Source organism: Sorangium sp. So ce321, assembly GCF_051530195.1.
Taxonomy (GTDB): domain Bacteria; phylum Myxococcota_A; class Polyangia; order Polyangiales; family Polyangiaceae; genus Sorangium.
In genome coordinates this window covers 6,977,827-7,035,497 of record NZ_CP150329.1, presented here as the reverse complement: position 1 = coordinate 7,035,497, position 57,671 = coordinate 6,977,827, and the positions used below count along the sequence as shown (strand labels likewise).

General features: G+C 69.8%; 34 protein-coding genes (1 of these 34 running past the window's edge). 21 read left to right on the top strand and 13 right to left on the bottom strand.

Going from position 1 to position 57,671, the window contains the following annotated elements:
• The first annotated feature begins 287 nt into the window (after window positions 1–287).
• Window positions 288–3,200, top strand: a complete 2,913-nt coding sequence (locus WME89_RS25950; RefSeq protein ID WP_438011762.1) for a WD40 repeat domain-containing serine/threonine protein kinase — start codon at window positions 288–290, stop codon at window positions 3,198–3,200.
• A gap of 447 nt (window positions 3,201–3,647) precedes the next feature.
• Window positions 3,648–5,357, top strand: coding sequence for a right-handed parallel beta-helix repeat-containing protein (locus tag WME89_RS25945; protein WP_438011761.1), 1,710 nt, complete (start codon window positions 3,648–3,650; stop codon window positions 5,355–5,357).
• Between the two features lie 272 nt (window positions 5,358–5,629).
• Here the strand turns inward: WME89_RS25945 and WME89_RS25940 are convergent, their stop codons facing one another.
• Both WME89_RS25940 and WME89_RS25935 read right to left on the bottom strand, forming a co-directional pair.
• Window positions 5,630–6,577 (bottom strand): hypothetical protein, encoded by a 948-nt coding sequence (locus tag WME89_RS25940; protein WP_438011760.1) that lies wholly within the window; start codon window positions 6,575–6,577, stop codon window positions 5,630–5,632.
• A gap of 783 nt (window positions 6,578–7,360) precedes the next feature.
• The gene (locus tag WME89_RS25935; RefSeq protein WP_438011759.1) at window positions 7,361–8,131 is read right to left on the bottom strand and encodes a hypothetical protein; all 771 of its coding nucleotides are present in this window, start codon (window positions 8,129–8,131) and stop codon (window positions 7,361–7,363) included.
• A gap of 631 nt (window positions 8,132–8,762) precedes the next feature.
• On the opposite strand from WME89_RS25935, the gene WME89_RS25930 reads away from it, so the two are divergent.
• Window positions 8,763–9,965, top strand: a complete 1,203-nt coding sequence (locus tag WME89_RS25930; protein WP_438011758.1) for a hypothetical protein — start codon at window positions 8,763–8,765, stop codon at window positions 9,963–9,965.
• Here the strand turns inward: WME89_RS25930 and WME89_RS25925 are convergent.
• The 4 genes from WME89_RS25925 to WME89_RS25910 all read right to left on the bottom strand — a co-directional run bounded on the left by WME89_RS25925 (window position 9,932) and on the right by WME89_RS25910 (window position 14,256).
• Window positions 9,932–10,333, bottom strand: a complete 402-nt coding sequence (locus tag WME89_RS25925) for a DUF4156 domain-containing protein (protein ID WP_438011757.1) — start codon at window positions 10,331–10,333, stop codon at window positions 9,932–9,934. The two genes, WME89_RS25930 and WME89_RS25925, sit on opposite strands and share 34 nt — an antisense overlap.
• 385 nt (window positions 10,334–10,718) lie before the next feature.
• Window positions 10,719–11,300 (bottom strand): hypothetical protein, encoded by a 582-nt coding sequence (locus tag WME89_RS25920; protein WP_438011756.1) that lies wholly within the window; start codon window positions 11,298–11,300, stop codon window positions 10,719–10,721.
• A 581-nt stretch (window positions 11,301–11,881) separates the two neighbouring features.
• Window positions 11,882–12,886, bottom strand: a complete 1,005-nt coding sequence (locus WME89_RS25915; protein WP_438011755.1) for a terpene synthase family protein — start codon at window positions 12,884–12,886, stop codon at window positions 11,882–11,884.
• Between the two features lie 224 nt (window positions 12,887–13,110).
• A complete protein-coding gene (locus WME89_RS25910) occupies window positions 13,111–14,256 on the bottom strand; it encodes a Rieske 2Fe-2S domain-containing protein (protein WP_438011754.1) in 1,146 nt (381 codons plus the stop codon).
• Between the two features lie 462 nt (window positions 14,257–14,718).
• Between WME89_RS25910 and WME89_RS25905 the strand changes: the two genes are divergently transcribed.
• Window positions 14,719–16,614, top strand: a complete 1,896-nt coding sequence (locus tag WME89_RS25905; RefSeq protein ID WP_438011753.1) for a C69 family dipeptidase — start codon at window positions 14,719–14,721, stop codon at window positions 16,612–16,614.
• Here WME89_RS25905 and WME89_RS25900 read toward each other — a convergent pair.
• Window positions 16,514–17,941, bottom strand: coding sequence for an outer membrane protein assembly factor BamB family protein (locus tag WME89_RS25900; protein ID WP_438011752.1), 1,428 nt, complete (start codon window positions 17,939–17,941; stop codon window positions 16,514–16,516). The two genes, WME89_RS25905 and WME89_RS25900, sit on opposite strands and share 101 nt — an antisense overlap.
• A 259-nt stretch (window positions 17,942–18,200) precedes the next feature.
• Here WME89_RS25900 and WME89_RS25895 point away from each other — a divergent pair, with 259 nt between their 5' ends.
• Complete coding sequence (locus tag WME89_RS25895; RefSeq protein ID WP_438011751.1) at window positions 18,201–19,115, top strand: SDR family oxidoreductase; 915 nt, start codon at window positions 18,201–18,203, stop codon at window positions 19,113–19,115.
• Between the two features lie 250 nt (window positions 19,116–19,365).
• Window positions 19,366–20,679 carry a hypothetical protein gene (locus WME89_RS25890; protein ID WP_438011750.1) on the top strand — a complete coding sequence of 438 codons (1,314 nt, stop codon included), beginning with the start codon at window positions 19,366–19,368 and terminating at the stop codon, window positions 20,677–20,679.
• Window positions 20,680–20,761: 82 nt separating this feature from the next.
• Here the strand turns inward: WME89_RS25890 and WME89_RS25885 are convergent, their stop codons facing one another.
• Together WME89_RS25885 and WME89_RS25880 are read right to left on the bottom strand one after the other, a co-directional pair.
• Window positions 20,762–23,323, bottom strand: coding sequence for a PEP/pyruvate-binding domain-containing protein (locus tag WME89_RS25885; RefSeq protein ID WP_438011749.1), 2,562 nt, complete (start codon window positions 23,321–23,323; stop codon window positions 20,762–20,764).
• A gap of 338 nt (window positions 23,324–23,661) precedes the next feature.
• Window positions 23,662–24,576 (bottom strand): class I SAM-dependent methyltransferase, encoded by a 915-nt coding sequence (locus tag WME89_RS25880; protein ID WP_438011748.1) that lies wholly within the window; start codon window positions 24,574–24,576, stop codon window positions 23,662–23,664.
• A 481-nt stretch (window positions 24,577–25,057) separates the two neighbouring features.
• Between WME89_RS25880 and WME89_RS25875 the strand changes: the two genes are divergently transcribed.
• From WME89_RS25875 to WME89_RS25855, 5 genes are all read left to right on the top strand, one after another.
• Window positions 25,058–25,396: a Kazal-type serine protease inhibitor family protein gene (locus WME89_RS25875; RefSeq protein WP_438011747.1), complete on the top strand. Its 339-nt coding sequence runs from the start codon at window positions 25,058–25,060 to the stop codon at window positions 25,394–25,396.
• A 337-nt stretch (window positions 25,397–25,733) separates the two neighbouring features.
• Window positions 25,734–27,560, top strand: a complete 1,827-nt coding sequence (locus tag WME89_RS25870) for a CotH kinase family protein (protein WP_438011746.1) — start codon at window positions 25,734–25,736, stop codon at window positions 27,558–27,560.
• A 613-nt stretch (window positions 27,561–28,173) separates the two neighbouring features.
• On the top strand, window positions 28,174–29,475 hold the full coding sequence (locus WME89_RS25865; RefSeq protein WP_438011745.1) for a hypothetical protein: 1,302 nt from the start codon (window positions 28,174–28,176) through the stop codon (window positions 29,473–29,475).
• Between the two features lie 465 nt (window positions 29,476–29,940).
• Window positions 29,941–35,175 (top strand): AAA family ATPase, encoded by a 5,235-nt coding sequence (locus WME89_RS25860; protein ID WP_438011744.1) that lies wholly within the window; start codon window positions 29,941–29,943, stop codon window positions 35,173–35,175.
• Between the two features lie 129 nt (window positions 35,176–35,304).
• Window positions 35,305–36,531 carry a PAS domain-containing protein gene (locus WME89_RS25855; RefSeq protein ID WP_438011743.1) on the top strand — a complete coding sequence of 409 codons (1,227 nt, stop codon included), beginning with the start codon at window positions 35,305–35,307 and terminating at the stop codon, window positions 36,529–36,531.
• A 28-nt stretch (window positions 36,532–36,559) separates the two neighbouring features.
• Here the strand turns inward: WME89_RS25855 and WME89_RS25850 are convergent, their stop codons facing one another.
• Window positions 36,560–39,304, bottom strand: coding sequence for a bifunctional acetate--CoA ligase family protein/GNAT family N-acetyltransferase (locus tag WME89_RS25850; protein WP_438011742.1), 2,745 nt, complete (start codon window positions 39,302–39,304; stop codon window positions 36,560–36,562).
• Between the two features lie 263 nt (window positions 39,305–39,567).
• Between WME89_RS25850 and WME89_RS25845 the strand changes: the two genes are divergently transcribed.
• The 6 genes from WME89_RS25845 to WME89_RS25820 all read left to right on the top strand — a co-directional run bounded on the left by WME89_RS25845 (window position 39,568) and on the right by WME89_RS25820 (window position 45,075).
• Entirely contained in the window at window positions 39,568–40,158 is a 591-nt protein-coding gene (locus WME89_RS25845; RefSeq protein ID WP_438011741.1) for a TetR/AcrR family transcriptional regulator, read from the top strand.
• A gap of 22 nt (window positions 40,159–40,180) precedes the next feature.
• Complete coding sequence (locus tag WME89_RS25840; protein ID WP_437663437.1) at window positions 40,181–40,375, top strand: ferredoxin; 195 nt, start codon at window positions 40,181–40,183, stop codon at window positions 40,373–40,375.
• Window positions 40,376–40,420: 45 nt separating this feature from the next.
• Window positions 40,421–41,647 (top strand): cytochrome P450, encoded by a 1,227-nt coding sequence (locus WME89_RS25835; protein ID WP_438011740.1) that lies wholly within the window; start codon window positions 40,421–40,423, stop codon window positions 41,645–41,647.
• Between the two features lie 415 nt (window positions 41,648–42,062).
• On the top strand, window positions 42,063–42,857 hold the full coding sequence (locus WME89_RS25830; protein ID WP_438011739.1) for an STAS domain-containing protein: 795 nt from the start codon (window positions 42,063–42,065) through the stop codon (window positions 42,855–42,857).
• Window positions 42,858–43,010: 153 nt separating this feature from the next.
• On the top strand, window positions 43,011–43,826 hold the full coding sequence (locus WME89_RS25825) for a TetR/AcrR family transcriptional regulator (protein ID WP_438011738.1): 816 nt from the start codon (window positions 43,011–43,013) through the stop codon (window positions 43,824–43,826).
• Between the two features lie 268 nt (window positions 43,827–44,094).
• Window positions 44,095–45,075 (top strand): hypothetical protein, encoded by a 981-nt coding sequence (locus tag WME89_RS25820; RefSeq protein ID WP_438011737.1) that lies wholly within the window; start codon window positions 44,095–44,097, stop codon window positions 45,073–45,075.
• A gap of 99 nt (window positions 45,076–45,174) precedes the next feature.
• Here the strand turns inward: WME89_RS25820 and WME89_RS25815 are convergent, their stop codons facing one another.
• Window positions 45,175–48,858: a hydantoinase B/oxoprolinase family protein gene (locus WME89_RS25815; protein ID WP_438011736.1), complete on the bottom strand. Its 3,684-nt coding sequence runs from the start codon at window positions 48,856–48,858 to the stop codon at window positions 45,175–45,177.
• Between the two features lie 234 nt (window positions 48,859–49,092).
• Between WME89_RS25815 and WME89_RS25810 the strand changes: the two genes are divergently transcribed.
• The gene (locus WME89_RS25810) at window positions 49,093–51,063 is read left to right on the top strand and encodes a type VI secretion system Vgr family protein (RefSeq protein ID WP_438011735.1); all 1,971 of its coding nucleotides are present in this window, start codon (window positions 49,093–49,095) and stop codon (window positions 51,061–51,063) included.
• Between the two features lie 176 nt (window positions 51,064–51,239).
• Here the strand turns inward: WME89_RS25810 and WME89_RS25805 are convergent, their stop codons facing one another.
• Window positions 51,240–51,629, bottom strand: coding sequence for a GFA family protein (locus WME89_RS25805; protein ID WP_438011734.1), 390 nt, complete (start codon window positions 51,627–51,629; stop codon window positions 51,240–51,242).
• Window positions 51,596–51,919, bottom strand: a complete 324-nt coding sequence (locus tag WME89_RS25800; RefSeq protein WP_438011733.1) for a hypothetical protein — start codon at window positions 51,917–51,919, stop codon at window positions 51,596–51,598. Before WME89_RS25800 ends, WME89_RS25805 begins: the two co-directional genes overlap by 34 nt.
• Before the next feature lie 354 nt (window positions 51,920–52,273).
• On the opposite strand from WME89_RS25800, the gene WME89_RS25795 reads away from it, so the two are divergent.
• From WME89_RS25795 to WME89_RS25785, 3 genes are all read left to right on the top strand, one after another.
• A complete protein-coding gene (locus tag WME89_RS25795) occupies window positions 52,274–53,785 on the top strand; it encodes a hypothetical protein (RefSeq protein ID WP_438011732.1) in 1,512 nt (503 codons plus the stop codon).
• 485 nt (window positions 53,786–54,270) lie between these two features.
• Entirely contained in the window at window positions 54,271–56,169 is a 1,899-nt protein-coding gene (locus WME89_RS25790; protein WP_438011731.1) for a hypothetical protein, read from the top strand.
• Between the two features lie 720 nt (window positions 56,170–56,889).
• A protein-coding gene (locus WME89_RS25785) for a hypothetical protein (protein WP_438011730.1) crosses the window boundary here: on the top strand, window positions 56,890–57,671 show its 5' portion. It continues 400 nt past the right edge of the window; the window shows 782 of its 1,182 coding nt (coding positions 1–782); it begins with the start codon at window positions 56,890–56,892; the stop codon falls past the right edge of the window.

Sequence of the window (57,671 nt, the reverse complement as noted above, 5' to 3'; positions counted from 1 at the left end):
GCTCCGTCCCCGCGGTCCGGTGCGTCTTCGCGGGCGCAATTCTCGCGCTCGCGCCGCGCGCGCCGCAATTCTCGCGCTCGCGCCGCGCGCGCCGCGAGGGCGGGCGGGAAGGGCGCTGATCGCACCTGCGGGCGCAGCGCGCGTCCCTCGACCATCTCCACCTGTCGAGCTCGCGGAGCGCGGCGCCGCGCCCTCGAGCCCTGCGCCGCCCTTGACAGGCGGTGAGGGGGCCGGGTAGGGTCGAGGCACACAGCCGGAGCCTCTGTCCGCTGCGAGGGTACGCGCCTATGCAGCCTTCAGACAACACCTGTGCGGTCGCGGAGGCCGCGGCGGCAGCAGAAGCGACTCCGGCGTCGAGCGGCACGACGCTCGGCTGGGATGGGCCGCCGGTCACACTGCTGCACTCCAGCCGTTCTCCGGCCATCCCTGGTTATGAGCTCGTGGAAGAGCTGGGCCGGGGAGCGATGGGCGTCGTCTACCGGGCCCGGCAGCTCTCGCTGGATCGGTTCGTCGCACTGAAGGTGATCCTCGCCGGGAAGCACGCCGGCAAGCGGCAGCTCGCGCGGTTTCGCGTCGAGGCCAGGGCGCTGGCGTCGCTGAGCCACCCGAACATCGTGCAGATCTACGATGTCGGCGAGGCCGAAGGGGTCCCTTATTTCGCGCTCGAGCTCGTGGAGGGAGAGACGCTGGAGCGGCGGCTCGAGCGCGGGGCGTGGTCGGTGCGCGAGGCGGCGCGGCTGGTGCGGACGCTGGCGGAGGCGATGGCCGCCGCCCACCAGCGGGGCATCGTCCACCGCGATCTCAAGCCCAGCAACGTCCTGCTCGCGCGCGACGGCTCGCCCAAGATCAGCGATTTCGGGGTGGCCAAGCGGCTGGAGGGCGGCGCTGGAGAGACGCAGACAGGAGACCTGATCGGCACGCCCCTCTACATGGCTCCGGAGCAGGCCCAGGGCCGCAGCGCGGAGATCGGCCCCGCGGCCGACGTCTACTCGCTGGGGGCCATCCTTTACGAGCTGCTCGCCGGCCGCCCGCCCTTCGTCGGCAACGGGCTCGTCGATCTCCTCCACAAGGTGCTCCTGGAGCCGCCGGTGCCCCCGAGCCGCGTGCAGAGCGGCCTCTCGCTCGACATCGAGGGGATCTGCCTCAAGTGCCTCGAGAAGGAGCCGCACCAGCGCTACCCCAGCGCGGCCGCGGTCGCCGAGGATCTCGAGCGCTTCCTCAGGGGCGCGCCGGTCCGCGGGCGCCCGCGCTCGACGTGGGAGCGCCTGGAGGCAGAGCTCTACTTCAAGAACATCGCCCTGGCCGAGCGCGAGTGGGCGGTCGGCCAGATGCAGCGCCTGGACGACCTGCTCAACGCGTGCCCCGCGTCGCTGCGCGGCTGGGAGTGGCACTGCCTCCTCGGGCTCCGCCAGGGCAAGCTGCTCACCGTGCGCGGCCACGAGGACGTGATCTACTGCGTCACGTTCAGCCCGGATGGCCGTCAATTCGCCACGTCGAGCGACGATCAGACGGTCCGTATCTGGGACGCGGCGACGGGCGAGCCGGTCCGGATCTTCCGCGGTCACACCGATCAGGTCTACGCCATGCGCTTCAGCCCGGACGGCGAGCGCCTGGCTGCCGCCAGCCAGGAGGGCATCGTCCGCATCTGGGACGTCCGCGCCGGCTCGACGGTGCACCTCTTCCAGGGCCACACGGACGTCGTCGTGAGCGTCAGCTACAGCCCCGATGGGCGCCTCATCGCGTCGGCGAGCGACGATCACACGGTGAAGCTCTGGGACGCCGGCACGGGGAGCGAGATCCGCACCTTGCACGGCCACACGGACATGGTGAACAGCGCGGTCTTCAGCGCGGACGGGCAGCTCGTCGCCTCGGCCAGCTACGATCAGACGGTGAGGGTCTGGGACGTCGCGACAGGCCAGGAGCGGCATCGCCTGTGCGGTCACTCCGCGTTCGTGTGGGCGCTCGCCTTCAGTCCGGATGGGCGTCATCTGGCCTCTGGCGGCGGAGACAAGATCGTCCGGATCTGGGACGCCACGACGGGGCAAGAGGTGCGCGCCTTTCGTGGGCACAGCGGCGGCGTCTTCAGCCTCGCCTTCAGCTCGGACGGGGCGCGCCTCGTCTCGGGCAGCGGGGACAAGACGGTGCGTATCTGGGACACGGCCACGGGCCAGGAGGCGCTGACGTTGCGCGCGCACACCGACACGGTGAACTGCGTGGCCTTCAACCGCGACAGCTCGCTGCTCGCGTCGGCGAGCGACGATCGCACGGTGCGCGTGTGGAGCGCGGCGACGTCCGACGCGTCGAACGACGCCGTGCCGATGACGCTGCACGGCCACGACGCGAGCGTCCACGCCGTGGCGTTCAGCCCGGACGGGCGGCAGATCGCGTCGGCCGGCGAGGATCGCGCGGTGCGGCTGTGGGACGCCGATCAGGGGGAGTGCCTCTGGAGCGTGTCCAGGCACGCAGCGCTGGTGACCAGCGTGGCGTTCAGCCCTGACGGCCGGGTCCTGGCGTCCGCGAGCGCCGACAAGACGATCGCCCTCTGGGATACGGAGGAGATGAGCGGACTGCCCATCTCCACGCTCCGGGGGCACACCGATCGCGTCTACGGCGTGGCGTTCAGCCCCGATGGCCGCGGCATCGTCTCGTGCGGCTGGGACCGGACCGTCCGCGTGTGGGACGTGGCCGCCGGCGAGACGAGGCGCGTGCTCCGCGGGCACACCAACTGGATCTGGAGCGTCGCCATCAGCGCCGACGGCCGGCTCCTCGCGTCCGCGAGCACGGACTGGAGCGTGCGCTTGTGGAGCCTGGCCACCGGGGAGGAGCTGCGTGCCCTGCGCGGCCACACGCTGAAGGTCCTCGGGGTGACCTTCAGCCCCGACGGGCGGCGCGTCGCCTCGGCGAGCGCGGACCAGACGGTGAGGGTCTGGGAGGTGGAGACAGGCGCCGAGGTCTGCGCCCTGCGCGGGCACACAGAGCGCGTGTACAAGGTCGCTTTCAGCCCGGATGGCCGCTGTCTCGCCTCGGCGAGCGAGGACCAGACGGTGAGGGTCTGGGACGTCGCTGCCTGCCGGGAGCTGCGCACCTTTCGCGGGCACACCCAGGCCGTCAACCACGTCGTCTTCAGCCCCGACGGGCGCCGGCTCGCCTCCGCCAGCGATGACGGGACGATCAAGGTCTGGGAGGCGGCGCTGCGCTGAGCTCGACGCCGTGGCCGTGCAGGAAGCGAAAGAGCGGCGAAAGGTCTCGTCGGGCCATCCGTCGGCATGGGCGAGGTACACGGCGCTCGGGCAGCTCGGCTCCCGTGCGCCCCGAGCGCGCCCTCTCTCGACGTAAACTTACCATCTGAGGCGAACCCTTCGATCCCTCGATGAAAAGTCGAGCGACCCGTGATTGATCGAGGGCGCTCCGGCACACGGGGAGAGAGGGACGACGCGTTCCCGATCTTCGTCGCGGGTCGAAAGGAGAGCTCTATCTCAACCAGGGCGTGCAGCGTGGGTGTACGGTGGGACGGCCACCACGAGGAGATCGATCTTCGGATCGCGTCCGGATTTCCACCTCGCCCTGGGAGAACCCACGGCGTGAAAACTGGCAACGAGGTCGGACGCTTCTTGTCGGCGACTTCACTTTCTCGCGAGGCTACACCGATGAGCATGAATCGAAAGCAGTCCCTGGCGGCGACCTCGACGATCGCGGGCCTCTTCGTGCTGCTGGCGACCGGATACGCGCGCGCGGCGGAGCACTACGTGGCGCCGGACGGCAGCGATTCCAGTCGCGGGACCATGGACCAGCCGTTCGCCACCCTTTCCAAGGCGAACAGCGCCGCCGCCGCCGGTGACACCATCTGGGTGCGCGGCGGCACCTACTACATCACGAGCCAGCTCGTCCTTTCGAGGAGCGGCACCTCGGACACCAACCGCACCAAGGTCTGGGCCTACCCAGGTGAGAAGCCCGTGCTCGACGCGTCGAGGTATGACACCAGCAACCGGGCCGTTGACGTGCCGGTGGTCCTGGTGACCGGGAGCTGGATGCACCTTCGAGGGATCGAGATCGGCAACGCCAAGGTGGGCAGAAGCGGCGACCACTCGTACTCGCTGCTCCGCACCAAGGGCTCCAGCAACAACACCTTCGAGCTGCTCCACCTCCATCATGCCTTCGGGCCCGGCCTGTTCATCGATGGAGGCAACGGCGGCAACCTGATCCTCGACTCCGACGCGCACGACAACTACGACCAGGACGGCAGCCAGGGCGACGGTCAGAACGGAGACGGCTTCGGGGTCCATTACCAGATGACGGGTCCCATCACGACCATCCGGGGGTGCCGCGCGTGGAACAACTCGGACGATGGCTACGACTACATCTCGCAGGAGGTGCCGGTCATCACCGAGGGCAGCTTCGCCATGTCGAACGGTCGGGGCAGCGAGGGCAACGGCAACGGGTTCAAGGTCGGCAGCAGCAAGACGGGCGTCCGGCACATCGTGCGGAACAACGTGGCCTGGAAGAACAAGGCCGCGGGCTTCTACGCGAACCATTCGTCGGGCGGCAATACCTGGCTCAACAACACCGCGTACAACAATGGGGCCCAGTACAACATGCTGGCGAGCCCGCCCAACGATAGCAGCCAGACGATCATCTTGACCGGAGCGCTCGCGCACCAGATGCGGAACAACATCGGCTTCCCGGACAAGAACCGGAACATGGAGGGCGTCGACACCGCGTTCAACACCTGGGACCTGGACATCACGGAGACGAGCTCGGCCTTCGAGAGCACGTCCGACGCCGGTTGCACCGGCCCCCGCGAGGCCGACGGCAGCATCCCCTCCGCGTGCGTGTTCATGAAGCTCAAGGCTGGGAGCGCTTTGATCGACGAAGGCACGGACGTGGGGCTTCCGTTCGTCGGTTCGGCGCCGGACCTCGGAGCTTACGAGTTCGGCGCCGGGCCGACCGCAGGGACGGGTGGCGGCGCCGCCGGTGGCTCGGGCACCGCTGGCGGCGGGATGGGCGACACGGCAGCCCATGGAAGCGGTGGCGATGGGTCCGGTGGCACGGTCGGCACCAGCGGTGGAATGGGCGCAGCTGGCGGCGCTGGCCAGGGTGGCGCTCTGGGTGTCGGCGGCTCCCCGGAGACCGGCGGCGCCACGGGCGGCGCCGATGGTGAACCGAGCGGCCGCGCTGGAGCCGCAGGGACCTCGGACGACGACAGCTCCGCGGCGGGTTGCGCTTGCGCCGTCACGCCCGACGACGCTACCGCCGGTATGAGCCGGTTCGCCTTTCTCGCGCTTGCCTCCGCGTTCGCCGCGCGCTCCCGCGCTCGGAGGACGGCGCGACGCGAGGGCGGCCGGCGGGCGAGGTCCTGATCCGAAGGAGGACAAGGGAGATCGAGACCCACCGTGAGCCCCCGTGGCGGCGCGCGCCGGCGGGAGGGGCCGCGCGACAGGGGTGGCTTCAGTATGGATGACCGGGGACATTCATCTCTATCGAATAGAGCGAGTCGCCCGCCGTGATGTAGAGCGTCTTCCGGTCGGCCCCGCCGAACGCGACGTTCGACGCCTGGCCCACCCCCTCGATCGTGCCGAGCCTCGCGCCGGGCAGGGAACCGCGCCGGAGGCGTTGAGCGCGGTGGAACACCTCAGAAGACGCCGGCCACGCCTGCGGTCGCGCCGCCTTCGACGGGCGCGAATGTGGGCCGGACCCACGCTTCGTTGGCCTTGCGATCGCGGCGGGGCAGGTCGGGAGCCATGTTCCGGGTCGCGACCGCGCCGATGCCCAGCCCTACGCCCGCGCCGAGCGCCGACAGAAGGAAGAACGGCCGCGGCTGGATATCCCTCGCGGCCGAGGCGTAGATCCCGCCGGCGAGCAGGCCGCCGCCGATGCCGCCGAGATCGATGTAACGCACCCGCGCCGTGGACGGCGAGAGACGGCGCCCGAGCAGCCCCGTCGTCACCGCGCCTGCCGTCATCCCGACGAAGCCGGCGGTCCCGGCGAGGATGGCCCTCTCGGAAGCGTCGAACGAAGAGGAGCCGCTGAGGGAGCCGGCCGCGATGGCGAACGGGATGATCCCGCCCCACTCCGCCCCGCTCTGGATGAAGGACGCCCGCCCCGGCGTGGTGCCGAGCGTATGACCCAGGAGCCCGCCCGTCAGGGCTCCGGCCGTGGACGCACCCCACACGATGCCCGCGGTCGCGCCCGCGGACAGCCTGGAGCCCTCATCGAAGACATCGAAAACTCCAGTATCCGAGCTGTCGTCCGCGCTCGCGCCCCGGTGAGCGCTCACGCCGTGGGCGATGAAGCTCGCATAGACGCCCGCGCTCAGGCCCGTGGACAGCCCCGCCGCGATGGCGCCCGGCACGCCGCGGCGCAGCGGCTCGCCCGTCGAGTCGAGCAGCGCCACGGCTCCGGCGCCGAGGGCCGACATGCCGATGGCAGGCAGCACGAACGCGGCTGGCTTCCCGCTCTCGGACGCGATACCCACCGCGACGCCGGAGCCGACGCCCCAGAGCACGGCGTTGCCGTAGAGCATCGCGAGCTCGTCGGAGGTGCGCCTGTCCTCGCGCGGCGACGGCGCGTCGGCCGACACCGGAGCACTCGGCGTGGGCCCGTGCGGCGCGAGCGCTGGAGTCGACGCCGCGCTGGAGCGGGAGAGAACGGCCGTTTGCGCGTAAGACGACGCGGAGATGGAGCTCCAGAAGAGAGCGGCGCTGAAAACATGCAGGAGTCGGATGTGAGCTCGCATTGGTAGATTCCTACTGTCTCCTGCCCGGCCGTGAAGCCGGGCGATGAAGGGCAAGACCCCCTTTCAAACCCTGCGTGCGGATTTCCCACGCACGACCTACCGGTGCTCTCTCGGGCCGCTGCATTGCCTCCGCCCCGCCGTGCGCCAGCGTGATCGCGAGCGCCGGCGCGCCGTATGTCATTGTCTCTTTCATCGACCATCTCTCCCTGGATGCCCGCGCGGGTACTCCGGAGAGGCGCCGGGAGGCCGCCCTCTGCCGCGATACCCGTCGCTCCACCGCTGGGCATGGCAATCCTCGAGCCAGGGCCCAGAGGTGTCGAGGAGCTGCGGCGTTCGCCGCGCGGGTGCGTAGCTAGGTGCCGCTCGCCGCGCTGCTGGCGGGTAGGAAGTCCAGGCGCTTTTGCTCGGGAGCTGCGCGATCGAGCAATGGATTGCGCGCTCGTCCGGCCGCCGCTGTGCTCGTCGAGCGGCGCGGGCAGGCGCCCCACCTTCGAGCCGGCGCTCCGCGGGGACGAGCGCGCGCGAAGCGGCGCGCGCCCACGGCGTCCTCGCGGCGGCCTCGGCGGCTCAGGAGGTCGCGGCTCCAGCGCGCTTCTCGCGGGTCGCCATCGTCGCTCCCGGCTCGGATCAGAGCCACTGACGGCATTCGTCGAGGTCCGCGAACCAGCCCGGCCTCGACTCCGACCCGGGGCCCCGGTCGGGGGAGAACATCCCGAGCGGCTGGATCGTGCCGTCCGGCGTCGTGGAGAACCCCCAGTAGGTATGCGAGGTGCAGCCCGCAGGGCAATCGCCCGCGCCCTCGTCAAAGATGTAGTGATAGCGATCGCCGGCGATCGAGAGACATACGTCGTCGCCGTCTCCCACCCTGGAATCCGGCTCCGCGTAGCTCACCCCCGGCTGCCTGGCGTACTCACGTGCGAGCACGGGTATGTTGTACCTGCCCTTGAACTCGATCACCACGAGCTCGGGCATGTCGTCGACAAGGGGCCTCATCGCCTTCGCGTTGTACACCCGGTTCAGGCACGCGACGGCGTTGTTGTTCCTCACGGACTCGCGCGCGCCCCCGTTCAGCCTGACGAGCAGGCTGTTCGACCAGTCGGGCGCCGCCCGGAGATCCCTCACGGCCGGGTGCGCGGCGCGGATGGCGGCCAGATCCCTCCTCGCGCGCTGGTAGATCCGCTCCGGCGCGACGAGCTCGCTCGTCGCCTCGATGGCCAGGAGCTCCGCCTCCTCGTCAGCGCGAGGTGTCGACGCGAGGGCCGCCGGCGGCGCCAGCGGCCTGTACCTCGCGCAATCGGCGGCGTCCGCGCCCTCTCCATATGACGCCAGGCTGAAGCACCCGACGAGCAGCGCGGCCCCGGCCGCCGCCTTACCGGGGCCAGACTTCCAGGTTGTCATTGCATTTGCCCTCCTTCTTGGGCATGAATTTTCACCTCAGCGAACGTGGTGCCCTGTCCGCCGATGTCCAGGTAACCGATCCCGGTCCCGCGACGAAAGCTACCCTCAGAGACGAGCTCCCTCGTCGGAGTCGGCCCGCAGAGCGCGCCTGTCGAAGAGGTCCAGGCTCGTCCTCGCGCCGCGCGAGCGGGCCGTGGTGATTTTGCCGTAGGCGCCTCCAGCTCTGCGATCCATCCTCACGGAAGGGAGGTCACCGTGGCTCCATCGGATCATGCCGGTCGCGTCCTGCGGCGAGTCCTCGCCCTCTCGCTCGGGCCCGTCGTCGCCGGAACCTGCGCGAGCCGGGCGGGGGGCGACCCGCTCGACTTCATCGGCGGAACGAGCCGCCAGCGGGCGCTCCGCGACCTGCTCCGCCGCGAGATGGGGAGGCCGAGGGCTTCACCGTCCACCCGCAGGAATGGTGGCACTTCGACCATCGGGACCGGGCGGAGTACGGGATCGGCAACATCAGCTTCACGGAGCTCGCGCCGGACTGCCGGCCTGAGGAGGCGATAGCTCCCTTGACGTACGGGGCCGGGGCGGCTCCGGGATTGTCGCACGGGCGCTGCGGATTACGCTCTCCTGGCGGACCATGGGACACCGGATCGTGCTGCTCGTGAGCCACAACCACCTCGACCCCGTGATGTCGTCGCTCCTGGTGGACGGCGTCGCGACGGCCGGCCTGCTCGCCATCGCCTTCCTCGCGCTCCGGCTGTCGCTCCGGCTGCGCCGCGCCGCCGCGCAGGCAGAGGCCTCGTTCAGGGCCAACGTCGCGCTCGCGCCCGGCGAGGGCGTCGTCCTGGGCACCGTGGAGCGGGAGCAGGGCGCCGACGTCGCCGTGCGCGTCGAGGTCGAGCAGAAAGGGTCCGAGATCGCGCGCCCCGGCAACTGGAGCCACGAGTGGACCGAGACCGGCCGCACGGTCCGCGCCCACCCCTTCTACCTCCGCCACGCCTGCGGCGCTCGCATCCGTGTGGAGCCGGGCGAGGACGTGATGCTCGTCGACGCGCTGGACGGCATGATCCGGGTCGATCTCACCCGGCGCGTCCGCGTGGCCGAGCTCATGCCCGGCGAGAAGGCCTTCGCGTTCGGCGAGCTCCGGCGCGCGCCGGATCCCGAGGCGCCCACCCTGGGGTACCGCGAGAGGGCGCAGGGATACGTGCTCGTGCCCCCGCGCAGGCGGCGCATGCTCCTCTCGTCCGAGCCGTTCGGAGAGCAGTTCGCGCGCAAGGCGGCGTTCCACCTGCGGTGGGCGATCACCGCCGGCGTCGCGTCGCTCGCGTTCAACGCCGCGTTCGCGCCCTTCCACGCGCGCCGCTGGCTGGGGGAGACGGTGGAGGTCTGCGTGACGCAGCTGCGGGAGAGCGATCAAGACCGCGGCAACTTCGACGTCACGATGCTGGGCCCTCACGGTGTCGCCTTCTCGGACGAGGTGTCCGATGTCGACGTTGCCCGGGTCCGCGGGGTCGAGCCGCTGGAGGCGCGCTACGTCCCGTCGTGGCCGTCGGCCAGCACGATCGGCCCCGACGTCACGGTCCATTCCATCGCCTACGTGGCCTTGCCGCTCTTCGGCGTCATCGCGATCGCCTACTTCTTCCGCGCGCACGCCGCGCTACCCTGGTACGAGAAGAAGCTGATCGAGCAGGGGAGCGGCCGGCTGGCCGAGAGCGAGTCGGCCGCGCGGGGGGACTGGAAGCGTCCGGAGGGGCCCCCCGGAAACCCGCCTCCGGATGATCGCCGATCCGACGCGGGATCGGCCATTCAGAGTCCGACGAGCCGGGGCGGGCACCTGTAGGCGCTGCCCATGTGGGTGACGTCGGTCTGCTCGCCGGATATGCTGTCTCTGTTGCCGGAGATCGTGTTTCCGGTGCTCGTGTTCTCCAGGACGACGTAGTTGCTCCCCATCTCGTGCGCCTTGTTCTTCATGTCGTTCACGGCGCCCTCTTGCAGGTTCGCGTTGCTGGTGAGCGGCCCGGAGATCGCGCCGCCCTGCTCGCCGATCACCGTCCCGCGGAACCGGCAGCCCTTCGGGGCCGGCTGCCTGGTGACGATGACCCGCTCCGCGCCCGGGTTGAGCTCCACCGCAGCGCAGGCGGGCAGGAGCGTAGAAGACGACAGCAACAGGGGGACGAGCGTGCACGCCTGGAACGTGTGGGTCTTCATACAGTCACCTTCTGCTGTTCGCACGGATAGCGATCCTGAACCGGAAAAGTCAGCAATAGAAATGGCTCATGTAAAGCTTGCGACTCGGCCTTGCCGTGCTCCCGTGGGCGCTTGGTGAAGAAGCCCATCACGAGGAGGAGAGACCGACGGCGAGAATATTCTTCGGCCTCGTTCCCATCACAAGCGGGACTCCAGCACCTCGCCGGCGACTACATGGGCGAGACCTGGCTGGCGAGCTCCGCGCTGCTCGCGCTGGGGCGAGGCGGCGGGAGCGGGCGAGGGGAGATGGCCGCGAGGAGCGGGGCAGGGGACGGGCGCGGGGGGGAGGTGTGAGGCGGGGGCGTTGCGTGGTGCTCACGAGCGCGCGGCGGTCGGCGCGCGTTGCTCAGCGGTCGCACCGGGCCTGCGCGGGGTTCGATTTGAGGAGCTCGCAGGCGGAGACGCGACAGCCCAGGGCGGCGCAGGCGGATTCGAAGCTGGGATGGCAGCAGCCGCCGGCGAAGACCTCCGAGGGGCCGCCGCAGTCGCCGAAGGACTGCGCGGAGCGGGCCGGAGCAGCGCATCGCACGGGCTTTCCGGAGGGCTTGCGGCCGGGGGTCGACGTCTGGTCGGGGGCAGGGGCCGGAGGGGAACCGGAGGTGGAGGGCCGGTCGAGGTCGGGCGCCGGCGCGCTGGCGGGCGCGGGATCGGCGCCGGGCTGCGGCGCGTGGCTGGTCGCAGGCGCCGGCGCCGTCTCGGGCCCGCGGGCGGGCTCGGGAACGGTCGTCGGCGCGCCGTCGGGCGCGGGCTCGGCGGAGGAGCCTGGCGCCTGGGCGAGCGACGGCGCCGGGGGCGCGGTCGAGGCGCCTGGCGCCTGCGTGCTCGTGCAGCGAGCGAGCAAGAGGAGGAGCGGGATCGAGAGCGCGAGAGCGGATGTTCGCGGCCTGGCGGTGCTCCACGCGAAGGCAGATGCGGGCGGACTGCTCATGGAGAACAGAAGCCCGAACGCGATCCGGACGTCAAGCTCGCCGTGGCGGCCCACGGCGCCTTCCGTCGCGCCTTCGACACGCGACGAGCCGAGCAATCCGTTGCTCGAACGCGCGAGGTATTGCGCGCAGTCGCGGCTTCCCGGGACGCTCGCTCGCCGCGGGAGACGAGTCCCGAACGAGTTAGAGCGCCCTCGCGGAAGCGGACGATCAGGCTCTCTGCATCGTGCAAGTAACGCGAAGAAGGCAATCTACCGCGCGCTGTGTCCCGTGAGCGAGGCAGGACGGCGGCGGGGCGCTGAAGTCGAGAGGTATCCTTGCAGTTCGTCCAGATGTCGGGATCTCCATGCCACCCTCGCGGCGATCGTCGTCGAATTCCGGGATCGTGGGCCTGGGTCCACCGGCAAAGTCGAGCACGCCGCGGCACCTGGGTCCGCTCTCGCTGGAGTGCCCGACCTGTCAGGGCAGGATGATGCTCGTCGCCATGGTCGCCGAGCCAAGGTACATCGCCCGCTTGCACACCGCGCTCGGTGAGCCTACCGAGGTTCCAGCTCGCTCGCGCAACCGAGGGCCGCCGTCCTGCTCACAGCAGGTCGTGAGGATAGGCGGCTTGACCGGCGCGGACGAGGTTCGTTGTCGCGTAACGGTCGGTCTTGCAGCTCCAGTCGAAGTAGCCGCGCATCGCCGTCATCATCCCCGTCACGAGCTGGCGGACGTTGTCGCGCTCACGCTCGGTCAGGTCGAGCGATACGCAGAGCTCCGGAACCTCTTCAGCGAGCTTGATGAAGTTCGCGATCCATTCATGAATGCTGTCGCGCGTCTCGGCGATGGCTTCGGCGCGCGAGCAGCGCCGCTCGTGCTGCACGACTAGGACGAAATTGTGTAGATCGCCCCGACCCTCTTCCTTCTCCAGGGAGTGGACGTCGTTGAGTGTGTCGACGACGTCCGCTGTAATGGTCAGCATGGCCTGGATCTGGGGCGTATGCCATGCTCGCTCCGGCGTCTCGAAATGATACGCCCGCTCGGTCATGTCCATCATGGCGTACACGAACCCGGATCGGCGACGCAGCTCGAAATGCTCTGCTCGAGTGGGCATGATCGCGCGATTGCGGTTCTTCGCCTCATCGACGTAGGCGTCGAGGTACCATCGCCAGTGGCGCGCCGTACGGGCGCAAAAGGCCGCGGTCCTCCCCTGCGTGAGGCGGCCCCAGACGTCGGCAAACGCGTTGATGAGCGGCTTGCTCGGCGGGCGAGGGGCCGCGGCGTCAGGCCGCATCACGCTCACCATGGCCTGACAGATCTTGGCGACCTCTTCGGGTTGGTCTGCCAGGTCGCTGTCGATCTGGTCGTCGAGGAGGGTCGCGACGATAACACCGTCAATGGTGAGGTCGAGGTCAGGGCCAACCGCTCCAGGGATCCAGCGCGCCATCAGGCCGGCGATGTCGTTGGACAGGTAGCGCTGCGCCGCGAGCTCGCTCCCCACAAGGCCGTGGGCTCTCGCCCAGTCATAGTTGCGTTTACGGGCAGCGGCCGCATCAGGGCTGATCAGGGATGGAAACGGAACATCAAAGTGGATATCTTGCGGCATGATGGACGAGCCTGTGTTATCAGCGTTTCCGAGTTCTTGTCGCTCTCATGGACGACCGTCGCGCGGTGTCGGCCGGCTTCGGCCTGACGGCGGCCTCGTCGCGCTGCCCTTGCGCTCCAGGTGCACCAGGGGCGACGAGGATGGCACCGCGCGCCTCGAAGCGGGGCGACTCCGTCGAGGCGGCCGGAGCCGCTATGGGTCTGCACATCAGCGTGGACTTCCGCTCATGATCGAGCAAGAGCCAATGCCGGCTCGGCGCTGCTGCGGTTCAAATGATCCAGCGTCGTCTTGTGGACCCACTTGGTGTAGAACGCGCGGAACTTCAAGACTCCTTCATCGTACCTGGTGAAGAAGCGCCCGCCATCTGCCTTCAGGGTGCTGAAGATCGCGATGTCTTGTAGAAAGGTCGCCTTGGTCTGCAGGCCAAAGACAACGAAGTTGACCGCATCCGACCAGATCTTGGCGGTCTTCTTGAACGCGAACGTCGTGTGCCATACCGTCTCATGGACGTCGATCGGGGTGATGCTGGTAAGCATCCTAAATATGATCTCACCATTGATGATCATCGTTATTACGCCTCCGCCTGGGAAGTAGCTGAGCCGCACCCTCATCTCCCTGGCGTCGAGTCCGAGCTTGCTGGCCAGCGCGCCGACGCTACCCAAATAGCTGTCGATATGCGCGTCGTACGACGCTCCAAACCACGCGCCTGCTCGCGCCAGCGCCTCGGCGCCGTGCTCCGGCCATTCTCGCCAATCGTCGTGTACATTGAGGACGATCGAGACGGCCGGCATCGAGTGTAGGCTGACGGCGTGCTGCGGATCGAAGACATTCTCGAGGACCCTCAGCGCCGTCGTCTTGGCTGTGCGCGCAAAGGTCAGGAGCCTGTAGCTGCTCTTCTCGCTCTCCGCGTATGGGAACTCGGGCAGAGGGAACATCGGCGCCCGAGATCCATACCAGATCCAGATGTATCCATACCGCTCGGCGGTGACATAGGTGGTCTGCTGAGCCGCAGCGGGTATATGGAGAAGCGGAGGGACGGACGTGCCGTTCCCCGGGATGTGCACGCATTTGCCGGTGTTGTCGTAACGAAATTGGTGGAATGGGCACTGAATGCAGCCGTCGACCACCTTCCCATCAGCAAGGCTGGCGCCCAGGTGCGCGCAGTGACGCTCCATGATCACTGGCCTGCCTGCCTGGTCACGCCACGCCACAAGGGGCTGGCCGAAGAGCTTCAGCTCAACTGGCTTATTCCCCAGAGTCGAGGCGCGCAGGGCGATATACCAGCTCGCTGCTAGCTTCGCGGTCGGCTCGCTGCTCTTGGCCTTTGGCTCTGCAGCCTGATCCTGCACAGGTGCAACTGGTTTGCTCATTTGTACAGTCCTCCGGATCGAAGCCCGCGCATTGGCTCACGACAAAGAATCGTCTTCAATTGCGTCCACTTGTGGATCGCGCGCTGCTGTGTTGGCAAGCGAAATTTTGTTACAATGGATCGTGCAGGTAAGAAAAGACGTTGGAGCGCTGCGCGAGGACGTGGGGTGCGGTGAACCGATGTGGGCAGAAGGGCGTCCAAGCGTTTCGGAGAGGTCAAGCCCCAGCTTTGGTACCTGCCCTGGGTCGACAGAACATTCTTCTATGCGATCCGACCCTCCTGAAAAACTACGCCGACTATCAATGACCTATCCATGCATAGAAGAGGCCGCCTGAACGAAGCGGCCTGCGTGGCTGCACGCGCACGGGGGACGCCGCGCTGGCGACGGGTTGGCCGCGCTGGTACCCTGTCCGGGTGGCCAGGCCTGCCATTGCCATGGCAGCCTTCAATCCTGGAGGTCTCCATGCGCCGCGAGCGTCGAATCGGGCTCGTTTGCCTGGCGGTCATCGCCCTCTTCGGTGTCGTCCTGCCGGAGAGCGCCGATCGGGGCTCCGCCGCGCGCGTCACGCTCGATCGCGCCGCGCCCTCCTCCGACCTGGACGCCCGCCTCCGTCGTGACGGGAGGACCGTCAAAGAGCGGACCACCGAGACATGCACCACCGTCATCGTGGGAAAGGGGCTCACGGAGAAGGGCAATCTCCTCCACGCGCACAACGAGGACCTCTGGTTCGATACGGCGCAGAACCTGCTCTCCGAGCCGGCGAGGACGGTCGATCCTGCGAGCGACGAGCGCTTCTACCACGTCTCCGTGCCTTACGGTGTCACGGGCACGTTCGCGCTCATGGGCTCGTACAACTTCAACATCGATGACGTGCCGGGGGACATCGGGCTCGGCATCAACGAGAACGGCGTGATGATCACGACCAATACCGGGCATGCCCGGTCGGAGGAGCTCGGGGAGCCGCCGGCCCCGTTCGTCTATAGCGACTTCATCCGGTATGCGCTCGAGCGAGCCCAGACGGCCTCCGACGCGGTCGATCTGATCGGCGCCGCGGTCGAGGACCACGGCATCAGCGGCGACCCCGGGTTGATGTTCTTCATCTCCGATCCGCAAGAGGGCTGGCTGCTCGAGGCGACCCCGCGTCACTGGGCGGCCGTGAGGTGCCCGGACGACGGCTACCTGGCGCGAGCCAACCGATACGGCATCACCACCGCCGGAGACCGCCGGTCGCCCGCCCTCCTCTCCGACGCCATCGACAGAGGGTGGTACGAGCCGGCCGATCCCGATGACCCCGAGGACGGGTTCAGCTTCCGGGACGTGTATGGCGATCCCGAGTGGAACAGCGGTCCCTACGTCGACTACAACGAGCCGCGTGAGGACGCGGTGCAGGACCACCTCGCCGCGCTGACGGCCGGCGGCGGGAGGGTGTCGGCCGAGGAGCTCCTCCCGCTGCTGCGCAGCCACTTCGAGGGGACGAGCCACCACGCGGAGCCGCCGCACGACCGCGCGGAGGACGTCGACTACACCGGCGAGACGGCGCGGCGCACCGTCTGCACCGCGCGGACGGTGATCTCGCTCGTGGCCGAGCAGGACGACACCCTCCCCGCAGGGATGATGGCCAAATGGTGGACCGCGCTGCCGGCGCCCTGCACCGGCGGCTACTTCCCGATCTATCTGGCGCACCTGGGCCAGCCGTTCCCCGCCAGCTATACCAACGCCGCCGTGGATGGCACGCCCCGACCTGACATCAATGCCTGGTGGGCCCACGCCGCCCTGGTCAGCGCGGTCGATCAGGACTACCCGGGCCGGCAGCCGGAGGTGCGGGCGGCCTTCGATGCCTTCGAGTCGGACATCCTGGGCCGGGTGCCCTCCCTCGAGGCCGACGCCTCGGCGCTGTACGGGGCTGGCAAGGCCGCCGAGGCCGACGCGCTGCTCAACAGCTTCACCGATGACCGCGCCAGCGCCGCGTTCGAGGACACGAAGCGCCTCGCGGCGGAGATCAGCGCGCCGAGGCCGAGCGACGAGGACAGCGCCGGCGGCTCCTCCTGCCGTCTGCCCGCGGGACGACCCGCCCGGCTCCAGGGCGCGGCGTGGCTCGCGCTCGCGGGCGTCGCGCCTCTCCTGCGCGCCCGCCGGCGAGCGACCAGGACGCCGACGAGCGGATCGCGCGCGAGCCTGGCCTGGGCGCCTGATCCCCGCCCGCGCGGCCGATCTCTGCCGCGTCTCCTCAGCGGGGGTCTGCTGCCCGAAAACGCGTTCAGCGAGCGAACTTCGCGAGGAATCCCTCCGCACGTCCCACGCTGCCGATCGACCCGCCCCCCAGATCCATGCGGCCAGGGAAGGTTCCGCCTGCGATGAGATTGCCCTCGGGGTCGCCGGCGCAGACCACGTTCCATGGTTCCACGTAGCCGCCGAACGTCTTGCTCCAGAGGTGATTGCCTGCGGCGTCGAGCTTGATGGCGAACAGCTCATGGTCGCAAGGGATCTCGACGCCGCCGATGCGCGTGGCGCTGTAGCATTCGCCGCCCAGGAAGATCTCGCCGGCGGCGTTCACCGCGAGCGTCGACGGAGAGAGACTGCTGGCGGGCGTGCTCCACAGGAAGTTGCCCGCGGCGTCGAGCTTCACGAGCGAGTAGCCCACAGGCAGCGGGCCGGTACCGAAGTCCGCAGTCCCGTTCGAGCTGCACAACATCACGAACCCTCCAGCGCCGTCCAGGCCCTTCGGGCCGGCCGTGGCGCCCCGGACGAGCCGGCTGCTCAGGTGATTGCCCGCCGGGTCGAGCTTCACGATGAACAGGTCGCCGCTGGACGAGCCTGGCAGCACCCCTCCGCCGAAATCGAGCGGGCCGCGGAAGGTGCCGGTGAGGATCACGTTGCCCGCCGGATCCAGCGCCGCGTGGGCCGTCTGCTGGGGCTGCCTGTTGGCGAAGCGCCGGCTCCACAGGGTGTTCCCCGAAGCGTCGAACCTCGTGACGACGATGTCTGCGATGTCAGAGGAGTAGTAGCCCGTGACCCCGCCGATCACCGCCTCGCCCGAGGCGTTGACGCCAAGGTTGTACTGGGCCAGGCTGAACAGCGAGGCCCACACGGGGTTCCCGGACGCGTCGAGCTTGATGAGCGCGCTGTCTCCGGTGCCGTATTGGTTGATGAAGAACACGTTCCCCGACGCGTCCGTCGCGATCATCCCGCCGCTATAAGATTCGCTGTAGGCCTTGTGCCAGAGGTGATTCCCGGCGGCATCGTACTTCGCGACGAAGCTCGAGCCCGCGCTGCTCCTCGGGGACTCGACGCCCCCGCCGAAATCGGCGACCCCGACGAACCCCCCTCTCACGAGCACGTTGCCCGAGGGGTCCGTCGCGACGGCGTGCACCGGCTGGGTCTCGACGTGCTCTCCGAACATGGAGAGATCCTGGGAGCTGCCGCCGCTGACAAAGAAGGACTGAAGGAAGGCGTCGTGGCCAGGACCGAGGGGCATGCCGCACCCCGGCTCGGCGCCGCTGCACCGGGAGCCGACGATGTAGCCCCATGACGTGGAGGGCGGCGCGCTGATCCCGATGTCCGTCACCACGTCATCGTCCATGTCCCCGAACCGGCGGCTCCACACGTGCGCGCCGGACGCGTCGAGGCTCGCCACGAACGTGTCGGCGCCGCCCGCGCTCACCAGGGGGTCGCCGCCGAAGCTCACCGAGCCGCGAAACGAGCCCGTGAAGAGCGCGTTGCCCCTGGGCTCCAGGACGACGGCCTCGCCGCTCTGGTCGTCGGCGTCGCCGAACCCGCGGCCCCACGGCCCTCCACCGCGTCCGCTGGTGCGAGGCCGACCTCGGGACGTCGAGGCGGGTCTGTGCAGGGTACCACGACCTCGATCTCCGCGGCGGAATACCTGACAGGAGATGTCAGGATCTCCATGCCACCCTCGCGCGCGCACTGGCAGAGGAGGATGGAGCATGAGCAGAGCACTTCACGGCAAGGTGGCCCTCGTCGCGGGCGCGACGCGCGGCGCGGGCAGGGGGATCGCGGTCGAGCTGGGCGCGGCGGGCGCGACCGTGTACGTCACGGGCCGCACGACGCGCGCGCAGCGCTCGGAGATGGATCGCCCCGAGACCATCGAGGAGACCGCCGAGCTGGTCACCCGGGCGGGGGGCGAGGGGATCGCTGTGCAGGTGGATCACCTGGAGCGCGAGCAGGTCCGGGAGCTCGTGGCGCGCATCGAGCGGGAGCAGGGCCGGCTCGACGTGCTGGTCAACGACGTGTGGGGCGGCGAGCACCTGTTCGCGTGGGACAAGCCGCTGTGGGAGCACTCGCTGGACAACGGACTGCGGCTCCTGCGGCTGGCCGTCGATACCCACATCATCACGAGCCACCATGCCCTGCCGCTGCTCATCCGGAGGCCGGGCGGCCTCGTCGTCGAGATCACGGACGGCACGTCCGATTACAACGCCGGGCATTATCGCGTGTCGTTCTTCTACGATCTCGCCAAGACCGCCGTCCTCCGCCTGGCGTTCGCCCAGGCGGAGGAGCTGCGGGCCCACGGCGGCACGGCCGTCGCGCTGACGCCTGGCTGGCTGCGCTCGGAGATCATGCTGGGGCATTACGGGGTCACCGAGGAGCGGTGGCGCGACGCGCTCGCGAAGCAGCCTCATTTTGCGATCTCGGAGACTCCCGCTTACGTGGGCCGCGCGGTGGCCGCGCTCGCCGCCGACCCGGAGGTGGCCCGCTGGTCCGGGAAGTCGCTGTCGAGCGGCCAGCTCGCGAGGGTCTACGGCTTCACCGATCTGGACGGCTCCCAGCCCGACGCCTGGCGGTACCTCGTCGAGGTCCAGGACGCCGGCAAGCCCGCCGACGTCACCGGCTATCGGTAGCCGATATCAGCGCTTGCTGGCCTCGACCAGATGGTCGCGCGGCGCGCCAGCCGGCGCGGGACGAGAGGGCCAGCGCCCCAGCGCGCGCCCACCTGCATCGAGCGCAAGCGTAGCGCGGCTGTGGCGGTGATCTCGGTCCCGGAGGCCCCAGCTCGTCGGCTACGGGCGGTCTGCCCGGAGCCTTCGTCGCCTCTGTCCTCCCTGCGTGTCCGCGGTTCCCGCGGACACCGGACGCCGCTAGACTCGCCGCGTGAGCGAGCTGCGGATCTGGAGCCCGGGTGTGGCCATCGAGCGGGCCTGGCCGCGCCGCCTCGTCGGCTGGCTGTTCCTCGCCGCCAGCGCCGCCGCCGTGCTCTTCGTCCGCGAGGGGGACGGCATGTCGCGCGAGGTGTTCACGACCGGCGCCAGCGGCGTGTACGGCCTCGTCTTCGGCGTCGCTTATCTCCTCAATGCCTATTTCGGCCCGGATCGGGCGCCCGGAAGGGACAAGTTGCTCGCGGGCACCGTCGAGATCGACGCCGATGTGGTGGCGGTCGACCGGGGCAAGGACCGCGTCCGGATCCCGCGCCGGCAGCTCGAGGGCGGCTACCTCGATGTGTCGCGGGGCGAGTGCTGGGCCGTCCTCCGTCAGCGGAGCGCCGACGCCGTGTGGCTCCGCGTCCGCGACGTCGAGGAGGGGCGCGCCCTCCTGCGGGCCGCGGGCCTCGCCGTCGAGCAGCACGTCTTCAGGACGCGCCTCGTCAGCGTCGCGGAGGAGGGCCTCACCCCGGGGGCGCGCGTCGCCGTGTGGCTCGTGGCGATCTACGGCACCATGGCGCTCGGCTGGGTGGCGTCGCGCGGGCTGGAGCGCGACGCCCCTGGCGCGATCATCGCCGCCGCCCTCTGTCTCTGCTGCATCGTCGTCTATGCCGTGCTGAAGCTCGCCCTCCCGCGCGCCGCGCTGGTCGGGACCGACGGCGTCGCGCTCAGGAGCTTCCGCGCGCGCCGCTTCGTGCCCTATGCGAGCGTCGCGGCCGTGCGCGCCGACGGCCGGGGCGTGTGGCTGGACCAGCACAGCGGCCCGCCCCTGCTGCTGGCCACGGTGCCGCGGCTCTCGCGCCGTCTCCTCGCGTCGATGCCGGCGGGCGCCCGGCTCGGAGCGGCGACGGAGGTGCTGTTCCACCGCCTGAAGGAGTCGATGGCCGTGGCCGCGCCGAGCGACGCCTCGGCCGCGCGCTTCGCCGACCTCGACCGCCGCGGCCGGCCGGTCGATGCGTGGCGCCGGGCGCTGGAGGCGCTGGTGCGGGGGGCGACGGGCGCCGCGCAGTACCGCCGGGCCAGCGTGACCGAGGACGACATCGCCCGCCTGCTCGAGGACGTGGCTGCGCCGCCGGAGCGCCGGATCGCCGCCGCGCTCGCGCTTGCGGCCAGCGACGATCCGGCCGTGCGGGGCCGGGTGCGGATCGCGGCGAGCGCCTGCGCCAACGAGGCGCTCCGGCGCGCCCTGGAGAAGGCCGCCGAGGGCGAGCTCGAGGCCGTCGACGTCGAGCTCGCCGAGCGGGCCTGCGCGCTCGCGGCGCGGTGAGCCCCGGCGTCGGCGCTGGCCACCCCGGAGGCGGCTCAGCCAGCGATGGCCTCAGCCGCGAGAGCCTCAGCCAGCGACGGCCTCAGCCAGCGACGGCCTCGGCCGCGACGGTCTCCGCCGCGACGGCCTCCGCCGCGACGCCTTCGGGCGCAGCGGCCTGGCCGAGGAGCACCACCCGGCCTTCCGTGCCGTCCACGAGGAGCTCCTGGCCGTCCGCGATCCGTGCGGTCGCCCCGACGGCCCCCAGCACCGCGGGGATCCCGTACTCGCGCGCGACGATGGCCGCGTGGGAGACCGCGCCCCCGGTGTCGGTCACCACGCCCGCGGCGAGGTTGAAGAGCGGCGTCCACGAGGGGTTCGTGTACCGGCAGACAAGGATTTCCCCTGCCTTGAGCCGCGCGAACTCGCGCTCGTCGCGCACGATGCGCGCCCTGCCGCGGACCACCCCGGACGACGCCCCGATGCCGCGGAGCTCGTTCCCCGAGGCACCGCCCGCGCGCGCCTGGAACGCCCGCTTCTGCCACCTCCCGTTGACGACCCCGTAGGTCGTGCGCCTGCGTCGAACGAGCCGCTTCGCCTCGTCGAGCGGCGGCGCCTCCCCGAGGAGCCACGCCCGGAGCTCGGCCTCCGTCAGGTAGAAGATGTCGTCGGGGGCCGGCAGGCGCCCGCGCTCGTGCAGGCGGCGCGCGACCTCGGCCAGGATCGCCTGGAGCGCCGAGAACGCCCGCATCAGGTCGAAGTGCGAGCGCTCCCGGAAGACGATCGCGCGCCGCAGCCGCTCGAGGGTGACGCGGAACGCGTCGGCCAGACCCGGCACGAAGCGGAGCTTGCGCGTGACCTCCTCGAGCGCCGCCCTGTAGCGCGCGAGCCCGGCCTCCTCGGACGGCGGCTCGGCGACGTCGAGCAGGCCGCGGAGGAGCCCCCACATCGGCGCGGGATCCTGCCGCCAGGTCGGCGCGGAGAGGTAAAACCCTTTGCTCTCGCGGTGCCCGTGCTCGTCCAGGAAGGCCTCGACCTCGGCGAGGTAGGCCCGGCCTGCCTCCGACGCGCGCAGGTCCTCCGGGCGCCCCGCGCGGATCGGGCCAGATACCTTCGGCCCTGCGCTCACCGCCTTCCGCGCGAGGTGGAAGAGCGCGAGGTTGACGTCGGACGTGCGGGTGCGCAGGCCCGAGACGAGGTCGCCCATGATGGCGTCGGCCCGCTTCGTCCCCACGGCGACGGTCACCGGAGCCCGCAGCGCGATAGCGGCGATCTGGCTGGCGCTCTTCTCGAACCGCTCGCCCAGGACCTCTGTCGTCGTCGCCGCGATCCGGTCGGCGCGGCGGAGGAGCGCGGCGTCGTCCAGCGCGCGGAGGTCGACCGGCGCGCAGACCTCCTGGAGCCGCTTGAAGGCCTCGCCTTCCCACCACGCCATCCCGTCCTCGCGCAGGCTGGCCGCGACCTTCCCTGGCAGCCGGAGCAGCCGGAGGGTGGGTCGCACCGGCGGCAGGACGAAGAACTCCCGCCACACCTGGTCGACGAGCGCGCGCTCGTCGGCCTCGTCCACGTCGACCCCGAGGAAGCGCATCATCCGGGCGAGCGCGGGGATGGTGATCCGGAAGCCCCATTGATCGAGCGGCTTCGGGGCGACGGGGAAGCGGTCGTTGTCGTTCGCCTCGATCATCTTCCGCTGCATGCGGGTGAGCTTCGGGAGCGGCGGGAGGGGCTCGATCTCGGCCGCGCCGAGGGTGGTGATGGGGCGTGACTGGAGGAGGTGAATGGAGCCCCCCGCGAAGGCGAACTCCACATCTTGAGGGCAGCCGAAATGGGCCTCGAGGCGGAGCCCGATGCGCGAAAGCTCGAGCACCAGGGCGTCGCTCGGCGCGGGGCGACCTGGGTGCCGTCGGTCGCGCTCCTCGATGGCGAGCTCGTCCGCGCCGGGGCCCGGGGCGCCGTCCGGCCGGTCCGGGCGGGGCTCCGCGGACCCGGCGAACGGCGCGCGCCGCAGGCGGTACACGTCGCCGGTCGTGTGCCCTGAAACGACGGCCTCGCCGAGGCCCGGCGCGACCTCCAGGAGCATGCGGTCGGCGCGCTGGGCCACCGGGTCGACGGTGAACAGGACACCGGCGAAGTCGGCCGGCACCATGCGCTGCACGACGACGGCGATGTTGACCCCCAGGTGGTCGATGCCGCGCGCCGCCCGGTACTGGAGGGCCCTCGAGCTCCAGAGCGACGCCCAGCACCGCCGCAGCGCGCGCAGGAGGTCGTCCTCTCCCGCCACGTCGAGGAACGTCTCGTGCTGGCCCGCGAACGAGGCGTCGGCGAGGTCCTCGGCCGTCGCCGAGGACCGGACCGCGACCGGCGGCGCGCCGAGCTCCCGGTAGGCGTCGCGGACCGCGTCCTCGATGTCGGGCAGCATCGCGCCCTTCTCGAAGAGCTCCGCCACCTCCGCGGCCGCGGCGTCCCAGCCGCTCGAGGTGAGGTGCGCCGAGAGCCGCACGGCGAGCCCCCAGGCGCGCGCCTGCTCTGCGTACGCGTCGGCGCTCACCACGAACCCGGGCGGCACCGCGAGCCCGAGGCGGGTCAGCTCGCCGAGGTTTGCGCCCTTGCCGCCTGCCGTGGAGAGATCCGCCCGGGAAAGCTGGCTCAAGCGATGGACAAGCATCGTGCGTCTCCTTCGGCCAAGAGATGTTGCAAGCCGAGCTGGCGCCGCCGGCGGCCGTGGCGCCGCGCCCGGACGCCGCGCGCCCCGGACGACGAGCGCCCACCCCCGTCGTTGCCGCGTCTGCCAGTAAGTATCGCGAGACTTACAAATGGCAAGATCTCGTAACAATTTTGACACGCAGATCCCGGACGGGGCGCGCCTGCTTTCTGGAGCACGGCGCGGGCGTCTCGACGGCGCTCATCGCGGAGCGGCTCGGGAGCGCGCTCCCGGCGCCCCGCTCGCGCCAGCGCGCCCTGCTCGCGTCAGCGCGGCGCGCTCGCGCCGGCGCCCTGCTCGCGTCAGCGCGGCGCGCTCGCGCCGGCGCGCTTGCCCACGACGATGTACTGCTCGGGCAGGTCTTCCGCGACGATCTGGGGCGAGAGGCCCCCGGCGCGGAGCTCGGCGGCGACCGCCTCGGCGGGGATGCGGTGCTCCTTCGGGGGGCCCTGGCGCGCGGCGTCCGTGAAGTCGACGACGACCACCGCCCCGTCCGGGCGGAGCGCGGCCTTCAGCTTCGCCGCGTAGGCGGGGCGGTCGGGGATGTGGTGCCAGGTGTCGACCACGAGGATGCGGTCGACGGAGCCGGGCTCGATCCCGGGATCGTCGGGCCTGACCTGGCGCGCGGTGACGTTGGTCAGGCGCTCGCGGGTGGCGCGCTCCGCCATGTAGCGGACCATGTCCGGCTCGATGTCCAGGCCGACGACCGCGCCGGTCGGCCCTACCGCGCGGGAGAGGTGCGGCAGGAAGTAGCCCGTGCCCGCCCCGAGGTCCGCGACCCGCATGCCGGGGGCGATCCGCATGGCGGCGACCACCGACGCGGGCTTCTGCCAGGCGTCGCGCTCGGGGCCCTCGAACCGGGCCACCCAGTCCTCCGCCCGCTCGAAGCGGTGCACGAGCGGCCCAGCGCCGTGCCCATGCCCGGCGTGCTCCGCGTGGTGGCCGGCGTGCTCTGCGCCTGGGCCGGCGTGCTCTGCGTGGTGGCCGGCGTGCCCGGCGCGGTGATCCGCAAGGCCGGCGTGACCGGGGTCGCCCGCAGGGCCGGCGTGACTCGCGTGATCCGCGGGGCCGGCGCCTCCCGCGCGGCGGGCCTGCGCGCGGCTCGCGGGCTCGTGCGGTCCGCCGCTGGCAGGCGCGGCAGCGTCGGGCGTGGCGCTGCAGCTGCCGAGGAGGGCGGCGACGGCGGCGAGGGCGGCGCAGTGAAGGCGGCGGTGCATCCGCGCTCCCCTACCACGATCGAAGCGCTGGAGTCCCGCGCAGATCGGGCGAGCCCTTGCTTGCCTGAGGCATCCCCTCGAATTCTTCGGAAAATTCACAGGGAGGCGGGGAGACGGGGAGGGAAGTCTTCAAGATACTCCCTGTCTCCCCGCCTCCCTGTTCCATTTCCCCGCTGAAAATGGCCGCGAGATGAGGGGGTTCCCCGGCTCGCTCACAGGAGCGCGCCTCTGCCCGATCCGGACGGCCCGGACGCCGCGGACGAGCGCGAAAGCCGCGAAGCTCGCGCGGCCCGACTCCCGCCAGGCCTTGCCAGCGTGACACCCGTCCTCCGCAGCCCCGCGACAGCCGCTTTGCGATCTCATCGCTCATCGACGAGGCGTCTCGACCCGGCGATCGCCGCGCCGGCCGCCGCCGCAGGGGAGGGAGCTCGTGCACGCCGTCGCGCCGCCGGGAGCGGCGAGGCGACATTCGAGGAGCATCATGAACAATCAGGATCCTGTCCACAACACGCGTCGTGCGTCCGTTTCCCGGCTCGCACTCTCGATGATTCCATCGATCATTGGCTTTCAGCTCATGGGCTGTCAGGTGGAGGCGACCGACGGCGTCGCCGATCCGATCGTCTCCGACGCTCAGGAGGTGAGGGCAGACAGCGGGCGCGAGGGCTCCGCCTGCGGCGGCCTCGCCGGCCGCGGCTGCCAGCGTGGATCCTTCTGCAAGCACGAGATCGAGGCCAGGTGCGGCGCGGCCGATCGCGGCGGCACCTGCGCGCCCATCCCGCAGGCGTGCACGTTCGACTACAAACCGGTCTGCGGCTGTTGACGACAAGACATACGGCAACGCGTGCTCCGCGAACGCGGCGGGCGTGTCCGTGGCGTCGCTCGGCGCGTGCCCTGCGCCCTCGCGAGGGAGCGCCTCGCGGCCGTCTGCCACGCCGGCGGCGGAGAGCGCGACCCGCGCGAGGCCCACGGCCGCGGCGCGCGAGCGCCTCGCCGGACCGGCGCGTCGGCCCTCGATAGCCCGGGATCGAGGGGCGGACCGCGCCTTGAACACAGCGCCGCGCGGCGCCGCATTCGTCCCCGGCGTGCACATTTTGTGACACAAGCGTTACACGATCGTCATAGGATCGCCACCGGACTGCCGAGCTTAGGAGCGATCGATGAAAGTACGAATTCTGCATTATCTCTTGCCGCTCGCAGCGCTGGCTGCCTCGCCCCTCGTGGGCTGCGGCTCATCCGATCCCAGCTCGACCTCAGGGACGGGCGCCGGCGGGAGCGACGGCACGGGCGCTGGCAACACGGGCCCGGGCGGCACCGGCGGCGGCGGCTCGAGCGGCGGCACGGGCGGCACCGACACGGGTGGCGGCGGCTCGGGCGGGGTCGGCGGTGAGGACAGCACTGTAAAGGAACAGCCCGATTACGCCCTCGCGTTCCCGCAGGACCGGGTTCCGCGCATCGACATCACCATCACGCCCGAGCGCTGGCAGGAGATGGTCGACGACATCACGTCGATGATCGGCGAGTTCGGGGCGCAGGGCCCCGGCGGATTCGTGCCGCCGCAGGAGTGGGTCGACGCCTGCGACGGGCTCGCGGCCGGCGATGCCTGCACGGTCGATCTCTTCGGGTCCCCCGCCGAGGGGACGTGCGGGGAGCTCCCCGGCGGCCTTACCTGCCAGCCGAAGCCGCCGGATCCCGGCGACTTCGTGCCGCCGCAGGACTGGATCGACGCCTGCAACGATCTCGCGGCGTCCGACCCCTGCACGATCGACATCTTCGGGACCGAGACCCCGGGGACGTGCACCGAGCACGAGGTCGGCCTGGCCTGCATGCCCGCCGGACCGGGGCCGGGCGGCGATCCCGGGCTGATCAGCAGCGTCGACCTCATCCCGCGCTCGCCGGTCTACGTCGAGTGCGACGTCGCCACCGAGGACCGGAAGTGGCAGCACGTCGGCGTCCGCTTCCGGGGCAACGCAAGCCTGCTCCTGCCCTGGGGGGCGGGTAACTGGAAGCTGCCGTTGCGCCTCAATTTCGACCGCTTCGAGGACACCTACCCCGAGACCAACGACCAGCGCTTCTACGGGTTCGATGGGCTGGCGTTCACCAGCAGCTACCTCGATCCGTCGCTCCTGCGCGAGAAGCTCGGGACCGACATCTTCGCCAAGGCGGGGATCCCCGCGCCCGCGACCGCCTTCTATCGGGTCTTCATCGATCACGGCGAGGGGCCGATCTACTTCGGGCTGTACACCGGGATCGAGGTGCCGTCGGACGACTCGTTCCTCGACAAGCATTTCGGCGGCCACAAGGGCAATGTCTACAAGCCCGACGGCACCGGCGCGCGATGGGAGACCTGGGACCCCGACACCCTAGTCAAGGAGAACAACGAAGAAGAGGCCGATTTCTCGGACGTGCGCGCGCTGTTCGACGCGCTGCACGCTGACCGGACCGACGCCGCCGCCTGGCGCGCGGGGCTCGAGGCGCGCCTCGATGTCGACGGCTTCCTGCACTGGCTGGCGCTGAACACGGTGATCGAGGACTGGGACGTGTACGGCCGCCTGCCCCACAACTACTACCTCTACTCGGACCCGAGCAAGAACGGGCAAATCACGTGGATCCCGTGGGACCACACGTTCGCGTTCACGGATACCGAGACGCCGGGATCGACCCCGATGGCGGCGCTGCCCCTCTCGATGGACGAGGTGAGCGAGCAATGGCCGCTCATCCGCTACCTGCTCGATGATCCGGTGTACCTCGAGGTCTACCGCGATTACGTGGCGCAGGCCGCCGCGGAGGAGTATGAGCCGGCCGCCACCGAGGCGTGGTTCCAGGCGGCGCACGACCTGATCGCGCCGTACGTCGTCGGGCCGGAGGGCGAGATCGAGGGGCACACGCACCTCGCGTCGCCCGCCGACTTCGACGCTGGCCTCGCCGCGCTGATCGCCCACGCCAAGGGGCGTCCGGCGGACGTGGCCGAGTACCTCGGCCAGTAATGCGCGGAGAGAGGGCGAGGGGCCCGGCTCCTCGCCCCTGACGGCCCGCGCCCGGCGCCCCATTGCGGGCGTTGGACGCGCGGGCGCCGCGAGCTACGACAAGCTCGCGTCCGAGCGCCGCGACCACCGCGTGCTCCCGACATCGATCCCCTGAGCTCCTCGCCGTCCGGCTCGACCTCCCGCGGCGCTGGGCGAGGCGGCCGGCGGCCCCGCCCCGGACATGGCGCCAGGGCGAAAGCTCACCCCTCGGCCGCCGAGCGGCAGACATTCGACCCAGGGCGCCAGTCGGGAAGCGGCCAATGAGGCGCTCGCGCAGGTGATGTGCGTGTGTGGTTGGCTGTGAGATCGTGTTCGGCCGCCGCCTGCTCTACCCGACCAATCTGTGTTTCGGAGAGCTCGAAATGGACGCTGCGCTGTCATGGAATAAATTTACACGGCGCGAGTGAAATCGTATGTAGAACGACTGGGGCGCGCAGGCTGGGAGGGGATTCTCTGCCTGATCCCATTGCGTGATCCAGTCAGGGGGTGTTCGATGCTTCTGTCCGAACGTGACCAAAAGGACGCGTGTGACGCACACAAACCCGGCATGGTAGGCCGCCGATGGAGGGGGTTGATGGCGGCGGCCCTCTCGGTCGCCGCGCTCACGTGGTCCGGTGATGCTCGAGCCAACCAGGAGGTGCGTGACTGGAACACCGTCATGGCGCAGATGGAGCCGCTGACGGGGTTCTTCATGAGCTCGCGGCTCTCGGCGCTCCTGCACGTGTCGATCCACGACGCGCTCAACTCGATCCCCGAGACCGCTCGCTACGAGACCTATCTGCCGCCCGTGGACGCCCAGGGCTGCGCCTCTCCCGAGGCGGCCCTGGCGGCGGCAGGACGGACGATGCTGGCGAGCTACATCGACTTCTACTCGAGCCAGAGCCTCCCGCCGGAGTTCTCGAGCCCGGGCCTTCAAGACCTGTCGCCGATGGTCGAGACCCTCTATGACGCGCAGCTTGCGGCCATACCGGACGGCCCCGCGAAGACGGAGGGCATCCGGATCGGCGAGGCGGCCGCGAGCAACCTGTGGAACGAGCGCCTCGGCGACGGGTGGGACAACCCGGATGATCTGGAGTTCGAGTTCCTCGACAACGACGGCGATGAAAACCCGATGACCGGCCTCCCCGGTGAGTATGTCATGCTCGACCCGGCAGATACGTTCCCCGGCACATCGCAGCCTTTCTTCTTCTGGTGGGGGTACATGACCCCCTGGACGATGAAGTCCAATGACCAGTTCCGGCCCCCCCCTCCGCCCAGACCCAGGAACGGCGCGTTCCGCAGGGACCTGGAGGAGACCCGCGCCTATGGCGCGGTGGACAGCGCCGTGCGCACCCCGCAGCAGAGCTTCGAGGCGCTCTGGTGGGAGGCCTGTGACGGGTACGTCTTCGGCGGCACGTACTCGTTCACCCGGCAGCTCGTCACGGACTTCGATCTGGACAACTACGATGCCGCGCGGGTGTTCGCGCTCGCGATGCTCACCCAGGCGGACGCCATGATCTCCAACGTGAACAGCAAGAACCACTACCACTTCTGGCGGCCGATCACGGCGATCAACTACTTTTATCCGGGCTCCGACTGGGAGCCGCTCATGACGACATCGCCGAACCAAGAATACCCCGCCGGCCACCCCATGGTGAGCGGCGCGACCCTCCACGCCCTGATGGAGTTCTTCGGCGGCGGCGACCTGGATGAGCCGCTCGTCGGGACGAACACCTGCGGAGATATCGTGTTCTCTTCGCTCAAGGACGCCGTCGAGGGGGTGATCAACGCCCGCGTGTGGGGGGGCATTCACTACCGTGGCTCGGGCGAGGTAGGCGCCAGGACGGGCAAGAAGCTCGCCAAGTACGTTCACAGGCGCTTCCTCCAGCCCCTGTAGGGTAGCTGCGCGGCGGCGTCGGCCGTCCGCGCAGTCGTCAAGTTCGACTCCACATCCTCCACATCATCGAGCCAGGAGCGCCGCCTCGGCCTCGGCGCGCGGCGGATGCGCCAGAGCGCCCCGCGCTCCCGGCCTCGTAGGCCTCCAGCACGGAGGCGATGGTCGCTCGATGTGTGTGGTCGTGTCAGGAAGCCCAGCTGAGCGTGACCGCACCGACACGCACCGCCGGCGTGGCCGGTATCGCTCGAAAGGTTCGCCTTCTTACTTGTACGAGCCCGGACAACAGGAATAGTATATTCGTCCGACCAGGGGGGCGTGGTTGGCTCGCGGTTCAGAGTCCGCTGCGTGCTGGTGGTCGTCCGTAGCCTCTGTGTGCCCGGGTGATGTGTCCGCTCGGGTGATGTTACGGCATCCACAGCACGGGCAGCTCCGAGCTGGGCGCGATCACGGGCGCGGGAGGCTATTGTGAGTCAGTTTACAATCACCGAGGAGATCCAGTCGGATTCGGACACCGCTCTGTATCGCGGGTACCGGAATTCGGATCACGCCCCCGTCTCGGTGAAGGTCCTCAAGCGCTCCCACGAGAGCCCGCGCGAGGTCGCCAAGCTCCGCTACGAGTACATGATGATCCGCGACCTCGGCATCCCCGGGGTCGTCACGGCGTACAGCCTCGAGCGGCACGAGAGCGGCCTGGCCCTCGTCATGGAGGACCTCGGGGAGCAGGCGCTCCACGGCGTCCTCAAGGCACAGCAGGTCGACCTCGCGACGGCGCTGAGGATCGCCACCTCCGTCGCGGAGACGCTGGACGCGCTCCATCGCCGGCACGTCATTCACAAGGACATCAATCCCAGGAACATCCTCGTCAACCTGCGCACGGGCGCGGCGAGGCTGAGCGACTTCGGCGTCGCCACGCGCCTCTCCCAGGAGGTCCAGCCGGCCGAGAGCCCCGACGCGCTCGAGGGGAGCCTCCCCTATATATCGCCGGAGCAGACCGGACGGATGAACCGGGCCCTCGATCACCGGACGGACCTCTACTCCCTCGGCGTTGTGATGTACGAGGTGCTCACCGGCCGGCTGCCGTTCCCGTCCTCGGACCCGATGGAGATGGTGCACAGCCACATCGCCCGGAGGCCCATGCCTCTGCACGAGCTCTCCCCCGAGGTCCCGAGGGTCGTGTCCGACATCGTGATGAAGCTCCTCGCGAAGGCCGCAGAGGACCGCTACCAGGGTGCCTTCGGGCTCGCCGTCGATCTGCGCGAATGCCTGGCGCAGCTCGAGGCGAGCGGGACCATCGCGCCGTTCCCGCTGGGCCGGCGCGACCTCTCCGGGGAGCTCCACATCCCCCAGCGGCTCTACGGCCGCGAGGCAGAGACAAGGGATCTCCTGCTCGCGTTCGACAGGGTGGGCCGGGGCGGCGTCGAGCTCCTCCTGGTCGCCGGCTTCTCCGGCATCGGTAAGTCCGTCCTCGTCAATGAGGTCCACAAGCCGATCGCGGCGCGGGGCGGGGTGTTCATCTCGGGCAAGTTCGATCTGCTCAACCGGAGCGTCCCCTACGCGCCCATAGCGAACGCCTTCCGGGACCTCATCCGCGGCCGCCTCCAGGGCTCCGCCGAGGAGCTCGCGGCCCTGAAGGCACAGCTCCTCGCCGCGCTCGGGCCGAACGCGCAGCTCGTCATCGATCTCATCCCGGAGCTCTCGGCCATCCTGGGACCACAGCCGAGCGTGCCGGAGCTCGGGCCGACCGAATCGCAGAACCGCTTCGTGATCGTGTTCCAGAGCTTCCTCCGGGTCTTCTCCACCAGGGAGCGCCCGCTGGTGCTCTTCCTTGACGATCTGCAGTGGGCCGACTCCGCCTCGCTCCGGCTGCTCCAGGCCATCCTGGCGAACCCGGAGAACGCCTATCTCCTCCTCCTCGGGGCGTACCGCGACAACGAGGTCGGTCCGGCCCACCCGCTCGCGCTGACGGTCGAGGAGATACGGAAGGCGGGCGCGACGCTCGGCGAGATCACGCTGAAGCCGCTCGCCCCGTCCACCGTCGCCCAGATCATCGCCGACACCCTCGCGACCGACGTGGAGCGGGTGGAGCCCCTCGCCGAGATCGTCTCGGACAAGACGCAGGGGAATCCGTTCTTCATGAGTCAGCTCCTCGGGGCGCTCCACCGCGACAAGCTGATCGGCTTCAACGTCGGCGCCGGCGCCTGGGAATGGGATCTCACGCGCATCCAGCAGGCGGACATCACGGACAACGTGGTCGTCCTCATGGTCGGCAAGATCCGGAAGCTCGCGCCCGGCACGCAGCGCATTTTGCGGCTCGCCGCGTGCATGGGCCATCAGTTCGAGCTGAAGACGCTGTCGACCATTCACGAGAAGACGCCCGCCGCGACGGCCGCCGATCTGTGGGAGGCGCTCCGCGAAGGCTTCATCGTGCCGCTCACCACGGAGTACCGCTTCCTCCACGCTCCGAGGGCAGAGGAGGTCGATGAGCAGCATGACCTCGCGGCGCTCCGGATATCGTACAAGTTCCTGCACGACCGCGTCCAGCAGGCGGCCTATTCGATGATCGAGGAGAGCCGCCGGCAGGAGGTCCACCTGCAGATCGGCAGGCTGCTCAGGAAGACGCGGCGGGACGAGGGGCACGATGAGGACGTGTTCCAGATCGTCCATCATACGAACCTTGGCGCCTCGCTCATCACCCAGCGCGGCGAGCAGGTGGACGTCGCGCGGCTGAACCTCGCGGCCGGAAAGCGGGCGAAGGCCGCCGCCGCCTTCCAGACCGCGGTGGGCTACTTCCGGGCCGGGGCCATGTTGCTCGGGGAGGCGGGGTGGAGCGACGAGTACGAGACGACGTTCGAGCTCTCCACGGAGCTGGCCGAGTGCGAGTACCTGACCGGCCGCCACGAGGAGGCAGAGGCGCTCTTCGACGTCATCCTGCATCGGGCTCGAACGAGGCTCGAGCGAGCGCAGATCCTCAACCTGCGGGTGGTCCTCTACTGCATGCAGATCAGGTATGCCCAGGCCATGGAGGTCGGGCGGGCCGCGCTCGCGCTCCTGGGCATCCACGTGCCGGAGGCGGAGGAGGCGTGCCAGACCGCGCTGGACGCGGAGCTCGCGGAGGTGCGCGTGAACCTCCGTGGCCGCCGGATCCCCGAGCTCATCGGCTCGCCCGAGATGACCGATCCCGAGCAGCAGATCGCCTTGAAGATCCTGGCGAACCTGTGGGGGGTGGCGTTCATCCTGAACCCCGTGCTGCTCGCGCTCGTCTGCGTGATGCCGGCGAACATCTCGCTCAAGCATGGGCACTCGGAGGAGGCTGCCTTCGGCTACCTGACCTACGGCTTCGTGCTGGCCACGCGCGGCCAGTACCAGGCAGCTCACGAGTTCGGCCAGCTCGCGCTGGATCTCAACGAGAGGTACAACAACGTCTCCATCAAGTGCCGGCTGCACTACATGTTCTCGTTGAACGTGAGCTTCTGTAGAAAGTCGCTCCGTCTGTCCCTCGAGCACGCCAGGCGTGCTGTTCGTGCCGGCCCGGAGTCGGGCGATCTCAATTATCTGTCGTACACCCTCTCCAACATCGTGTGGACCAGGATCGCCCTGGGCGACGAGCTCGGGGCGCTCGGCGAGGAGATCGAGAAGCTCCTCCTCGTGGTGCGGCAGACCTACAACCCGGCGAGCACGGCGAACGTGACGATCGGGAGGCAGCTGGTCGCGTGTCTCCGCGGGCGCACGGCGGGTCTCCACTCCATCGGAGATGACACCCTCGACGAGGCCGCGTTCGTGGAGAGCATCCAGGCGCCAGAGCTCGTCAGCACGTTGTGCTGGTACGCCGCGGCCAAGCTCCGGCTCGCGTTGCTCGCCGAAGATCACGCCGGCGCGATCGAGATGGGGATCATCGCCGACCGCACGATCGGGGGGAGCGCGGGCCTCATCCTGTCGGTCGACATGGCGTTCCACCTGTGCCTCGCGATCCTCGCGCTGCCCCGGGCGCAGGCGTCCGGGGAGCAGCTGGAGAGCATGCTCGGCCGCTATCGGGGCGCGGTCTTCGCCTACGCCGAGGGGTGCCCCGAGAATTTCGAGCACAAGAGGCTCCTCATCCAGGCCGAGGAGGCCCGCGCCGCCGGGCGGCAGGTCGAGGCGATGGAGCTTTACGATCGGTCGGCCCAGGCGGCGAGGACGAGCCGTTTCGTTCACGACGAGGCGCTCGCCAACGAGCTCGCGGCGAGGTTCTATCTCGACCTGGGCCGGGCCAGGGTCGCCGGGGTTTACATGACCGAGGCCCACCGGTGCTATCGAGCGTGGGGCGCGTCCGCGAAGGTGGCGCAGATCGAGGGGAAGTATGGCGCCCTCCTCGCCGCGCGCCCTTCCTCGGCGGCGGAGAGGCTCGGGCTCCCGATGGGGCCTGCGGCGATCGACCTGATGACCGTGATCAAGGCATCACAGGCGCTCTCCGACGAGATCGACCTGGAGCGGCTGCTCCAGAAGCTCATGCGGATCACGATCGAGAACGCTGGCGCCGAGAGGGGGTACCTGCTCCGGGATCATGCAGGGACGCTGCTCCTCGAGGCGGAGGCGACCGCCGAGGGCATGGTCAGCGTCTGCAATCCCCCGGCGCCCCTGTCGGCCTCGGCCGCGCCCATGACCCTCCTCGGGCATGTCCGGCGGGCCCGAGAGCGCGTGGTCCTCGACTATGCGGCGGGCGAGCCGCGGTTCGCGGACGACGATTACATACGACTCAAGCGGCCGAAGTCGGTGCTGTGCATCCCGCTCCTCCGGCAGGCGGCCCTCGTCGGTCTTCTTTACCTGGAGAACAACCTGGCCTCCGGCGCGTTCACGCCGGAGCGCGCCCTGACGCTGGATCTCCTGGCGTCGCAGGCCGCGAGCTCGCTGGAGAACGCGCGCCTCTACGCGGAGCTGTCGAGGGAGAACGCCGAGCGCCGGCGGGCGGAAGAGGCGCTTCGAGAGCTCAACACGGAGCTGGAGCTCCGGATCCAGCAGCGGACGGCGCAGCTCCTGGTGGCCAACAAGGAGCTGGAGGCGTTCAGCCACTCCGTCTCGCACGACCTGCGCGCGCCGCTCAGGGTGATCGACGGCTTCAGCCTCGCCCTGCTCGAGGACCATGGCGACAGGCTCGACGAGGAAGCGCGCGAGCTGCTGACGCAGGTGCGCTGGGGGACCGAGCGGATGTCGGATCTCATCGATGACATGCTCAAGCTGTCGCGGGTGACGCGCGCCGAGATGCAGCGCGAGCGCGTCGACATGAGCGCGCTCGCGGGCGAGGTGCTCGTCGCGCTGAAGAGGTCGCAGCCGGAACGTGAAGTGGAGTGCGTGGTCGCCGAGGGGGTGACCGCGAACGGCGACTCGCACCTCCTCAAGATCGTGCTGGAGAACCTGCTCGCCAACGCGTGGAAGTTCACGAGCAAGCGCGCGGACGCCCGGATCGAGTTCGGGCAGCTCAAGGCCGGGCAGCGAGAGCCGCGCGACGGGCGCGCTGCGTACTTCGTGCGCGACAACGGCGCCGGGTTCGACATGAGGTATGTCGCGAAGCTGTTCGGCACCTTCCAGCGCCTGCACACCGAGGAGGAGTTCGAGGGGACCGGCGTTGGCCTCGCGACCGTGCACCGCGTCGTCGCGCGCCACGGCGGCCGCATCTGGGCCGAGAGCGCGGTCGACCAGGGCGCGACCTTCTATTTCACCCTCTAGCTCACCCTCCAGGCTGGACCCTTTGGCTCGCGAGACATCATCATGAAACACGGAACGATCCTCCTCGTCGATGATGACAAGCGCGACGTCGCGCTGAACGAGGTCGCCTCGCCGAGGAGAGCGTCCTAGATGAGCACGCCGCTCCGCGTCCTCCTGGTCGAGGACTCCGAGCCAGACGCGCGGCTGATCCTGCGCGAGCTCAAGCGCGGGAGCTATGAACCGTCGCACGAGCGGGCGCACACGCCCGAGGGGATGTCGGCAGCGCTGGAGCGGCAGGCGTACGATGTCGTGCTCTGCGATCACAGCATGCCCCGGTTCGACTCGCTCTCCGCGCTGCGCATGGTCAAGGAGCGCGGGCTCGATCTGCCCTTCATCATCGTCTCGGGCAGCATCGGCGAGATGATCGTGGCCGACGTCATGAGAGCCGGCGCACATGATTACGTCCTGAAGAGCGATCTGCGGCGCCTGGTCCCCGCCATCGAGCGCTCGCTGCGAGACGTCGCAGAGCGGAGGGAGCGGAGGCGCGCGGAGATCGCGCTGAAGGAGAGCGAGGAGCGCTTCGCCCTCGCGGTGCAAGGCGCGCGCGACGGGCTCTGGGACTGGAATATCGCCACCGGCGGCACCTATTACTCCCAGCGTTTCATGGACATCCTCGGCTGCCAGGATGGCGCGCTCGACGGGTCCTTCGAGTCCTTCCTGAGCCTCGTTCACGAGGAGGACAGGCACAGGATGGCGAGCGCCCTCCGCGGCCACCTGGAGCGCGGTGAGCCTTTCGACGTGGAGTTCCGGCGCCGCACGGATACCGGCGAGCTACGCTGGATCTGCTCCCGGGGGCAAGCGCGCTGGGACGACGCGGGGAAGGTCACGCGCATGGCAGGCTCGCTCAGCGACATCACCGCGCGCAAGCAGGCGGAGGCGGCGCTCCGGGACAAGCTCGACATCATCGAGCGGCAGCAGGAGGCGATCCGCAAGCTGTCGACGCCGATCATCGAGGTCTGGGACGGCGTGATCACCATGCCGGTGTTCGGGGCCGTCGACGAGCACCGCGCCGAGCAGATGATGGATGTCCTGCTGCAAGCGATCGTACGCACGCGCTGTCGCGCTGCCATCATCGACCTGACGAGCGCCGACGTGATCGACCACCGCACTGGCGATCATCTCATGAAGCTGATCCGCGCCGTCGAGCTCGTCGGGGTCCGCGGCATCGTCGTGGGTATCCGCCCCGAGGTCGCGCAGACCATCGTCTCTCTCGGCGTGGACCTCTCGAGGTTCGTCACGCTCGCGAACCTCCGCGATGCCCTGGTTCATTGCATGAATGGCATGAACGGCGCCGCGCGCCGGAGGCCGCAGCGCTGAGCTGCAGTAAACCCGCACGAAAACCGCTCTAGAGCGAGAGCTCCGCCCTGACGGTCGACTCCTCCAGATCGCGGGTCAGCTGGAACCCGAGCTTCTGGGCCACGCGCTGCATCTCCACGTTCTCGCCCATGATGTCGGCGCTGATGCGCGAGAGCTTCTCGTCGCGGGCGATCTGGATGAGGAGGCTCAGGAGCCTTGAGCCGAGCCCCTTTCTCTGGTGCTCGTCGCTGATCAGCAGGGCGAACTCCGAGTCGTTGGTGCCCGGCAGCTTGCTCAGCCGGCCGACGCCGATGATCTCGCGGCCTTCGCCGCCCGCCGGCGGCGTCTCGACGACGAGCGCCATCTCGCGGTCATAGTCCGCGAAGCAGACGCGCGTCAGCCGCTCGTGCGCGGTGCGCAGGTCGAGCTGCATCGGGTAGAAATACCGCAGCCGCACCGTCCGCTCCGAGAGCTTCTGGTGGAACCTGACCATCAGCGGCTCGTCCTCGGGGCGGATGGGCCGGATCGTGAACGCCTGCCCGTCCCGGCCCTTCAGCGCCGTCACGTACTGCGTCGGATACTCGCGGATCGCCGACCGGGGGAGCGCCGACTCCGGCGTCTCCGGCGGGTGCAGGACGACGCGCGCGTCGAGGGCGATGATCCGCTCGGCGCTCACGGCCAGCGGGTTGATGTCGATCTCGCTGATCCAGCGCTGCTCGATCACCATCTGCGAGAACCGCACGAGCAGGTGCCCGAGCGCCTCGAGGTCGACCGGCTTCCTGCCGCGCACGCCCTTGAGGGCGCCGAAGATCTTCGTCTGCTCCATCATGCGGAGGGCCAGCGTCGCGTTGAGCGGCGGCAGGCCGAGCGAGCGGTCCTTGAAGACCTCCACGAGCTGCCCGCCGGCCCCGAACAGGAGCACCGGGCCGAACTGCGGATCGATCGAGCTGCCGAGGATGATCTCGTAGGCGTCCTTCAGCGCGATCATCGGCTGGACCGTCACGCCCTGGAAGTGCTCCGCGCCCGCCTTCTGCGCGACGCTCTCCTGGATCTCGGCGAACGCCCGGCGGACGGCGCCTTCGTCGAGCAGGTCGAGCTTCACGCCGCCCACGTCGGTCTTGTGCGTGATCGTCGCGCTGTACAGCTTGAGGACGGCCGGATACCCCATCTCCCTGGCCAGCGCCGAGGCCTCGTCCGCGCTCCGGGCGACGGCCGTCCGCACCGTCGGGATGCCGTACGCCGCCATGAGCTGCTTGGACTCGAACTCATCCATCAGCGTCCGGCCGGACGCGCGGACCCCGTCGACGAGCGCCCTGGCCCTCTCGCGATCGACGTTCAGCGCCCGCTCATCCATGCTCGGCGTCTCGTAGAGCGCCCGCAGGTTGTACGAATAGCGGACCATGGAGCAGAACGCGCGCGCGGCGATGTCGGGGTAATCGAACGTCGGGACCCCGGCGCGGTTCAGGATCGATTTGCCGGCCTCCACCTCCACGCCGCCCATCCAGCTGGCCAGGACCGGCTTGCCGTCGACGTGCGCGTGCTTGCGCAGCGCCTCGGCGGTCTGCGTCGATTCGGTCATGTCCTGCGGGGTGAGGATGACGAGCACGCCGTCGTTGTTCGGGTCCTTGGCGCAGATCTCGAGGGCCTTCGCGTAGCGGTCGGCGCCGGCGTCGCCGAGCACGTCCACGGGGTTATTGCGGCTCCACGCGGCGGGGAGGAAGCCGTTCAGCTCGCTCATGATCTCCGGCGAGATCGGCGCCAGGTCGCCGCCGTTCGCGATGAGCGCGTCCGTGGCCAGCACGCCCGGGCCGCCGGCGTTGGTGACGATGCACAGCCGGTTACCGCGCGGCCGCGGCTGCTTGGCCAGCGTCTCGGCCATCGAGAAGAGGTCCGCTATATCGTTCACGCGCAGCACGCCCACGCGCCGGAACGCCGCCTCGAGCACCTCGTCCGAGCCGGTGAGCGAGCCCGTGTGCGACGCCGCCGCCTTCGCCGCCGCCTCGCTGCGGCCAGGCTTGATCACGATGATCGGCTTGTTCAGCGCCACCTCGCGGGCGGCCGACAGGAACGCCCGCGCGTCGCGCGGGTCGCCGATCGACTCCATGTAGATGAGGATGCTGCTCGTCTTGGGGTCGTTGCCGAGATAGTCGATGAGGTCGCCCCAGCCGACGTCGAGCATCGAGCCGACGCTCACGAACGCGCTGAAGCCGACCTGCTCCTCCAGGCTCCAGTCGAGCACCGCCGTGCAGAGCGCGCCGGACTGGCTGATGAACGCCACGTTGCCAGGCCGCGCCTGCCCCTTGGCGAACGTGGCGTTGAGCCCGCCGATCGGGTTCATGACGCCGAGGCAATTGGGCCCGATGATGCGCATCTTCCCCCGGGCGCGCTCCATGATCTGCTGCTCGAGCCGGACGCCCGGAGGGCCCATCTCCTTGAAGCCGGCCGAGATGATGATCGCGCCCGGGACCCCGGCGTCCACGCACTCGCCGAGGAGGCCTGGCACGCTCGCGGCCGGGGTGACGATCACCGCCAGGTCCACCCTGGCCGGCACGGCCGCGATGTTCGGGTACGCCTTGATCCCGAGGACGCTGGATCGCTTGGGGTTCACCGGAAAGACAGTGCCCCCGAACGGATTGCTGATCAGGTTCCAGAGGAGCGTGCGCCCCACGGCCCCGCTGTTCTCGGTCGCGCCGATGACGGCCACGTTCCGCGGCTTGAAGATCGGATCGAGGCTCTGAAACTCCTGGCGAAGCACGTCGTGGGCACGGTCCGTGGTGGGAAGCGGGTCAGCCATGGCGCTCCTTGGAGGTCGGTTCGGTGAGTGCTTCTGGGTCCGTCGTCCGCAGACGGCAATGGCCCTTTGCCACGCTGCGGGGTGGGTCGCCTGGCCCGCCCGAGGCGAGCGCCGCCGCCTCCCGCGGCGAAGGCCACCCGGCCCTGCTGCTTCACGGCGGCATCGCCCGTGCCAGCCTCGTTTGCGGCAGAGCCCGCATGCTTCGCTTGACGGCCTGCCTTTCGGTTGATAGACAAGTCAATCAACGTCTCGGGGGAGCGTCCATGTGTCCTCGCAGCGCGGAGCGTTTCGAGCAGATCAAGGACGAGCGGCGCCGCGCGCTGCTTCGTGCGGCGCGCGTCGTCTTCGGTCGCAAGGGGTTCGCGGCGGCGAAGATCGCCGACATCGCGGCGCAGGCGGGGATCAGCCACGGGCTCGTCTACCACTACTACCCCGAGAAAGAGTCGCTGTTCTCGGCCACGATCGACGCCTCGGTCGAGGGCTGGGACACGCTCATGGAGCTGACGCGGGCGCAGGGGGGGACACCCTGGGATCGGCTCGTTTACATGTGCGGGCAGATGATCGCCGGCCTGCGCGAGGAGCCGGAGCACCTCCTGATGACGGTGCACGTGTACGCCGAGGACGCGTCGCCCGGCCTGCGCGACGTGCTGAGGCGCTTCCGGCTGCGGGTCATCGGCGATCTCGAGGAGCTGATCCAGGAGGGCCAGCGCGCTGGGCAGGTCGAGCAGCGCGCCTCCGCGGAGCTCTCGCGCGCCCTGGTCGCCATCGTCCAGGGGCTCGCCATCAACCGCCTTGTCGAGCCCGACGCCCCGCTGCCGCCGCTCGACGTGGTGCTGCGCATCCTGAAATCATGAGCAGAGGACAAGGGAGGGACGCATGAAGATCGTTGTGGATGAGGAGCGCTGTGAGGCCAACGGCATCTGCATGCGGGCAGCGCCCGAGGCGTTTCGCGTCGACGACGACGACCGCCTGCACCTGCTCGTCACGGACGTGCCGTCCGAGCTCCGCGCGAAGGTGGAGAGGGCGGTGCGCGACTGTCCGCGGGGCGCGCTGTCGCTGACACCGCGCTGACGCGGGCAGGAGAAGGTCGGACCGAACGCAGAGGGAGGTATTCGCATGTTGCAGGAGAGTTCACGTCCCACGGTTGAGTTCAATCCGTTCGCGCCCGGGTACACGGAGGATCCGTACCCCGTCTATGCTCGCCTGCGCGAGGCGCCCGTCCGGTACTGGGAAGAGGGCCACGGGTGGATCATCAGCCGCCACAACGAGATCCAGGCCGTCTTGCGCGACAGCCGCTTCACGGCCGACCGGGCGGCGTGGGCGCACGCTTCGGCGTTTGGCGTGGGCAGCATCCCCGAGGTCGAGGAGCTGAACCGGCACGGGCTCTTCTCGCTGCCGGACAGGGATCACGCCCGGGTGCGCAAGCTCGTGAGCCCGGCGCTCACGCCGCGCGCGGTAGAGCGGTTGCGCCCGATGGTCCAGGCCATCGTCGACGAGCGGCTCGACGCCTTCGCGGGCAAGGGCGTCATCGACCTTGTCCACGACTTCTCCGAGCACATCCCGGTGCGCGTGATCAGCAGCATGCTGCACATCCCGCAGCGGCACGACGCGGCGTTCCACCGCTTCGCCGACTCCGCGGTGAAGCAGCTCTTCATGATGCTCATGACGCCCGAGGAGATCCAGCGCATGGTCGTCGGCATCCGCGAGGGGATGGCGATGCTCGACGAGGTGATCGAGGAGCGGCGCCGGAACCCGATCGAGGGCGACATGCTGACGAGCCTCATCCAGTCCGAGGAGCAGGGCGATCGCCTGAGCAAGCCGGAGCTCGTCTCGCTCGTCTCGGCGCTGCTCGTGGGCGGCTCCGAGACCACGGTGCACCTGATCGCGTTCATGGTGCTGAACCTCTTGAAGCGCCCGGAGGTGCTGGCCGAGGTCCAGCGGGACCCGGAGCTCATGAAGGGGGTCGTCGACGAGGTGCTCCGCTTCGACAACTTCGGCAAGTTCGGCACCTTCCGTTACGCGACAGAGGACGTCGAGCTCGGCGGCGCGCGCATCGCGAAGGGGGAGATGGTCGTCCTCTTCTTCGCGTCGGCGCTGCGCGACGAGGCCGCGTACCCGAACCCCGACAAGTTCGATCCGCGGCGCGAGGCAGCCGGGAGCCTCGCGTTCGGCGGCGGCGCCCATTATTGCATCGGGGCGAACCTGGCGCGCCTCGAAGGGCAGGTCGCGGTGAGCTCGCTCCTCCGCAGGTTTCCCGGCCTGAAGATCGAATCGCAGCCGACGTTCGGCCCTCACCCCGCCATCCGCAAGATGGACTCGTTCAAGCTCCGCCTCGGCGCCTGATCGCCCGCCTCGATACGATACCGGCTCCAGAGCGGAGCTCGGCCGCGTCTGGCATGGTGATCCGGAACACGAAGATCCGCCAGGACGTCGGGAGAGTACGGGAAATCTTCGCTGCGGCGTCTCGTTCCAGTCAGTCGCCCGGCGCACGCCGAGCGGCGCTGGACAGCGCGGCGCCGCTCGGGCGACACTCCGTCGTATGCGCCACGAGGGGGATGAGGATCGCGCTCAGCTTGTTCGCAGCCTGGAGGCGACGGAACGGGAAGTGGAGTCGCTGCGGGTGGACGCGCGCAGGTGGCGCGCGCTCATGGCGGCGCGCTGCATCAGCGTGTCGATCCACCGTGCGGAAGGCAAGACCCACAGCGTCAATCGCGGATGGGAAGCGCTCTGGCGAGCGCCGGCCGAGGAGTTTTTGCGGATGAACTACAACATGCTGGAGGACCCGCAGCTCGTCGAGAACGGCATCATGCCGCACGTCGAGCGGTTCTTCCGGGGCGAGGAGGTCGCGATCCCGCCGATCAGCTACGACACCGACGCTGTCGAGGACCTCCCGGGCAGGGCCGGCGGGGCGGTGTGGGTCTGCAGCTTCGGCGTACCGGTGCCCGACGCGGCGGACAGCTTCGAGGGCGTGCTGTTCCAGTTCGCCGTCCCGGAGGCGGCCGAGATCCAGCACAAGTACGAGGCCCTGATCGAGGAGCAGCGGGCGCTCCAGACGTCCCTGGAGGCGCGGAACCGGGAGCTCGAGGAGACGGTGCGGCTGATCGCGGCGCAGCGGGACGCGATCCAGGCGATGAGCGTCCCGGTGATCCGCGTCGGGGACGGCGTGCTCTGCCTCCCCATCGTGGGCATGATCGACGACGCGCGGGCCGCCGCGCTCCTGGAGCGCCTGCTCGAGGCGATCGCCGCGCAGCAGGCGGCCCAGGTGCTGCTCGACATCACGGGCGTGCCGGCGCTCGACGCGCGGGCCGCCGCGCAGCTCATCAAGGCGGCCTCCGCGGCGCGGCTGCTCGGCGCTTCCTGCACGCTCGTGGGCGTCTCGCCCTCGCTGGCGCGGACGTTGGTCGAGCTCGGCATCGACCTCGGCGGCCTCGACACCGCCGCCACGCTCGCGGAAGGGCTGACTCGCGCCCTCTCCGGGCGCCGCGGGGCGGCGCAGCGGGGCATGGCGGCCGCGGAGCGCGCGCCGGCGCCGGATCGAGGCGAACGTCGGTAGGCGTCGCCGCAGGCCGCGTCGCCGCACCGACGTGCGTTGACGTGCTGCTTCGATCCCGCCCATACTGCCACCCATGCGGCGCTCCGTAATGTGTGCGGTACACTGTACGGATCCGCGGGTTGCCATCCAGCCCGGGGGCACGGGAGCGTCTCGATGACGAAGGGCACCGCCAGGCCGGCCGGGAAGCGGGGGCAGCGCGAGGGGGCGGGGCGGGCGGCCGACCCGGCCCGGAGCCTCGCGCTGCTCTGGGGCTCTCACGGGAAGCCAGGGCGGTCGGGGCTGACGGTGCGCGCCATCGTGTCGGCGGCCATCGAGCTCGCCGACGCGAGCGGGCTGGATGCCGTCTCCATGCGTCAGCTGGCGGACCAGCTGAAGGTCGGGACCATGTCGCTCTACACGCATGTTCCCGGCAAGGCCGAGCTGACCGATCTCATGGTCGACACGGTCTACGGCAACCTCTACGATGACGTGGACTCGCCCTCGCGGCAGCCGGGTGGGTGGCGCGAGTCGCTCCGGTACATCGCCGCGCGCAACTGGGATCTGTACCAGCAGCACCCGTGGCTGCTCGAGATCGTCACGGCCCGCCCCGTGCTCGGCCCGAACGTCTCCCTCAAGTACGAGGCCGAGCTGCGGCCGCTCGACGGCCTCGGCCTGACCGACGTCGAGATGGATTCGGTGCTCACCCTCCTCCTCACGCACGTCGAAGGCACGGCGAGGGCCCAGGCCAACGCGAAGCGCACCCGGCACGAGAGCGGCATGACGGACGTGGAATGGTGGGTCGCCACCGCCCCGCTGCTCGACAAGGTCATCGACGCGAAGCGGTTTCCCGTCGCGACGCGCGTCGGGCAATCGGCGGGTCAGGCGTATCAGGGGGCGTCGAGCCCCGAGCACGCTTTCCACTTCGGCCTGGAGCGCATCCTCGACGCCGTCTCGCTCCTGATCGCGGAGCGAGGCGCCGCTCAGGTTTGAGGGAGGGGGAGAGCCCGGCGAGGCGAGCCGCGGAGGCTTGACGCCGACTCGCTACAAGGGGTACCAAGGCCGTCCAACTTAAACTACGGCACCGAACAGGTTGAAACCCCGAGAAAACGAACCACAGAGGCACAGAGGGCACAGAGTTTTTTCGTTGTTCCTCTGTGTCCTCTGTGCCTCTGTGGTTCAAATCTCTTCATTCCCGGGCGTTTCAAGCTGATCGATGGTCTAAGACCAGCGCTCCGAGCGCTGGAGGTCAAGGTCAACCATGCATCGTGTTCACGCTCTTGGCGTCGTGCTCGTCTTCGCTTCGCTCAACGCAGCCTGCAGCTCATCCCCCTCGGACTCGAGCTCCGGTGGAGGCGACGGCAGCGGGGGTGGGGCCAGCACGGGGAGCACCGGCAGCACGGGAAGCACGGGAAGCACGGGGAGCACCGGGACCACCGGCAGCACGGGGAGCGCCAGCGGCACTGGCGGCGGCGCCACGAGCAGCTCGTCGAGCGCCGGCGGGCAAGGCGGAGCGGGCGGCGACGGTTCCGCCCTGCGCGGCTGCGCGTCGGGCAGATACACCCTCTGCGAGGACTTCGAGGACACCGACGTGGGCGCCGTTCCGCAAGGGTGGACCAAGCACGGTGATCCGGTCGCGGTGGCCGATGATCAGGCGGCCTCCGGCAATCGCTCGCTGAAGATGGGCGCGGTCGCGAACGGCGAGCGGCGCATCTACCACGACGCCTCGCAGCTCGGGAGCGGGCACTGGGGCCGCATCCGCTACCGGGTGGAGCTGCCGGTGCCTGACGCGTTCGTTCATTCGACCCTCGTCGCGCTCCAGGGCGTCGGCCCTACGACGGGCCCCCAGGAGGTCCGCGTCGTGGATACCGTGAAGGAAGACAAGGACGGCTGGGACAACGACGGCAACGGGTCGCACATCCAGTACCTCTACAACGTGCAGCCCCAGGGCGCGGAGTTCGGCAAGGGGAGCGACTACAACTGGAAGTACGAGGATGAATGGCACTGCGTCGAGTGGCACATCGACGGACCGGCGCAGAGCTACGACTTCTACGTGGACGGCGTGCTCCTCGAGCAGATCAGCATCGCGAACGGGCCGGGCAACTACACTGGCTCGGAGATCCCGGACGTCTTCAGCGAGGTCCGGGTCGGGTGGAACAACTACCAGAGCGCGCCGCCGGGGTTCACGGCGTGGATCGACGACGTGGCGCTCGACGACGAGCGGATCGGGTGCGAGGAGTGATGCAAGGAGTGACAGTCAGCGCGAGCCAGGCCTCGCGCTGACTGGGCTCCTCGCCCGCGGGCCGGTGGCGGCAGGCACGTCGCGCCGCGCCCGCGCTGCTCAGCCGGGCGCCGGCGCGCCGTAGCCGCCGCCCCCCGGCGTCTCGATCACGAACACGTCGCCTCTGCCCATCTCGACCGAGCCGATGTGCGACAGCACCTCGGTCGAGCCGTCCGCGCGCACGACGAGGTTGCGCCCGGGCTCGCCGGCGCTCCCGCCCGCCAGGCCGAACGCGGCCGTCGAGCGGCCGTTCGACAGGATCGACGCCGTCATCGGCTCGAGGAAGCGCACCGCGCGCGTGCCGCCGTTCCCGCCCGGGAAGCGCCCGGCCCCGCCGGAGCCCTCGCGGATCTCGTAGCGCTCCAGCCGGACCGGGAAGCGGTGCTCCAGCACCTCCGGGTCGGTCAGGCGCGAGTTCGTCATGTGCGTCTGCACGACGCTCGTGCCCGCGAAGCCGCGCGCGCCGCCCGCGCCGCCCGCGCCGCCCGCGCCGCCCGCGGCTACCGCGCGGATCTCGATGCCCGCGCCCGAGCCGCCGGAGATCGTCTCGTAGTACTGGACCCTCTCGTCGCCGAACGTGAAGTTGTTCATCGTCGGCTGGCTGCTGGCCAGCACGCCGAGCGCGCCGTACAGCGCGTTCGTGACGCAGGTCGACACCTCCACGTTGCCCGCCACGACAGCGGCCGGCGGGCGCGGGTTGAGCATCGAGCCCTCGGGGACGATGACCTCGATCGGCCTCAGGCACCCGGCGTTCAGCGGGATGTCGTCGTCCACCAGCGTGCGGAACACGTAGAGCACCGCGGCCATCGTCACCGCGCGGGGCGCGTTGAAGTTGTTCGCCATCTGGCCGGACGTGCCGGTGAAGTCCACCACCGCCGCGCGGCGCTCGCGGTCGATCCGGACGGTCACCTCGATGGTCGAGCCGTTGTCGAGCGGCACGGTGAACCGGCCGTCGCGGAGGAGCGCCGGGTCGAGCCGCGCGATCGCGAGGCGCACGCTCTCCTCGGCGTTGTCCTGCACGTGCTTCATGTAGGCCTGCACGGTGGCGAGCCCGAACTGGGCCACCATCGCGCGCAGCTCCTGCGCGCCCTTCTCGTTCGCCGCGATCTGCGCGCGCAGGTCGGCCAGGTTCTGCTGCGGGTTGCGCGCCGGGTGCGGCCCGCCGCCGAGCAGCGCCAGGATCTCGGCCTCCCGCAGCCGCCCGCCCTCGACGAGCTTCACGTTGTCGAGCAGCACGCCCTCCTCCTCGATGGTCCTCGAGAAGGGCGGCATCGAGCCCGGGGTGATGCCGCCTATATCGGCGTGGTGCCCGCGCGAGGCCACGTGGAACAGCACGCGGCCCTCGTCCTCGTCCCAGACCGGCGTCACCACCGTCACGTCGGGCAGGTGCGTGCCGCCGTGGTAGGGGTCGTTGAGCACGTAGACGTCCCCCGGCCTCATCCCCGGGTTGCGCGCGATCACGGTCCTGATCGACTCGCCCATCGAGCCGAGGTGCACCGGCATGTGCGGGGCGTTCGCGATCAGGTTGCCCTCGGCGTCGAACAGCGCGCAGGAGAAGTCGAGCCGCTCCTTGATGTTGACCGAGTGGGCGGTGTTCTGCAGGCGCAGGCCCATCTGCTCGGCGATGTTCATGAACAGGTTATTGAACACCTCCAGCATCACCGGGTCGACCTCGGTGCCGACGGCGCGGCGCTCGGGCCGCGGCGCCACGCGGGTGAGCACCAGGTGGCCGAGCGCCGTGAGCTCGGCCTGCCACCCCGGCTCGACGACGGTCGTGGCGTTGGCCTCCGCGACGATCGCCGGGCCGTCGATGACCGCGCCGCGCCCGAGCCGCTCGCGCCGGTACAGCGCCGCGTCGCGGAAGGCGCCCTCGCAGAACATCCGCGCCCGCGCGTCGGCGTCGGGGCGGTGGGGGCGCGCCTCGGCGGGCTGCTCGTCGGCGGCCTCGCCCGGCCCGATCGCCTCGACGGAGACGCTCTCCAGGACCAGCGCCTTGTCGGGCATCAGGAAGGCGAACCGCGCGCGGTAGGCCGCCTCGAACGCCGCGCGGATCGCCTCGGCGCTGCCGTACGGCACGACCAGGGCGGTGTCGGTGCCTTCGTAGCGCACGTGCGCGCGCCGGAGCGTCCGCACGCGCCCGGGGGCGAAGCCTTGCGCGACGAGCTCGGCCTCCGCCTCGCCGGCGATGCGCGCGAGCGCCTCGTGCGCCGCGCCGAGGCCCGCCTCGTCGAGGCGCCGCTCCACGGCGGCCTCGCGCATGGCGTTCTGGTCCGAGAGGCCCATGCCGTACGCGGAAAGGACCCCCGCGAGCGGGTGCACGAAGACGCGGCGCATGCCGAGGGCGTCGGCCACCGCGCAGGCGTGCTGGCCGCCGGCGCCCCCGAAGCACTGCAGGGTGTACTGGGTGACGTCGTGGCCGCGCGACACGGAGATCTTCTTCACCGCGTTCGCCATGTTGGCGACGGCGATCTGCAGGAACCCCTCGGCCAGCTGCTCGGGCGTGATCGGCCGCGACGTCTCGCGGCGCACCTCGTCGGCCAGGGCCTCGAAGCGCCGCGCGACGACCTCGCTGTCGAGCGGCTCGTCGGCGCCGGGGCCGAAGACGCGCGGGAAGAGCTCCGGCTGGATCTTGCCGAGCATCACGTTCGCGTCGGTGATCGCCAGCCGCCCGCCGCGGCGGTAGCAGGCCGGCCCGGGGTTCGCGCCGGCCGACTCCGGCCCGACGCGCAGCCGCGCGCCGTCGAAGCCGAGCAGCGAGCCGCCCCCTGCGGCCACCGTGTGGATGCTCATCATCGGCGCGCGCATGCGCACGCCGGCCACCTGCGTCTCGAAGGCGCGCTCGAGCTCGCCGGCGTAGTGCGACACGTCGGTCGAGGTCCCGCCCATGTCGAAGCCGATCACCCGGTCGTGCCCGCCCGCGAGCGCGGTGCGCACCATGCCGACGATGCCGCCGGCCGGCCCGCTCAGGATCGCGTCCTTGCCCTGGAAGCGGTGGGCGAGGGTCAGCCCGCCGCTCGACTGCATGAAGTAGAGCGGCACGCCGGGCATCTGGCGGGCGACCTGCTCGACGTAGCGGCGCAGGATGGGCGAGAGGTACGCGTCGACCACCGTCGTGTCGCCGCGCGAGACGAGCTTCATGAGCGGGCTGACCTCGTGCGAGGCCGAGACCTGGGTGAAGCCGACCTCGCGCGCGATGGCCGCCGCCTGCCGCTCGTGCGCGGCGTGGCGGTAGCCGTGCATGAACACGACGGCGCAGGCGCGGATGCCGTCCCGGAACGCCTCCTCCAGCGCGCGGCGCAGCGGCGCGGCGTCCAGCGGCTCGACGACCTCGCCCTGCGCGCCCACGCGCTCGCGGGCCTCGATCACGCGCTCGTACAGCAGGTCGTGCAGCACGATGTGGCGGTCGAAGAGGCGGGGGCGGTTCTGGTAGCCGATGCGCAGCGCGTCGCGGAAGCCGCGCGTGGTGACCAGCGCCGTGCGATCCCCCTTGCGCTCGAGCAGCGCGTTGGTGGCCACCGTGGTGCCCATCTTCACGCACTCGACCTCGGCCGGGGAGATCACCTGGCCGGGCGAGAGGCCGAGCAGCTGGCGGATGCCCTCGACCGCCGCATCGGCGTACTGCTCGGGGTTCTCGGAGAGCAGCTTGGCGGTGGTGAGCGAGCCGTCAGGCCGCCTGGCCACGACGTCCGTGAACGTGCCGCCGCGGTCGATCCAGAACTGCCATGCGCGCGAGGTCGAGGTCATCGAATCCACTCCAGGTGCGCGCTGACGAGGCAGGCCTCGCGGCGCCGGCAGCTTACCAGCACACGCTGTTCTATAATTCAACAATAGGGTTTCATTGAAGAATCTGGCCGGCGGGTGCCGCCCGCGGCGTCCGCCGTGCCTCCCCCCCGGCTGCTTGTGGGGCGCTTGCCTGGCCGGTTACCATCCGGCGGTCCCGCCGCGCGCCTGCGAGGAGGTGCGGGCACCGGAGCGACCATGGCCGACACGAAGCCGATCCATCTGGCGAGGGGAGACGGGAGCTCCGGGGCGCTGGGGGCGCGCCGGGAGGTCCGGGCGGAGGCGCGCATCGCCTCCGGCGACCTGCTCGACGTGCGCCGCGTCGAGGTCTCCGACCGCATGTCGGCGCTCTTCGAGGCGCGCGTCGTGGCGGTGTCGGACAACCCCGACATCGACTTCGAGGCGGTCATCGGCCAGCCGATGACCCTCGTCGCGCACGGTGACCAGACCCGCACGTGGACCGGCATCTGCAGCCGCCTCCGGCAGCTCGCCGTCGAGGAGCGCAACCTCTCCACCTACGAGCTCACGCTCGTCCCCGCGCTGTGGCTCGCCACCCAGCGGCGCAACTACCGCATGTTCCAGCGCACGTCGGAGCTCGACATCGCGCTCCAGATCCTCAAGGAATGGGGGGTCTCCCCGGCGCTGCGCCTCGCCGGGACCTACAAGAAGCGCAAGTACCGCGTCCAGTACGGCGAGAGCGACTACACGTTCCTCTGCCGCATGCTCGAGGACGCCGGGGTGAGCTTCTACTTCGAGAGCGCCGGCGAGGGCCGGCTCGTCCTCGACGACGGCCCGCACCGCAACACCCGCCGCGCCCCGATCGCGTTCCGCGACCACCCGACCGACACGGATCAGGATCACGTCACCGAGGTCGAGATCGGCCGCCGCCTGCGCCCGGGCAAGTACACGGTGCGCGATCACGACCACCGGCGGCCGGCGTCGTACCGGCTCCTCGCGAGCGCTTCCGGCGCGGGCGGCGCGGGCGGCGCGGGCGGCGCGGGCGGCGTGTCCGGTGCGGGCGGCGTGGAGGAGCGGCTCGAGCGCTTCCACTACGTGCCCGGGGCGTTCCTGTACGAGAGCGACAAGGGCGAGAGCACGCCGGTCGCGGACGACAGGGGCAAGTACCGCGCGGACGAGTCCGAGGGCGCCGCGCTCGCGCAGCGGCGGCTCGAGGCCAAGCGCGCGTCCGCCCGCGAGATCGCGTTCAAGACCAACACCCTCGACCTCGCGCCGGGCACCGTCGTCAGCTTCCTCGACCATCCGAAGAGCGAGCTCGGCCCGGACGCGGGGCTCCTCGTCCTCGAGTCGACCCTCGTCGGCGACGTCCCGGGCCCCTGGCAGCACGCGTGCAAGGCCGTGAGCGCGGAGGTGCCTTTCCGCCCGCCGCTCCGCGCGCGCAAGCCGCGCGCCCAGGGGGTCGAGAGCGCCACCGTCGTCGGCGCGCCCGGCGACGAGATCCACGTCGACGAGCTCGGCCGCGTGCGCGTCCAGTTCCACTGGGATCGCGAGGGCCGCATGAACGACGCCTCGTCGTGCTGGATCCACGTGAGCCAGCCCTGGGGCGGCGCCGGCTTCGGCGGCACCAACCTGCCGCGCGTCGGCCAGGAGGTGATCGTCGACTTCCTCGGCGGCGATCCCGACCGCCCGATCATCGTCGGCCGGGTGTACACGAGCCTCCAGAAGACGCCGTACAGGCTCCCCGACAACAAGACGCAGAGCGGCTGGAAGAGCAGCTCGTCGCCCGAGACCGGCGGCTACAACGAGATCATGTTCGAGGACGCGGCCGGCAAGGAGCTCGTCCGGATGCAGGCCGAGCGCGACCTGCACAAGAAGGTCAAGCACGACGAGAGCGTGAACATAGGCAACGACCGCGTGAGCGCGATCGGCCGCGACGAGGAGCAGACCGTCGGCAACGACTCCATGAAGCAGGTGGTGAACAACGCGCGCGAGGTGGTCGGGATGAACCGGTCGCGCGCGGTGGGCAACAACGAGACGGTGGAGATCGGCAGCACGCAGAGCATCCGGGTCGGGGACAGGCTCGAGATCGTCTGCGGCAAGTCGGTCATCGTGCTCGAGAAGTCGGGCAAGATCACGATCTCGGGGACCGACATCACGGTCCACTCGAGCGGTCACACGCAGATCAACGGCGATCCGATCGACCTCAACTAGGCGCTGGCTCGGGCGCCTCGCCCCGCGGCGAGGCGGCGAGACGCACACCCGGCGCGCTCGGCCCCGAGCTCGCCCACGTCACGGTACCAGCGGCGCGCTGGACCGCATGGATGAGAAAAGTGCTCTGGTCGGGCGGCGCATTGCTACCTGAGCTCGCATGGCAGGCGACGGGCTGATCAATGCTGGTTTTGCGGCAGATCGTCCGCGATGTCGTAGTAGTCGCCCTTGTCGGCCACGTGGATGTGAATCCTCAGTCTGGTGCCAGTCGGCGTATCGAATGCGCCCATGGCGATGCCGATCCAGTCATGTTTGTTCTGGTCGACTGGGTCCCAGAAGAGCGAAGAGCCGCATGCAGAGCAGAAGCCTCGTCGCGCCTTCTCGGAAGAGCGGAACCAGGTGATCTTGTCGGCGCCGTGGATCGTCAAGGCGGCGCGAGGAACGTCCGTGGACGCGAAGAAATGACCGGAGTGCTTGCGGCACTGCGAGCAATGGCAGGCATCGGGCGGGGGCAGCGCGCCGTCGACCTCGAACCTCACAGCCCCGCAAAGACATGATCCGCTGTGCACAGCTCACTCCTTCCTGAACGCAAGGTTTGGCAACCAATCATCGGGTGCAGCGTGTCCCTCTGGCCCTTGAGCTCGCCCGCGCGCATGCCCTCGAGCTCGCCGCGGTCGATCAGCTTCTGTACGAGTGGGGGAAAGGTCGCCTCGCCTTCGATCTGCCGTTCCATGATTAACGCCTCCAGAGCCTGCTGCATGGGCTCACGCGACCCGTTCCAGACGAGCTGAAAATAGACCAGCGCGTGCTCCTGGTCGAGCCGGCGCTGCTCGGACCGACGTGGCCCGCGCTCCTCCAAGAAACCCCGGGCACGCGGCGGATCGCGATGGCTCGCCGCCGCGATGTCGTCCTAGGGCGGGCGCAACGAAATCGGAGGCGGCGGCGGGCGTGGTGCTACCAGAAGCGTGACCTCGGCGCGCCACCGCTGCTCCAGTACTGTCGCCGCGGGGAGGGCGAGGCGTGGCGCCGCGGCGACTCGGGGATCGGCGGGGCCACGTTCAACCTGTCGGCCGGCGGCTGTTCTCTTCACGGCGGGCGAGAAATCGTCCGCGGAGTTTAAAGGAACACAGGACGCCGCGGAACAGGGCCAGAGACGAGCCAGCTCATGACGTGCCGGCCCGACGAGAGACGCCTCTTTCCTGGAGACCCCAACATGAACAAATCCATTCTCTTCGCCTTTGCCCCGCTGCTCGCGGCGTGTGACGTGGGACCGACGACAGGCGCTGGGCTCGATCTCCGCGATCGCGAGGGGGCAACGCTGCAGTCGGCGGCCCTCGTCGAGCCGATCGTCGCGCGCGGAGCGTTTGCCACGGAGGCCGATCGCGAGCGCTTCGAGGCCGAGGTGCTGCCCTCGGCGCGAGCGTTCCTCGCGTACTGGGCGGAGGCAGGGCTGAGCGTACCGCATGCGCCAGCGCGGCTCTTCATCTCTCCGCCGCGCGGGACGAGCGCGACGGAGGCCCTGCCGCAGCTCTACGGCGAGGGCATCTTCGACGATCTGCGCGCGCTCGAGGCGGAGGTCGCGAGCGCGCCCTCGAACCGGGCAGCGATCGAGCGGATCGATGCGTTCACGTGCGAGCGGCCACCCTTGCATCGCAGCTTCCTCGATGAAGTGGAGGAGCACGCGGACAACCCCGACGTCGGCCCGGCAGACATTGCGCAGGCGCTGCGACGGGAGCACGAGGAGCTCCTGGGACCCGATGGCACCTTCTCGTTTGGCACCGACAACGGCGAGTTCGAGCTGCCGCTGCGCAGGAACTGCTCCTACACCCTGCTCGGACACTCCACGCAGCCCACGCGCGCACACCCTTACCTGGAGAGGGACGTCGTGAATCACGAGCTGGGCCATGCGCTGCACTACGGCATCTGGCTCGCCTCCGGTCCGCTCGGCGAGCGCCTCAGCACCGCCGCGAATGAGGCCATCGCCGACATTCTCGCGCACGTGTTCGACGGTGATCCCTGCCATGGCAAGGTGCTGGGCGAAGGGGGCACGCCCGTCGACTGTCGCCGGAGGATGGACGTATACGAGCAGTCCGTCTCGGACGCGTTCTGGCGCTTCGGCCGCGCCGACCACGAGACAGGCCAGTCGCTCCGGCAGCTGATCTGGACCCTGCGGGAAGAGGTGCCGGCGGGCGCGCTCCGAGTTGCCATCGTCGACGGGATCGCCGCGGTGCAGGTCGCGCTGAATCAGATCGACGCGGAGCCGCTCGCCAACGTTCCGGTGTTCGACGACGAGATCCTGGCCACGCGCTACCGCTTCGTGCGCGAGGTTGAGGCGGCGAGCGCGTTCTTCCACGCAGTGTGCGCGCGCCTGGGGGACGCGCCGCCGGCCTGCGGCGAGCACGCCCAGCGCATCGGCGATCCGCGCGTCGCGATGCGCGAAGCGTGGCTGGCGAACGCGCCGACGTCGATCGGTCGTGGCGGCGTCACCCTGGCGGACGGCCGCCGCGTGACGTTCGAGCTGGAGGGCGCGCTCATCAGGCAGATGACGGTCACGCTGGCGGACGGCGAGCAGCGGAGCTACCCGGGCGATCCCGATCTCGGGCTCCCCGAAGTGGAGCGTGAGCCCACGAGCGGTCGCATCACGCTGTGGTTCTCGGAGCCGGGCTCCACGGCGCCCGGCGCGCAGGTGGGGTGGACCTCCGACGGGGAGCTGATCGCGCGCTGAAGCACGACGAGGCCGACGCGTCCGAAGGTTTTGGTGCCATAGCAAATGTCGCGCTTCGATGGATCGAAAACTCCGCGACGACACCCCTCCAGGTGTCCAGGCGAGCGAGTCGAGGACGCCACGGCAAATCATCTGAAGGCTCGCGCCCCCTGGCGGCATCAATCCCTGTGTGCGGCCCACATCCGGGCGGCCCGGGGTTGTCCGTGTGCTGATGCGCGGCGAAAGGAGCATCATGGTCGTTGCTTGTGAGCGGCGTGCAGAGGTCCTCCTCGCCATGGCGATGGCCACGAGCGCAATCATGGGATGCTCGAGCCCCCCCCTGCGGCAGCCCTGGGAGAGGAGCCGGATGGGCATGAGAGGCCGATCATGGACCATGTAGCTGCACATGAGTGAAAGCACCGTCGTTTATCGTCATTTGAATATTTCATTCGCACCGCCGCTGCTTCCTCTCGCGGCACCACCCATTCCTGATGGTTGAATATTCTATGAACCAAGCGCGCTCGATCCTCCTTGCGACCCTGCTCTTGCCTGGACTCGCGCTGAGCGGGGCATGCTCCAGCGAGCCGTCCAGTAACTCGAAGGCATCCATTTTGGATCCCGACGGCGACGAGGCGCCCGCCGACAACGGCGATGAGGCGCCCGCCGACAACGGCGGCGAGGCGCCCACCGACAACGGCGATGAGCCGCCCGCCGACACGTCGCCGGACTCGCAGATGCTCACCTGTAACGCTTCAAAGTCGCCCATGTTCAAGAGCCGCGACGTGTTGAACATGCGGATCTCTGCCGATTTTACCAAGCTGAACAGCGCACCCACAAAAGAGGAATCGGGCTCACAGGCCGTGATCGAGCTGAGCGACCAGAGCGGCGCGGCGCCGATCACCGCGAACATCATCGCCCGGGGAGTTTCGCGCTTCCATTGCGGCTTTCGCCCGTTCTCGCTCAAGTTCGAGGAAAAGCAGAAAGATAACATCTTCGCGCACCTCGGCAAGTCGGTGAAGTTCGTCACGCATTGCGGAGACAGGGAGGGCTTGTCTCCCACGCTCAAGGCGGACTCCATCGAGACCTACGAACAGCGCCTGCTGATGGAGGACACGGTTTATCAAGTGCTCGATCAGCTGCAGGTGCCCTCGCTCAAGACGCGGCTCGTACGGCTCACCTACCACGACGCGCCGACCGGCAAGGAGGAGACGCACCTCGCGTTCGTGCGCGAGCCCGAGGACGAGATGGCCGAGCGCTGCGGCATGGTGGAATGGGAGGACCTGTCCGGGGTCGATACCTCGCAGCTCAAGGTGGACCAGCATGGTCTGGTGCTGTTGAACCTGCTGAACGATTTCGTGATTCAGTACGACGGAATCGAAGGGAAGAACCTGGTCACCATGGTCGACGTCGATCGCAAGGCGATGTTCTACGCTCCCTACGATTTCGACTTGGTCGGCGTGTCCCGCCCAGACTACGTGGCCAACGAGGGACGCACGCTCGAACAGAACCGAGACGCGTTCGCGGACTGGCTGCGGCGCAACCAGAGCCCCACGCTGTTCGACCAGATCAACAGGATGCTGGCTCGAGCCGACCAGATGCAACGCGCCGTCGATCAGTCGACCATGAACGAGGAGAACCATGAGGTCTTCTCCCGCTGGCTCTCGCTCTACCTGGGTCTCCTCCGGGATTTTGGCGCGTGCGAGGGGCACACGGACGACCCGTCGCGGCCCCTGTGTCACGTGGAAGACGACCACGGTGATCGCTCCGACTCGGCCAGCGCGGTCGATCCCGGCGAATGGAGCGCGCGCATCGAGCCGCCCGGCGACGTGGACATGTTCGCCGCCGACCTACAGGCGGACACGCTTTACTCCCTCGGTGGCCGAGTGCCTCTCGAGCTCTTCGATGCCCAGCAGAGCCTTGTGGCGTCGGCCTCGGAAAGGACCGTCTCGTTCAAGCCGAGCCAGACGGGCACATACTACCTCCGAGCTTCGCTGGGGGGACAGATGATCTCGTCGCCGCTGCTCCCGAGCCCCGAAGACATCGACCGTTACATCTCCCTCTACAAGGACGATCACGGGGCGTCCGTGGAGACGGCGACCACGCTGGAGGCCGGCGAGGACGTCGAGGGCAAGTGGGAGCTGGCCAAGGGGGAAGACGAGGATTGGTTCTTGCTGAGCGCAGGCGCATCGACCAACCTCCACATCGTGCTGCGGGACACGGACACTGGCCGCATCGAAGTGAGCCGGCGCGGTGCGCCGGCCGAAGAGCTCCCCCTCGAGGAATATCTCCTGGAAGGTGACAACGACGTGTCGTCGCTCTTCGAGCAACCTGGCGAGTACGTCGTCCGGGTCATCCAGTTGCTCGGCCTCCGAGCCAATGGCTCCTACACCGTGACGCTGCAATAGCCCGGAGCTCCTGGCGCAGGCACGCCGGAGCCCGCGCCGGCGCAGGTCGCGGTAGGTTGGCGGGGCCAGCGCCGCGGGTGACGCCGGTGCCGAGGCTGGTGCGCGGACCGCTTTGCGTGGCCGGGGCGCTCGCCTCCGAAGGGGGGCGAGCGGCACCTCGTCGCGCTCGCCGCTGGTACACACGACACCACTGCGCCGCGCCACGACGAGCGCGGCGCGAGCACGCCGGGCAGGCTCAGCAACGGCCAGCGCGGTGGAGGGATGAGCGCGGCCCGCCTGGCCATGAACGCCTGTGGCTCCGCGGGCTCCCTGTCTCGATGTCAACAGCCGCCGTTCTCCGGACAGGCGCGCAGGTGGGCGGGGCGCTACGCGCGACTGGGCGACTGGGCGACTGGGCGACTGGGCGACTGGGCGACTGGAGAGGAGCGGCCTTGGCCCGATCTCCTCCAAGCAGCGTTGCTCGTGACAGAAGGCTCGGGCGAGGCGAGCTCACGTGAAACGCAGCCGCTGACTCGACGGCGCCGATCTCTTTTGAATTATTTCACGTTCGACCCTCGTCGAGCGCCCTCCGTGCTATAGACCCCGTGTTTGCACCTGGTTCAGTACGATCACCGAGGGTATTCCATGAAAATCTCTCCAGAGCGCTTCGGGCTTGTAGCATCAGCGTGCGCCGTGGCCGGTCTGCTCGCTCGCGGAGCCTCTGCGCAGTCGGCACCCTCCGTGGAGACCACGTACGTCGAAGCGCCTGCGACCAATCCGGGGCGCGTGGAGGGCTGGTCACCGGGGCTGCTCCTCGGCGGCACGTTCAACCTGGCCAATAATCGCAGCGTCGTCGGGCAGGCAGACGGGACAGGCATATCCGCAGGCTTCATTCTGGAGGGCTCCCTCGACTTGAATAAGGCCGCCCACGAGCTCCGCATGACGCTCGGGGCTGGCGCTGGCGTGACGCGCACGCCGGCGCTGGATACCTGGGTCAAGACGCGCGACGCGCTCGCCTTCGAGGCGATTTACCTCTACCACGTCGTGCCCTGGTTCGGGCCGTTCGGTCGCTTCGCTCTCGATACGCAGCTGTTCCCTGGCAGCGACCCGCGCTCGGCGCCGACGACCTACGCGATCACGCGCGCGGACGGGACCACCGAGGCGATCACCGGGACGCGCCTTCGCCTGAGCGATCCGTTCCAGCCAGTCACGCTCAAGCAGTCGCTCGGCGTCTTCGTCCAGCCTGTCAATCGGGAGTCAGTCCTTGTCGAGGCGCGCGCCGGCGCTGGCGCGCAGGAGGTTATTGCGTCGGGCGTGCTCGCCCTGGGGGACGACGACGGGACGCCCGAGGTCGAGGTGAGCGAGCTCTCGAGCTATAACCAGCTCGGCGCCGAGGCGGTCATCGAGGCCTCGGGCACGCTCCGCGAGAAGCAGATCACGTACAAGGCGGGAATCGCCGCCCTCTTGCCGATCGTGTATTCGGAGCTGGACGCAGGCGATGATCGCGGCGCGCTGGACCTCAT

What these genes read in the sequence shown, in the direction of transcription:
- WME89_RS25950 (WP_438011762.1), top strand. Translation starts at nt 288, where the DNA reads ATGCAGCCTTCAGACAACACCTGTGCGGTCGCGGAGGCCGCGGCGGCA.
- WME89_RS25945 (WP_438011761.1), top strand. Translation starts at nt 3,648, where the DNA reads ATGAGCATGAATCGAAAGCAGTCCCTGGCGGCGACCTCGACGATCGCG.
- WME89_RS25935 (WP_438011759.1), bottom strand. Translation starts at nt 8,131, where the DNA reads ATGACAACCTGGAAGTCTGGCCCCGGTAAGGCGGCGGCCGGGGCCGCG.
- WME89_RS25930 (WP_438011758.1), top strand. Translation starts at nt 8,763, where the DNA reads ATGGGACACCGGATCGTGCTGCTCGTGAGCCACAACCACCTCGACCCC.
- WME89_RS25925 (WP_438011757.1), bottom strand. Translation starts at nt 10,333, where the DNA reads ATGAAGACCCACACGTTCCAGGCGTGCACGCTCGTCCCCCTGTTGCTG.
- WME89_RS25920 (WP_438011756.1), bottom strand. Translation starts at nt 11,300, where the DNA reads ATGAGCAGTCCGCCCGCATCTGCCTTCGCGTGGAGCACCGCCAGGCCG.
- WME89_RS25915 (WP_438011755.1), bottom strand. Translation starts at nt 12,886, where the DNA reads ATGCCGCAAGATATCCACTTTGATGTTCCGTTTCCATCCCTGATCAGC.
- WME89_RS25910 (WP_438011754.1), bottom strand. Translation starts at nt 14,256, where the DNA reads ATGAGCAAACCAGTTGCACCTGTGCAGGATCAGGCTGCAGAGCCAAAG.
- WME89_RS25905 (WP_438011753.1), top strand. Translation starts at nt 14,719, where the DNA reads ATGCGCCGCGAGCGTCGAATCGGGCTCGTTTGCCTGGCGGTCATCGCC.
- WME89_RS25895 (WP_438011751.1), top strand. Translation starts at nt 18,201, where the DNA reads ATGAGCAGAGCACTTCACGGCAAGGTGGCCCTCGTCGCGGGCGCGACG.
- WME89_RS25885 (WP_438011749.1), bottom strand. Translation starts at nt 23,323, where the DNA reads ATGCTTGTCCATCGCTTGAGCCAGCTTTCCCGGGCGGATCTCTCCACG.
- WME89_RS25880 (WP_438011748.1), bottom strand. Translation starts at nt 24,576, where the DNA reads ATGCACCGCCGCCTTCACTGCGCCGCCCTCGCCGCCGTCGCCGCCCTC.
- WME89_RS25875 (WP_438011747.1), top strand. Translation starts at nt 25,058, where the DNA reads ATGAACAATCAGGATCCTGTCCACAACACGCGTCGTGCGTCCGTTTCC.
- WME89_RS25870 (WP_438011746.1), top strand. Translation starts at nt 25,734, where the DNA reads ATGAAAGTACGAATTCTGCATTATCTCTTGCCGCTCGCAGCGCTGGCT.
- WME89_RS25865 (WP_438011745.1), top strand. Translation starts at nt 28,174, where the DNA reads ATGGCGGCGGCCCTCTCGGTCGCCGCGCTCACGTGGTCCGGTGATGCT.
- WME89_RS25855 (WP_438011743.1), top strand. Translation starts at nt 35,305, where the DNA reads ATGAGCACGCCGCTCCGCGTCCTCCTGGTCGAGGACTCCGAGCCAGAC.
- WME89_RS25850 (WP_438011742.1), bottom strand. Translation starts at nt 39,304, where the DNA reads ATGGCTGACCCGCTTCCCACCACGGACCGTGCCCACGACGTGCTTCGC.
- WME89_RS25845 (WP_438011741.1), top strand. Translation starts at nt 39,568, where the DNA reads ATGTGTCCTCGCAGCGCGGAGCGTTTCGAGCAGATCAAGGACGAGCGG.
- WME89_RS25840 (WP_437663437.1), top strand. Translation starts at nt 40,181, where the DNA reads ATGAAGATCGTTGTGGATGAGGAGCGCTGTGAGGCCAACGGCATCTGC.
- WME89_RS25835 (WP_438011740.1), top strand. Translation starts at nt 40,421, where the DNA reads ATGTTGCAGGAGAGTTCACGTCCCACGGTTGAGTTCAATCCGTTCGCG.
- WME89_RS25830 (WP_438011739.1), top strand. Translation starts at nt 42,063, where the DNA reads ATGAACTACAACATGCTGGAGGACCCGCAGCTCGTCGAGAACGGCATC.
- WME89_RS25825 (WP_438011738.1), top strand. Translation starts at nt 43,011, where the DNA reads ATGACGAAGGGCACCGCCAGGCCGGCCGGGAAGCGGGGGCAGCGCGAG.
- WME89_RS25820 (WP_438011737.1), top strand. Translation starts at nt 44,095, where the DNA reads ATGCATCGTGTTCACGCTCTTGGCGTCGTGCTCGTCTTCGCTTCGCTC.
- WME89_RS25815 (WP_438011736.1), bottom strand. Translation starts at nt 48,858, where the DNA reads ATGACCTCGACCTCGCGCGCATGGCAGTTCTGGATCGACCGCGGCGGC.
- WME89_RS25810 (WP_438011735.1), top strand. Translation starts at nt 49,093, where the DNA reads ATGGCCGACACGAAGCCGATCCATCTGGCGAGGGGAGACGGGAGCTCC.
- WME89_RS25795 (WP_438011732.1), top strand. Translation starts at nt 52,274, where the DNA reads ATGAACAAATCCATTCTCTTCGCCTTTGCCCCGCTGCTCGCGGCGTGT.
- WME89_RS25790 (WP_438011731.1), top strand. Translation starts at nt 54,271, where the DNA reads ATGAACCAAGCGCGCTCGATCCTCCTTGCGACCCTGCTCTTGCCTGGA.